Origin of the sequence: Sphingomonas naasensis, from assembly GCF_004792695.1 — a bacterium.
GTDB lineage: Bacteria > Pseudomonadota > Alphaproteobacteria > Sphingomonadales > Sphingomonadaceae > Sphingomonas > Sphingomonas naasensis.
This window is the reverse complement of the sequence record NZ_SRXU01000003.1, coordinates 401,266-458,936: the sequence shown is the minus strand read 5'-3', so window position 1 is coordinate 458,936 and position 57,671 is coordinate 401,266. Positions and strand designations below refer to the sequence as shown.

Sequence of the window (57,671 nt, the reverse complement as noted above, 5' to 3'; positions counted from 1 at the left end):
TCGTCTCGAGCGTGCCTTCGCTGAACCCGGCCTTGGCCAGCGCGAAGCTCAGCGCCATGGTGAAGCAGCCGGCATGCGCCGCCGCGATCAGCTCTTCGGGGTTCGTGCCCTTCTCGTCGCCGAAGCGCGTGTTGAAGCTGTAGGGCGTCGAGTCGAGCACCCCCGACGGGCTGTCGAGCCGGCCCTTGCCTTCCTTGCCGAAGCCTTCGTAGCGAGCGGTGGCGGTACGCGTGGTCATCTCGAATCCCCCCTGTCGTCATGCGGGACGCGGCGACAGGATGCCGCCGCGTCCGCGCAAGTCAACGGCAACGAACGTCGTTGTCGTTCTTGTCGATCGCCGCGCCGGCCGCCGCGCCCGCGGCCGCGCCGAGCGCGGTGCCGAGCAGCTCCGAGCCTCCCGGCGCGATGATGTTGCCCAAGATGCCGCCGGCGACGCCGCCGACGATCAGCCCGGTCGTCCCGTCGTTGCGGCGGCAATAATAGCGGCCGTCCTGCCCGCGATAGACGCGATCCTGCCGCGACAGGCGACGCTCGCGATAGGTCCGGTCGTCGCGGTAATAGCGGTCGGCATAATAGCCGCCGTACGTCGGATCGGGGCGGTTCCAGTCATAGCTGCGATAGCCGCCGTCGTAGCTCGACGGGCCATAGCCGGTGTCGGTGCAGCCGGCGACCGCGCCCGCTGCCAGCAATCCCAAAAGGATGGCGCGCATATCTACTCTCCCGTGAACATCTTGATGGCGAGAAAATGCACGGCGGGCGCGAAGGTTGCGCGGCGGGCCGCGCCGGCCTCAGGAAGGCGCGGCGTCGAGCCGTTCGTTCTCGCGCGCCGCGCCCTTGACCAAAGTCGGCGCGGCGGCGCCGGCCAGCGCGGGGCGGAACGCGTCGCGCTCGCCCGCGGGCACCGGCGCGGTCGGATCGGGGCGGAAAGCCTCGGGGGCGCGGTCGTTCGGCCCGGGATGCGCGTCGCCCAGCAAATCGGTCGGCACATGCTCGGCCGAGGGGCGCCGCAGCCGGAACGCCGCAAAGGCCGCTGCGGCCACCGCCGCGACTGCCGCGCCCAGCGATATCGTCCCGATTCCGATGGACCTGCCGGCGCCGCCGGCGGCGGCCTTGCGCCGCGTGGTGCCGGTCTTCTTCTTGCCCGTGCTGCCTGCCATTTCGATCCCTTTCCGGTTCGTCGGCGTCAACGGGCGGGCCGGATCGGTGTTCCTCGGGTCCGCACGCGCCGGGGCGTCAGGCCTCGTCCTGCAGCCGCCCGACGATCTCGCGCACCCGCTCGAGCGTGCCGGGCGTGCCCTCCACCCAGAAGCGGCGCTTGTCGTCCGGGTCGGGCGCGCGGCTGAGCAGCCCCAGCGTCTCGAGCCGGTCGACATGGCGCAGCGCGGTGGTGGTCGGCACCCCCGCGGCATGGCAAAGCCCCGAGACCGATACCGGCCGCGCCTCGTCGCCGGCGACGAGCAGGTCGAGCAGCATGTCCCATGCCGGATCGCGGAACACCGGGGTGCCGAGCGCGTCGTTGCGCCGCAGCCGCACCGCGCGCATCCCCGCGGCGAATTGGGTCACCGATTTATAGGAGGGGCGCTGCATTCCGGCCGCCGCAGCATCCTGGAGGAAGCCGATCGTCGCATCGACATCGAGTCCCTGCCGCGAGGCGACCGCCTCGACCAACTGCACCATCCGCAACAGCTGTTCCCTGGTCAGCATCGCCCCTGCGGCCATCGACGATCCTTTTTGCGGTTGTCGCGGACGGCTGTGACGGTCGCGGACCGGCGTGGCAAGCGCGCGGCGCGCTTAACGGAGAAGAAACTGTGGACGGTGGCGTAACGATATTTCCGCTACGTTTCCCGTGGTTTTCCGGGGTCAGTCCTTTAAAGGATCATGCCCCCAGTTCATCAAGGAATGGCGCCAGCGCGAGCCGGGAATCCGGTGCGCCTCGTGCGGCCCCTGCGCCAGATGGCGCCGGACGAAGCCGACGACCTTGCGCATATGGGCATAGTCGCCGCCGTCGAGATCGGCCTTTCGGGTGCGCAGGATCTGCACGATGCGCCGGCCCGAGGCATGGCCGACGCTCTCGCTCGCGCCGTCGCGGCGGAAGCCGACCGCGCGGCTCTCGTCGGTGTCGAGCCACGCCTCGATCTCGGCGGGCGCCATGTTCACTGCCGCGTGGAAGCGCACATAGAGCTGCGCGTGATCGTCGGTCTTCGCCATCAGCGCCTCAAGCCCTCGCCGTCCCGGAGGTTCCGCCTCCCGCCGCGGCGCGCCTTCCCGCGCGGTGGCATGCGCGCGCATCAGCTGGCGTACAGCGCCGCCTCGGCCGCGCGGCGCCGGGTCAGCCCGGGCAGCACTTTGCCCGCCGCCTTGTTCCAGCGCCCGAACTGCGCCTGCGCCCCCGCGAAGTCGCCGGCCTTGTGGAGCCGCAGCAAGGTGCTGCTCGAAAGATTGCCGATCCCGACATTGTAGGCGAAGCTCACCATCGCATCGAACTGGTGCTGGCTGGTCGCCGCGCTGCCGACGACGCCGGCCACCCGCGCGCCGAAGCTCGCGAGATCCTGCGCCAGCCGCGCGTCGCATTGCTGCTGGGTCCAGATCACGCCGGGCTTGATGTCGGCGCCGGTCGATCCCCAGCCGATCGTCCACGGGTCCGCGCCCGTCCCCGGATCGGGATAGGCGCTGAAGCTCCCATCGGCCTGTTTCTTGGCGCAACCTTCGAATTGCTGGACAAGCGCAGAGCATGCGGGACTTGGCGTCATGGCGTTACTCCCCCAAAATTTGCCGGTCGGCAGAAAAGATTTGTGCATCACTTGGCCCCATCTGGCCATCGTCTTTATATCCGGAGTGGTTGCAGCGCGGGCGGCGCCACGCCTAAAGCGGCGCATGGCCAAGCAGCGCGCCGATCAGATCCTCGTCGACCGCGGCCTCGCCGAGAGCCGCACCCGCGCGCAGGCGCTGATCATGGCGGGCCTCGTCTTCGCCGGCGATCGCAAGGTCGAGAAGCCCGGTCAGCAGCTCGCCGACGATGTCGTGCTCGATGTGAAGGGGCGCGATCATCCCTGGGTGTCGCGCGGCGGGATCAAGCTCGCGCACGCGCTCGATCATTTCGGCTGGGACGTGACCGACGTGGTGGCGATCGATGTCGGCGCGTCGACCGGCGGCTTCACCGATGTGCTGCTCAGCCGCGGCGCCGCGCGCGTCTATGCGGTCGACAGCGGCACCAATCAGCTCGCGTGGAAGCTGCGCCAGGATCCGCGCGTCGTCGTGCTCGAGCAGACCAGCGCGCGCATCCTCACCGATGCGCACATTCCCGAGCCGGTGGATCTGATCGTCTGCGACGCGAGCTTCATCGGCCTCGCCAAGGTGCTCGAAGTGCCGTTCCGCTTCGCGAGGGCGCAGGCCCGGCTGGCGGCGCTGATCAAGCCGCAATTCGAGGCGGGGCGCGAAGAGGTCGGCAAGGGCGGCGTGGTCCGCGATCCCGCGGTGCACGAACGCGTCTGCCGCGAAGTCGCCGATTGGGTCGCCGCGCAGGGCTGGCACGTGCTCGGCATCACCCGAAGCCCGATCACCGGTCCCGAAGGCAATGTCGAATTCCTGATCGGCGCCGAACGCATTTCCCGTGCCCCGCCTGCGGGAGAGGGCGGCGACCCCGGCGAAGGCCGGGGGGAAGCCGGGTGAGGGATCAGCGGGAATGGCCGCGCGAAATCGAACGGCCGCCGCCGATGACGGCACTGGTCGCGCAATCCCAAAAATAGAGCAGAGCCCCGCCCCTGGCGGCGGCTTCGCGGTCGGCTGCGGACCACGGGCAAGGAAGCTTATCTGTCCCGGAGCTTCTGGAAGCCGATCCATAGATAGAGGCCGAACAGCGCACCGCCTCCGATGCGCCACGCCCAGGTTTCGACGTCGGGTTCCGACACTCTCAGCGAGCCGAGAAACATGACGCCGCCGAACAGAAGCGCGAAGATGACGCTTTGCCACGTCAACAAGGCGCGCACCTGACGCCTTGCCTGTGAAGCCGGCCTCGGCGGCGTAATTGCAGGGCGGTCGCGAACGAGACGACGCGGGGCAAAGGCGACCCAGAGTACCCAAAGGGCGACACAGGTCACGCAGCTCGCAATGAAAACCGTTTCAAGCCCGTCAGGAAGAGAGAAAGTTTGCGATAAGGCGGTCCACGCGATGACGGCGAGAAAGAGAATTCCGGCCACCTTCCCCGTGGAAACCATGCTCCAGCCTTGAGCGAGCTTTCGGTATTCTTCGGCGGTCACGAGCTTCCCGCCGCTTTTCGCGGACGGATAATAGATATAGCCACCCTCTGCCTGCGTGAATTGCCTGGTGAACGCACCCTTCGAATCAAACACCGGAAGACTCCCCCATTTCGCGCAGATTGGCGAACGGAGCGGACGTTGCAATGGGGAGCAGGCCTCCGGTCGCGGCCTTACCAGAGCTGCAGATGCGGCAGTCCCGCGCGGTCGTGCGCTGCCAGCACCGTGTTGTGCATCAGCACCATGATCGTCATCGGCCCGACGCCGCCGGGGACCGGTGTGATGGCGCTTGCCCGCTCGAGCGCGGCCGCGAAGTCGACATCTCCCAGCAGGCGCCGCTTGCCATCCACAACCGCTCGGGTGGTTCCCACGTCGATCACCGTTGCGCCGGGCCTGATCCAGTCGCCCTTGATCATTCCGGCCTGGCCCGCTGCCGCGACGATGATATCCGCCTGGCGCACCTTGTCCGCGAGGTTGCGCGTTCGCGAATGGGCCATCGTCACCGTGCAGTTCGCGCCCAGCAACAGCTGCCCCATCGGTTTGCCGACCAGAATCGAGCGGCCGATAACGATCGCATCGAGCCCGGACAGATCGCCCAATTGGTCGCGGAGCAGCATCAGGCACCCGAGCGGCGTGCACGAGACAAGCCCCGGGCGCCCGGAGACCAGACGGCCGGCGCTCTCGGGGTGGAGGCCATCGACATCCTTGCGCGGGTCGATCGCCCGAACCACCGCCAGTTCATCGATGTGATCGGGAAGCGGCAACTGCACGAGGATGCCGTCCACCCTGTTGTCGGCGTTCAATGCTTCGACCAGCGCGACGAGTTCGGTCTGGCCCGTTTCGGCGGGGAGAATATGCTCGAAGCTGGCCATGCCGAGCTCCCGGGTCTTTCGCCCCTTGCTGCGAACATAGATCTCGCTCGCCGGATCGCTGCCGACGAGGATCACCGCCAGTCCCGGCACGCGTCCGGTCTTCTCGGTGAAAGCCGGGATCGTGGCGGTTATCCGATCGGCCAGACCGTCGGCATAGGCTTTTCCATCGATGATCTGCGCGCGCATGGGGCTCTTTCTGAAGAAAGTGGTCGGATTGTCCGACGGCCCAGGCGAACGGCGCATATTCCGTGCGCTCCCCGGTGGTATCCCACCTCGCATCGCCAGTCGCGCACGGTGGCGATCTAGGCAGGTCCGAACTTTGCGTCAAAGGCAAAGCGGCTGTCGTGAAGATCGCGTGCAGCGCGGCGGCCGGGCACCGCCTTGCAATGTAGGAATGCAGCTGCTGGGCTGGGGGCCGGCCCCGGCATGTGCCGACCGCGCTCTTTGACCGTGTCGATTTTCCTACCGATCCCCGCAACAATATTTCCTGCCCGCGCAACGGCAGAGTCGTTCTACCGCGACTCTTGCGACTCTAGACCCGCGAAACCCTACAAATCGGCTGCGCGATCTTCCTACAGCGCGCGCATCGCGGCGCTAGGTCTCGGAGCGCCCTTCGCCCTCGCGATCGCGTTGATAGTGATGGGCAAGCGGGAAGGGCGGCAGCCACGCCTCGCGGCGGATCGTCCAGTTCTCGTAGCTCGGCGCGAACTGGTCGGGGGCGTCGAGCGTGCCCAGATGCACTTCGATCTCGTCGGCATAGCGCGCGAACACCGACGAGCCGCAGCGCGGGCAGAAATGGCGCCCGTGCCAGTCACGCGTCTCGCCCGCGATCGTCACCGCGTCCTGCGGGAAGATCGCCGCGGCGAAGAACAGCGCGCCGTGGTGCTTGCGGCAGTCGAGGCAATGGCAGAGGCCGACGCGCCAGGGCTCGCCCGTCGCCGCGATCCGCACCGCGCCGCACAGGCAACCGCCGCTGATACGCTCCATGCCGTCTCTCCCCGGGAAATCGATGCTCCACTAAACCAACATCTTTGCGACTGCGAAAAGATTGGATTAGGGGATCGTTCCGGGGACGGCGCGTGTTTTCATGCGTCGACAAGGGGAGAACCGGGTTGCAAGAGATCGCGTCCAGGGGCCAGTTGCGCCTAGCCTATTTCCGCTGGGCGGTGGTGACGGTCCCGCTCATGCTGCTGCTCGGCTTCGCCTCGGGCAAGCTCGCGCCGAGCGGCGACGCAAATCCGTGGTTCGTCCAGCTCGCCAAGCCGGACATCATGCCGCCGGGCTGGGCGTTTCCGGTCGCGTGGAGCATCCTCTACGCGCTGATGGGCCTCGCGCTGGCGATGGTGATCAACGCGCGCGGCTCGCGCGGCCGCGGCATCGCCTTGCTGGTGTTCGTCGTCCAGCTCGCGATCAACCTCGCCTGGACGCCGGTGTTCTTCGGGCTGCACAAGGTCGATACCGCGCTGCTGATGATCGGCGCGCTGCTCGTGCTGGTGGCGCTCACCATCCTGCTGTTCTGGCGGGTGCGCCGCGTCGCGGGGCTGCTGCTGCTGCCGTACCTCGCCTGGCTGGGCTTCGCCTTCGCGCTGCTCTGGCAGATCGATGCACTCAATCCACATGCCGAAAGCCTTGTACCTTCGCGCACGGTTGACCAGATAGAGATACGCTGAAGTTCGTTTTTGGGAAGAATTCGCCATGCAGACCGACAACCGCCTGTTCGACGATTTCGTCAAGTTCGTGAACGGCGCGGCGGGCACCGTCGCCGGGATGGCGCGGGAGGCCGAAGGCGCGACGCGCGAGCGCGCCCGCGAATGGATCGGCGGGCTCGATTTCGTCGCGCGCGACGAGTTCGAAGCGGTCAAGGCGATGGCGGTCGCGGCGCGCGACGAGAACGATGCGCTCAAGGCGCGCCTCGCCGCGCTCGAGGCGCAGCTCGCCGGTCAGGGTGCCCCCGCCAAGCCGGCAAAGGCGCCCAAGGCTCCGAAGGCGGACATTTGAGCGCACCGTTTACCACCCGCTTGTCCACAGTTTTTCGACAGGGTTGCGAACCGCCCGCTTGTGCCCCCGGAACGCGATTGGCAGGATTCCGTTCAGCCAATCGGGATGCGTGGAGTTAGGGATGTTGGACGAGGCCGAATTCGACCGCGACGACGCCGCACCCATCGATATGCTCGAGAATTACTTCGCGGCGCATGGCTGGAGCCATGAGCGCGAGGACGACGAGATCGTCGCCAAGTTCAAGGGCAGCTGGACCGAATATGAGCTGCGCGCGATCTGGCGCGAGGACGATGGCGTGCTCCAGTTCCTCGCCTTCCCCGACATCCGCGTCGCCGAGGAGCGCCGCAGCGCGGTCTATGAGACGATCGGGCTGGTCAATGAGCAGCTCTGGATCGGCCATTTCGAGCTCTGGTCGGCGAGCGGCATCCTGCTCTTCCGCCACGCCGCGATGATCGACGGCGCCGGCGAGAAGACGCTGACGCTCGATCAGGCGGAATTGCTGGTCGAGAGCGCGATCGACGAGTGCGAGCGCTTCTATCCGGTGTTCCAGTTCGTGCTGTGGGGCGGCAAGACCCCGCAGGACGCGCTCGCCTCCGCGCTGATCGAGACGCAGGGCGAGGCGTGAGCGTGGCCGGGCCGCGGCTCTGGCTGCTTGGCTGCGGCAACATGGCCGGGGCGATGCTCCGGCGCTGGATCGAGAGCGGCGCGGTCGCGGCGGAGGACGTCTTCGTCGTCAACCGTCACGACCGTGAGCTGCCGGCCGGCGTGCGGCAGGGTAGGGCGTTCCCCGACGAGCCCGCGCCCGATTTTCTCCAGCTCGGCATCAAACCCTACCAGCTCGACGAGATCGACCCGCTTCCCACCGGCGACTATCCGCTGCTCTCGATCCTCGCCGGGGCCGACGCGGCGACGCTGGCGGCGCGCTTTCCCGGCCACGCGATCGTCCGCGCCATGCCCAATCTGCCGGTCGCGCTCGGCAAGGGCGTGGTCGCGATGCACGGCAGGCGCGTTCCGGGAATCGATGCCTTGATGGCGCCGCTCGGGCTGGTCGAATGGTTCGACGACGAGGGCCTGTTCGATCGCGGCAGCGTGCTCTCGGGCTGCGGGCCCGCTTTCGTCTATCGCTTCATCGACGCATTGGCCGAGGCGGGAACCGCGCTCGGCCTGACCCCCGATCAGGCGCAGCGGCTGGCGATCGCCACGGTCGAGGGCGCGGGCCTGCTCGCCGCGCAGGCTGATGCGCCGCCTTCGGTGCTCGCCGATCGCGTCGCCAGCCCCGGCGGCTCGACCCGGCAGGGGCTCAACGTCCTCGACCAGGATGCCGCGCTCGCGGCGTTGCTCCGCGACACGCTCGCCGCCTCGGCCCGGCGCACCGCCGAGATGGCCGCCGAGGCCCGCCGCTAACGGAACGCCCGCCGCGCCGATTTGTTTTGCTTCCGACTCACCGATCGATGGAGGCGGAAATGGCGACGACCACGGCGACGCGCGACAACAAGGGACGGTTCACGGGCTCGACCGCGAAAGGCAATGGCGGCCGGTCGGGCAATCTCGGCATGGTCGCGGGCGCGGTCGCCGGCGGTGCCGCGCTCGGCATCCTCGCGATGTTCGGCCGCAAGGCGGTGGTCCAGGCGCCGACCGCGCTCGCCGGCAATTGGGACGAGGCGCTCGTCGTCGAGCATCAGGCGACGCTCAAGGTGTTCGACACGATCGAGGCGACCGACGAGCACAACACGGTCAAGCGCGGGATGCTGCTCTCGCACCTCAAGCACGCGCTGCTCAAGCATGCGGTCGAGGAAGAGAATGTCATCTATCCGGCGCTGCGCGAGATCGGCCAGCGCGACGCCGCCGACGCGCTGACCAAGGAACATGGCTATGTGAAGCAGTATCTCTACGAGCTCGAGAACATCCCCAGCGCCTCGCCCGACTGGATCGCCAAGGTCCGCGAGTTCCGCGCCGACATCGAGAAGCACATGCAGGAAGAGGAGATGCATCTCTTCCCGATGCTCCGCTCGCAGCTCTCCGAGGAGCGCAACAAGCAGCTCACGCTGACGATGAACAAGGAAGGCTTCAAGGTCGCCTGAGGTCGCGCAGGGCGTCCGCGCGCGGACGCCCTACCGCCCCGAAACGCTCTTGCGCTCGCTCTCGGGCATCAAGCCTTCGAGCACCGCCCAGAAGCCGCCAACCGCGCCCTGGCCCGCGCTCGAATAGGCCGTCGACATCTTCTCGCGCAGCGCGTCGAACAGCTCGGCCTCGAGCGCGGCACCGGCGGGCGTGAGCCGCAGCAGCCGCTGGCGCCGGTCGCGTTCGCCGGTCCGCGTCTCGACCAGCCCGCGATCGGCGAGCTCGCCGAGCACCCGACCGAGCGACTGTTTGGTGATGCCGAGGATCGCGAGCAGCGCGCTCACCGTCAGATCGGGCTGGCGCGCGATGAAATAGAGCGCGCGGTGATGCGCGCGGCCCAACCCCTGCTTGGCGAGGCCGGCATCGATCGAGCGCGTCAGATTGGCATAGCCGAAATAGAGCAGCTCGATGCCGCGGCGGATCTCGGGCTCGCGCAGGAACAGCGGCGACGCAGGAATTGGGGCAGCCATGTTGACCATTCTAGCCCCGCGGCCTAGTCGTCCGCAAGCCGGTGCTCGGCCGGCAGAGTCGGGAAGGGTACAATGGAAGACGCGACGATCCTGGATTTCGAGTTCGAGGCGCATGCGAGCCCGGTGGCCGCGGAAGATCGCGCCGCGCTCCTCGCCAATCCCGGCTTCGGCAAGATCTTCACCGATCACATGGCGGTGATCCGCTACTCCGCCGACAAGGGCTGGCACGACGCCCGCATCGAGCCGCGTCGGCCGCTCCAGCTCGATCCCGCCTGCGCGGTGCTCCATTATGCGCAGGAGATTTTCGAGGGCCTCAAGGCCTATCGCATGCCCGATGGCGGCGCGACGCTGTTTCGCGCCGACGCCAATGCCCGCCGTTTCGCCGAGTCGGCCGGGCGGATGGCGATGCCGCCGCTGCCCGAGGCGCTTTTCCTCGCCTCGATCCGCGAGCTGGTCCGCACCGACCGCGACTGGATTCCCGAAGGCGAGGGCGCGTCGCTCTATCTGCGCCCCTTCATGTTCGCGAGCGAGACCTTCCTCGGCGTCCGCCCGGCGCAGGAATATCTCTACATGGTGATCGCCTCGCCGGCGGGCGCCTATTTCAAGGGCGGCGCGCCCTCGGTGACGCTGTGGGTCTCCGAACATTACACCCGCGCCGCACCCGGCGGCACCGGCGCCGCCAAGTGCGGCGGCAACTATGCCGCCAGCCTCGTCGCCCAGGCCGAGGCGATCGGCCATGACTGCGACCAGGTCGTCTTCCTCGACGCGGCGGAGAACCGCTATGTCGAGGAGCTCGGCGGCATGAACGTGTTCTTCGTGTTCGAGGACGGCTCGATCCAGACGCCGCCGCTCACCGGTACGATCCTGCCCGGCATCACCCGCGAATCGCTGCTGACGCTGGCGCGCGATTCGGGGATCGCGGTGCGCGAGGAGCGCTACAGCCTTGAGGAATGGCGCGCCGACGCGGCCAGCGGCCGGCTGCGCGAGGCGTTTGCCTGCGGCACCGCCGCAGTGGTCACGCCGATCGGCCGGGTCCGCGGCCGCGGCTTCGATTTCGCGATCGGCAATGGCGGTCCGGGCATGCGCACCGAGCAGCTCCGCCAGCAGCTCGTCGCGATCCAGCGCGGAAATTCGCCCGACCCGCACGGCTGGGTTGAACGGCTTTTCTAAGGCCCTATAAGCCCGCTTCCCGTTGGGGCGTCGCCAAGTGGTAAGGCAACGGTTTTTGGTACCGTCATTCGCAGGTTCGAATCCTGCCGCCCCAGCCAACTTTCTCTTAAGGTATTGGTTGCTAGCTGATTTTTCGGCGCCGCTTCAACCTGGCGGGGGCTTGCTACAGAGCCCCGCTACAGAAGCGGGATTTCTGTCGCGTGTCACGCATCCCCAACACCACTCGACGGGCTGGCATTTATCACTTTCGGAGAGCCGTTCCCGAGGTGCTTTGGCGGCTACTGGATCGACGCGAGCTGCTCTGCAGTCTTCGGACAAGCCACGAAAAGGTCGCACGAACGCGATCGCGCCGGCTATACTTGCTCTCCGAGGACTTGTTCGAAGCTGCGAGATCACACTGGATGCTGACCACCGAGGACCTGGCCCGTATGGTGCAGGACTTCTACCACGCCGCGCTCGCTGACGAGAACGAAATCAGGCTGAATAGCCGGGTTACGTTTGACGAAGCGAACCGCGAGGCGATCGTCGCTTACTATGGAAAGATGGGAGTGACCACGCGTCGCAATCTGGCGACGAACAACCTGGCAAGCGTGGAGCCTTTCGCTACGGACCTCATCGAGAAGCACGGGCTGACTGGGCAGCTCAACGACAGTGACATCGCTCGGGTGCAGCAAGCGATCCTCCGCGCAGGTTGCGACTTCACCGAAGCTATGAAGGCTCGGTTTGAAGGCGACTTCAGCTATAGTCCGCAAGACCCACTTTTGAGCATGATGCTTGATGCACCGGTGCCGGTTGTCCCAAGAGCAGGAGCCAAGGACCACGAGCCGGAGGCAATCGGCCCGCTTTTCTCAGAGCGCGCAGAAGAGTTTCGCAAATCTCAGATTCGGCTGGACGCATGGGAGAATCAATCCGGGCTCCAAGCGCGGAAGACCTATGAACTGTTCGAGGAAGTTTGCGGCAATCGGCCGCTCTCTGGCTATCTCCGTGCTGATGCCGCGCGGTTCAAGGAGGTTTTGCAGCACCTTCCCGCCAACTATGGCAAGGCGGCCGCGTATCGAGGAAAGACCGCGACAGAGATCATCGAGCTGACCCAAGGCGATGACAACATTCAGTTGCTCTCTGGGCGGACTGTCCAGCGACACTTTTCCGCCTTGTCGAAGCTCTGGGTGAATGCTGTCGATCTGGGGGAAGCTTCCGAGAATATTTTCGAGAAGTTCAAATTTGCGGCGTCGAAGCGTGCGCGTGACCAACGCCAGATGTGGGAATCAGATCAGCTGCAGGCACTGTTCAACACCCCGATTTGGCGCGGCTGTCACTCGAAAGATCGCAGGTCACGCCCCGGCCAGCATGTAATCCGCGATGAACGATTTTGGCTGCCGTTGGTCGCCGTGTTCTCAGGCATGCGCCAGGAGGAAATCTGCCAGCATCTGGTGGAGGACATCCGGCAGCAGGATGGGATCTGGCTGTTCGACATTAACGCTAGGAACGGGCAGCAGCTTAAGAATTCGAACGCCATTCGCCTTGTGCCGATCCATAAGGAGCTAATCCGGATAGGCTTTTTGGACTATGTCGAACAGCAGCGAAAAGCTGGCCATACTATGCTCTTCGATCAGTTGGAGAGGGGTGGGGCCGATGGGCGCTTCGGCCACAACTATTCAAAATACTTCACGCGCTATCGCAGGGACGTCGGCCTATATCAGAAGTCGCTCGACTTCCATTCTCTGCGGCATAGCGCCACGACTTTTCTCCAGCGCGGGGAGGTACATCCCACGGTAGTCGACCGTCTTACTGCGCATGAGACCCAAGGAGAGACCGCGCGGTACACCAAGGATTTCCCGCTCGCCCAGCTGAAGGACGCGATCGACAAGATCGACATCAAAGTCGATCTGTCGTTCCTGGCGACATAGGAGAAGACAAACGCTGGAGGAGTTAGCGCGCAATAGGCTGTGGATCGGCTGTGTTTAGCCCTATCTATATTACCCCCTTATCCCTCTTTACCTCTTTCCTCACCTTCATCTACCTTCCTACGCACATACCTTCCTTCCCTAACCTCTACCCCAACATCCTTCCTACTCTACCTATCTCCACAAATTCTATACTTCGCCCTTATATTCGTACGCGCTTCCCGAGACCCGTGGCCCGAAGAGGGGCGCAATTTCTAGAGGTCGTCAATGAACCTTTCTGCGTCAACAGGGAGCTTCATATGCGACATTTGCCCCGCGCTAGTGCGCCGTTGCCGATCATTCCCGCCAAGATCCTGCGCGAGCACCATGTTCATGAAAGCGGCGACACGCGCTTCCGCGCCTGCGCCCGGCTGCTGCAGGCTTTGTGGCGCAATAGCCAAGGCCTTGCCCCCGGCAACCATACCACCCGCCGCGGCGGCAAGCGGCGCCTAGGTTCATTGCTGGCCGAGGCCGATGCCCAGGCCGGCCGTAACTTCATGTCGCCGAGCTTGGCTCATCTCGCCCGTCACGAGATCGCCTATCGCGAGCCCGGCGCCCTGATCGCGGTCCAGCGCCTGCTCATTAACCTGCTCTCCTCCCAGCCGTTGGCATTCAACCTTTTCGGGCCGCTGCGCCTGCGCCCCGACCTGGCGCTTCCTGTGCTGCGCCACCTGCTGCCCAATGCCGATATCGCCAAGGCTCTTCACGTTGCCTTCGAGCATTCGCCCGGGCGCATGGACCCGGCCCTGACCAACGACCGCACCGCGTTCGACGTCGCCATCGCCTATGAACGGCGCGACGGGAAACGCGGGCTGCTCGCCTTCGAGATCAAGTATAGCGAGGCTCTGTCGGAATCCCGGCCTGGTGACCCCGCCGATACCTGTTCCGACCTTGCCCATTCGTCGGGTCTCTACAAGGAACCGGCCTCGGCCGCGTTGCGCCTGCCGATGTTCGAACAGCTCTTCCGCGAGCATCTGCTCGCCCAGCCCCGCCGCCTGCTGCTCCTCACTCTTCACCGCTACGAAGCGCATGTCAGGTCGCTGCGCCGCCTCGCAGATTGCCTCCGCGTCGATCGCATCGTTCTTGTGTCGTTTCACGAAGGGCTTCACGTATGCCGGCGGGATCAGGCGCACTTCGTGACCCATCGCTTGCAGCTCGCGCGACCAATGATGCGCGCCGCCGCATGCCTCCAGCGCCACCACGCATCGTGGCTGTGCGGCGAAGAAGTCGAGCAGCTTGCCGCGACTCAGCTTCCGGCTGAACACCACCGCGCCGCGCTCATCAGCGCCACGGGCATGAAAAACGTTCTTGGCGATATCCAGACCGATTGTGGTAACTTCCGACACGGACGCCTCCCTCAAGTGGTGTTTCAACACCTCCACTTTGGCACATCGATGCCGTCGGGGGGCGTCCACCCCATCAGCTTTCGCCGCTAGCGGTCGCAAAAGGTGCCAGCCCGCAATCGGCCCACTAGCGGCCATTGAGGATGGGGCCTTGCGAACACCACAGGTTTGCTACAGAATCGCAAAACTTGCGGCGCCAGCGATGACGTAAGCAATTGAAATGGCTTAGGACAAAAATGCTGGTGCAAAATCCTGCCGCCCCAGCCAGTCTTCTCGTCTGAACCCGGTGCGCGCTTGTCGAGCCAGCGCTTGAGCAGGCTGCGCAACGGCGGCTCGCCGAAGCGGACGACCGCCCAGGTCAGCACCAGCATCGCGACGAACGCAAGCGCGGCGGCGGGCCAATAGCGCGCGCCCAGATGGAGCATGCCGCCGATGGAGAGAGCGCCGAGCTCCTGATGCAGCAGATAGAGCGGATAGGTCATCAGGCCGAGCGTCGCCGCGTGCGAAGCCCGGGCATGGCGCGCGAGCCATGGCTGGAGCTTCTCGGCGAGCAGGATCGGCAGTAGACCGCACGCGAACAGCAGCAGCGGTGGAAGCCAGACCGGGCTGTTCCCGTTCATCACGACGCGATGAGCCTCGATCTCGATCAGCGCCGCCGCGCAGGCAGGGGCGAGATACAGCCACCACAAAGATCGCGGCCCCAGTTGCTGCCGGGACCGGATCAGGATGCCGAGCGCGAAGAAGCAGCCATGCGGCAGGAGCGTGAGCTGCACGATCCGATCGGTCGCCGGCGGGACTGGCGCGACATAGCCGGCGATCCAGTAGAGAGCGCTCGCGACGCCGAGCAGCGTCCCGACGCGCTCGATCCGCGCGAGCGTCGATCCGCCGCGCAGCGACAGCGCGACGAGCAGGTAGAAATTCACTTCGATCGCCAGCGTCCAATAGCTCGGGTCGATCCCGAACATCGGCCAGAACAGCAGCGACCCCAGCCACAGCGCGATCGTTGTTCCCGGCGCGAGCGCGTCGAAAGCGAGCAGCGCCGCGGCGGTCATCGAGGCGCAGAGCCACGCCGCCGGCACCAGCCGGAGGAAACGACGCCTCGCGAACGCCGCGGCGCCCGATCCCTCGGCCGACCATGCGATCACGAAACCGGACACCACGAAAAACAGCTCGACGCCGATCCAGCCCGAATTGACGAGGGGCGCCCAGCCGGCATCGACCGGCATGCCGGCGAGCAACGCCTGCCCGCCCGGCGGCGGGCGGAACGCGAAGCCGTTGCCCCAATGGAAGGCGAGGACCATCAGCGCGCAGCCGAAGCGCAGCAGATCCAGGGCCATGAGGTTGCCGGAACGCGGACGAGCCATCGCACCGCGATGCGCCCAAAGGGCTTAAGGAATCCTGTGAAGACCGCGAATCCGGGCCTTCAGGGGCGCAGCCGGCAACCCGCCGGCACCCGGACCGGACTGCACCGCGCCATCGCCCCCTTGGGCAAGGTCACGACGAAGCCGAGGTGCAGCGGGTCGGGCGCGCCGGGATAATAATCGGTGCTCACCGCCTGCGCCCCGCTCGCCATCGCAGCGCGGGCCTTGGCATGGTCACGGGTGCGGGCCTCGGCCGTATTGGCGTCGGTGCGGGTCCGCACGATCATCCCTTCGGTCACCCAGCGCCGAATCTTGTCGCCATCGACCAGCGGGTCCTGGACGATCTGGATCGCCGCCTCGGGCTGATCGTCGGGATACCAGCCGAACATCGCCCGCTCGGCGAGCGAGGGATGCTCCGCACGATAGACGTCCGACACGGCCGCGCGCACATCGAGCAGGATGAAGATCCGCCCGCGTGCCGCCGACAAGGCCGGCCAGCCGCGGCTCCGCACTGCCTCGCGCAGCGTCGGTGCGGCACCGCGCACCTCGTCCGGCGTGATTAGCCGCTTGCCCGGCAGCCCCGAACGGATCTCGCCGTCCAGCGCGTCGAGCAGCGGCTTGTCGGCCAGCGACAACGGGCTGGTGATCCCCGGCCGGCTTGAGGGCGTGTCGGCGGCGTTGATCGTGATCATGATCGGCAGATGATCGGGATGCGCGCGCGACCAGCGGTCGATCTCGCCGAGGCAGCCCGCCAGCGTCGGGCAGCTGCTCAGATAGTCGATATCGGGGATGTGGAAGACCTTGAACCCCGGCTTGCGCATCGCCGCGCGATCGAAGCCGGTATGCTCTCCGGCCGCCTGGGCCAGCGCCTCGCCCTTCGGATCGGCGTAACGCCCGCCCTCGGGATCGGCGAAGACGTCGAGCTCGAGCTGGCGCACGCCCGCGTCGAGCTGCCGCGTCAGCGGGACGTGGTAGTAATCGAGCCCGTCGGCCGATTGGGCATCGGCTGCGCGGATCCTGGCCATCACCGCCGCGGGGATGCGCGCCTTGAAGCTGTTGTGCGAGCCGACGACCTGGATGTCGTTCATCGCCTGCGGCGTTGCCGCCGCGCTGGTCAGAGCCAGCGCGGCGGTGGTGAGGATCGTCTTGATCATCAGAACTCCGTCCGGATGCCGAACAACACGGTCCGGCCCCAATAATGGATCTCGTTGAAGCGCAGCGGATCGTCGCTGTAGCTATATTGCCGCGCGCCCGCGATGTTGATCGCCTCGACGCTCAGCATCGTCTTGTCGGTCAGGCGGAACGAGAGGTTGCCGTCGAGCGAGCCGAACGCGTCGATATAGCTCGGAGTCTGGGTGGTGCTGCCGGTGCCCGACAGATATTTGTCGCGCCACGTATAGGACAGCCGCGCCGATACCGGGCCGTAATCATAGAAGCCGACAAGGTTGAAGCTGTTCTTCGACAGGCCGATCAGCTGATCCTTGATCGTGCGCGCACCGGCCGTGTAGCTCGCCCGCACCGAGGTGTGGGTGTACGACGCCTGGAAGCCGAGGCCGTCGAGCGGCTTGGGCAGGAAGGTGAACACCTGGTTGTACGCCGCCTCGGCGCCATAGACCTTGGCATCGCCGCCATTGACCTGCGTGCTCAACAGGATCGTGCCGCGGCCGGGGATCTCGACGTTGATGTTCTGCGCGGTGATGTAATTGTCCATCGCCTTGTAGAACAGCGCCGCGGTGAGCGAGCCCTTGCGGTTGAAATACCATTCCAGCGAGCCGTCGAACTGGGAGGCGAGGAACGGCACCAGCTCGGGGTTGCCGCCGCTTCCGGTCGGCGCGTCGGTCGACACGCTGATCTGCGGGGCGCTCTGGGTCACGTTGGGCCGGGTGAGCACGCGGCTGGCGGCGAGGCGGGCGACCAGGGTCGGGCTCAGCTCGGCGCGCAGGTTGAAGCTGGGTAGCCAGTTGTTGAAGGTCTTGGGGAAGCTCGCCGGAGTCGGCGCGGTGCCGATCGTCAACGTGCCGCTCGCCACCTGATCGGTGTGGACGTAGCGCACCCCGATATTGCCGGTCACGTCGATGCCGCCCAGCGGGAAGGCATAGTCGGCGCGGACATAGGCGCTCGCGGTCTTCTCGCTCACCACATAGGAGGCGCGCAGATCGCCCGGGGCGAGCGGCGCGTTGGCCACCGCGTCGGTGAACATCTTGTCGTAGAACACGCTGGTGATCGGGACGAGCCAGCTGCGTGGCGCGTTGCCCGGAACGTCGCTCAGGAAATCGTCGTACGGAAGCTGCTCGATGCCGTTCGGCACGAAGCTGGTCACCGGCTGCTGGCCCGGGTTGACGGTGAAATCGCGGCGCCAATAGTCACGCTTGCGCCAGTGATATTCGCCGCCCGCGGCGATCTTGCTGAGGAAGCCGTCCATGTCGTGGCCGACGTCGAGCCGGGCATACCAGTCCCAGTCCTTGCTGTTCTTGGGCGCGATGTTGAACGGATAGATGACATAGTTGGCGGCAGCGGTCGGGTCGACCGGGGTGGTGAAGGTCGGGATCACCTTGTAGCCGCCCGACGCGTCATAGGTCAGCGGCGCGAAGAACATCATGCGGCTGCGCACCGTGCCTTCGGCATAGCTGGGGTGGAAGCTGTGCGCATAGGACCAGTTGAAATTGGCCGAGACATTCCAGCCCTCGGGCTTCCACACCTGCTTGAGGCCGACGCTGACGAGGTCGTGGCGGTTGAGGCTGTATTCGCGCGACGCCATGAAGCGCACGTCGTTGATCGTCGCGGCGACGACGGTGTTGCCGTCGAGCGTGTACGATCCGGGGACGAGCACCGGGCGGTGCCCCGCGACGCTGGTGTCGTCGGGATAGATGTCGAGGCCGAACTCGTCATAGGCGACGTCGAGCCGCGTCCCGAGCACGTCGAGCGTGGTCTCGAGCTCGGGCGAGGGGCGCCACTGCGCCGAGATGATCCCCGAGACGCGCTTGCGCTCCTCGGTCTCGATCGTCGGACGCGTGCGCGTCGGGGTGTAATAGCCGGTGCCGAGCACCGAAGTGAACCGGTCGAGCGTCCAGCCGGTATTGTACCAGCGGTCGTTGCGGACCGACTTGGCCCAATATTGCGCTCCGGCGAGGATGCCGAAGCTGCCGTCGCCGGTGGTGGCGCTGTGGAGCAGCGTGGCGTTGGGCTTCACCTTCTCGGTCATCGAAGTGTAGGTGCCGCGCAGGTTGAGCGTGGTCTTGTTGCCCACGTCGAGCGGGTGGAAGGTCTTGACGTCGATATTGCCGCCCAGCGCGCCCTCGGTCATGTCGGCGGTCGGCGTCTTGACCACGTCGATCTGCGAGACGAACTCGGCGGGCAGCATCTCGAAGCGGAACTGGCGGCCATTGGCGCCGCCATTCTCGATCAGATCGTTGATCGCCACCGAGCGGCCGTTGAGCAGCGTGTTCTGGAACTGCGGCCCCAGCCCGCGGACGCTGACGTAGAGGCCTTCGCCGCGCGGGCGGGTGATCGCCACGCCGGTGACGAGCTGGAGCGCCTCGGCGACGTTCTGGGTCGGGAATTTGCCGATGTCGGTCGAATTGATCGAGTCGACGCCGAACGCGGCCTCGCGCTTGGTCTGGGTCGCCGCGGCGAGGCTGCGGGCATAGGACCCGGTGATGACGACGTCCTCGTCGCCCTCGCTCTGCATCTCCGCGGGGTTGGGCGCGGTTTCATCGGCGGCGGCGCCGCTGGTCTGCGCGTGCGCGGCGGGCGCGAGGCCCAGCGCGAGCATGGTGAACGGCAGCGTCGCCCGAAGCAGGCGGGAATATCGCGACATTTGTGTTTTCTCCCCCGGGCCAGATGGCCGGCGGAGTCGCCAATAGGAGGACGCTATTGCGGTTTGGCGGCGCGATCGTTGCAGTCCCGTTTCGGATCGCGGACGCTCGGATGACGCCCGGTCCAGCCGCGCCGCGCCGCCGCCAGGTTCGGGTCAGCCCGACACCTTCTTCGCCCATGAAGGATAGGCGTCGAGGGCGTGCTGCGGGTTGGTCACCCACCAGTTGTAGCCGTTGCGGCGGCCGACCGAGATGCCGTTGACGTCGGCATGGATCGTCCGATCCTTGTCGCCGAAGATCGGCTTGCCGGTGACGACGTCATAGTTGCGCGACCAGAGCGGGCCGCCGCCCGGCTGCGGGATGAGCTTCCGGCCCTCGGGGGTCTTCGTCCACGCATGATCGGTCACGGCGCTCGCCTTGAGCCATGCCACGCCGCCTTCGACCGCGGCGCGGATCTCGGGCGTCGCCTCGCGCTGGCGCATCAGGAACAGCAATATGTCGGTGGTCTCGGCGCTGGCGATCGAGCGCGGCTCATAGTTGCGCGCCGAGATCGGCTCGAGCGTCAGCGGATCGATCTGCTGCGGCCAGCCGGCGAGCCGGCCGTTCTGGCGGACCTGCGCGGCGAGGATCACCTTGACCCCCGCCGAGACCGCGCGCGCCGCCTGCTCGCGCAGATGCTCGGGCACGAAGCGCAGCGCGGGCTCCTCGGCGACATCCTCGAGCAACATCGCTGCCTTGGCGACGGCGTCGTCGTTGAAGGTGATGCCGTCGTGGAAGCCACCTTCGAGCGGCCAGATTTGCGGCCAGCCGCCATTGGGATATTGCGCGGCGAGCAGATAGCGCACCCCGTCGACGAAGCTCTGGCGGTAGCGCGCGCCGGCTTCGCCCGGCAGCGCGGCGGCGACGCGGGCGAGGAAGCGCATCTCGGTGGTGGTCGCGCCATTGTCGAGCGTGCCGACAAAGGTCCAGAACCGGTCCTGCGGCGCATCGAAATTGGCCGGATCCTGGACCATCGTCTCGGCATCGTTGGCGAAGCGCTGGCCGGGGAGGCGCGGCGCGCCGGCGCGGTTCTGATTCTTGCTCCAGCCGCCGGCCGGGGTCTGGAAGCTCACAATCGTATCGGCCATGTGGCGCGCTTCGGCCGAGGCATACCATTTGGCGTCGCGATCGAGCGGCATGCTCTTCTCGCCGCCGCCGAACGCCTGGGGCGGGGGCGGGGCGGGCTGGCCGGGAGCGAGCTCGGCGGCAAGCGCGGCGCGGTCGGCGCGGCGCTGCGCCTCGGAGCGCAGCAGATAGGCGCGCCACGGTGCCTGCGCGGCATCGGGGAGCGTCGAGATCCTGCCCTCGGACAGCGTCTGGGCGGGCTGGTTGATCGCGATTACCTGCGCCGCCGCCGGAATCGGCAGCACCGCAACGCCGGCCAACAGAATCGCGAATAGTTTCTCCATGCCATCCTCTCCTTGGTTCAACGCAGAGAGGTGACCATGTCTGGTATCCCACAATGCGGTACGACGTTTCAATTAGCACTATACAAGCCCGGGAAAAAGGGCCATTCGGACGAACGGAAAACATCGGGAATGGCGGAAATACGCCAGTGACACCGGTGGCCGATAGCAGCTCCGTCGGCGTTCGCGAATCATGGGCGGAGGCGGGAAAAGAGCGGCCGCTGCGTCGTCTGATCGGAGAGGAGCATATCGTCTTGACCGAGGATCGTCGCGCCGGCGCTCGACAATTTGCGATGCCTCGCGGGCGAGGCGCCCTGCTTGCCGCCGCGCTGTGCGCCATGGCGGCGGGGGCGGGCACGGTGCTCGCCCAGGCCGCGCCGCGCATCGATCGCGAGGCGTTGGTCCGGCGGCACAACCCCGTCTTCACGGCAGTCGATCCGCACGCGCCCGCGATGCTCGGCAACGGCAATCTCGGCTTCACTGCCGACATTACCGGGCTGCAGACTTTCCCCGAACGCTATTCCGAGCTCGCGCCGCTGCTCACCATGGCGCAATGGGCATGGCACAGCCTGCCCAACCCCAAGGGGTATACCGAGGCGGACGGGCTGGTGCAGGTCGCGGTGCCGGGGCGTGGCGAACAACCCTATGCCTATATGAAATCATGGGACGCGGCGGAGAAGAACCCCGCCTTCACCTGGCTGCGCGCCAATCCGCACCGCATCTCGCTCGCCCGACTCGCCTTCACGATCGACGGCAAGGCGCCCGATTTCGCGCAGGTGGCGGCGCCGCGCCAGACGCTCGACATGTGGAGTGGCACGCTCGACAGCAGCTTCACCTATGACGGCCAGCCGGTGCATGTCCGCACCCGGGTGCTGCCCGGGCCCGATGCGGTGTTCGTCGACGTGCGGTCGCCGCTGGTGGCATCGGGGCGGCTCGGCGTCGCGGTGCGCTATCCGGGGGTCGATTCGAAGATCAATCCCGATCCGTCGCGCTGGGACGGCGGCGGGACGACGACGATCGTGTCGCAGCGGCCCGATCGCATCCATCTGCGCCGCAGCCTCGATGCGACGCATTATTGGTCGACGATATCCAGCAACGGCGTGCTGACGCGGCAGGGGGCGGCGACGATCGCCGCGCGCGGCAATGGCGGCGCGCGGCTGACCGTGACGGCGTCGTTCGATCGCAGCGCGGCGCCAGCGAAATTGCCCGTCCCGGAAATGGCCGAGAAGGCCGTCGCCGGCCATTGGCGCGATTTCTGGACGCGCGGCGGCGCGGTGGACTTTTCCGGCAGCACCGATCCCCGGGCCACGGAACTCGAGCGGCGCGTGGTGCTCTCGCAATATCTCTCGGCGATCAACGGCGCGGGCGCGCTGCCGCCGCAGGAGGAGGGGCTGTTCTCCAACAGCTGGTACGGCAAGTTCCATCTCGAGATGCACCCATGGCACGCGGCGTGGCAGCCGCTCTGGGGGCATCCCGAGCTGCTCGAGCGCAGCCTGCCCTGGTATGTGGCGCATCTGCCCAAGGCGCGCGCCGAGGCGGCGCGGCACGGCGTGAAGGGCGCGTGGTGGCCCAAGATGGTCGGGCCCGAGGGGCGCAACAGCCCGAGCCTCGTCTCGCCTTTCCTGATGTGGCAGCAGCCGCACCCGATCCTGCTCGCCGAGCTGGTCTGGCGTTCGCGCAAGGACCGCGCGACGCTAGCCCGCTATGGCGAACTGGTCGAGGCGACCGCCGAACTGCTCGCTGCGTGGCCGATCGCGAAGGACGGACGGCTGAACCTCGGCCCGCCGCTGATCCCCGCGCAAGAGAATTACGACCCCGCGACCACGGTGAACCCGGTGTTCGAGGTCGAATATTTCCGCTGGGGGCTCGAGACGGCGCAGGCATGGCGTGCGCGTCGCGGGCTCGCGCGGCGCGCCGATTGGGACGCCGCGCTCGCGAAGATCGCGCCGCCCGCGGTGCGCGACGGACTCTATCTGCCGGTCGAATCGCTTCCCGATTTCTGGACCGTCGCGCAATCGCCCGAATGCCGCGGCAATGCCGGCCCAGCGCGGTGCAAGAACCGCGATCATCCCTCGTTCCTGATGGCCTATGGCTTCATCCGCGGCGCGCGGATCGATCCGGCGACGATGCGGCGCACCTTCGATGCGGTCACGGCAAATTGGGATCTGCGCCAGACCTGGGGCTGGGACTTTCCGATGATGGCGATGACCGCGGCGCGGCTCGGCGAGCCGGAGAAGGCAGTCGACTGGCTGTTCGCCGATCGCAAGAACAACCAATGGGGCCCTACGGGCATGACGCCGCGCGTCCATCTCGACGAGCATGCCAGCGAACTGGTGCCGGTCTCGGGCGGGGCGGGCGGCGTGGCGATGGCCAGCAATCCTGACGGCCCCGGCTATCGCCGCGCCGCGGAGACCTATTTCCCGTCGAACGGCGCGCTGCTGATGGCGGTGGGGATGATGGCCGCCGGCTGGGACGGCGCGACCGGGCCCGCGCCCGGCTTTCCGAAACAGGGCTGGAAGGTGCGGGTCGAGGGGATCACCCCCGCGCCCTGATCCGCAATCCGAAGATGGAGAAGCATGCATGACGGCCGGAACCCGGCGCACCGTCCTCAAGGGACTGATGAGCGGCGCCGTCGCGGGCCCGGCGCTCGCGAGCGCTGCCGCGCAGACCGCGACTCCGCAGGGCGGACCGGCGCCGCGCGAATGGATCGATCGCAAGACCGGGCGCCGCGTGACCCGCGTCAGCCCCGACGCGGGCGGCGGCAAGCTGTATTTCTACAAGAACGCGTGGACCCCGCAGGGCGATCTGATGGCGATCTCGACGCCGGAAGGGATCGCGCTGGTCGACGGCAAGACCCTGCGTCCGCGGCTGCTGGTGAAGAACCCCAAGGCCGATCTGATGTTCGCCGCGCGCCGCTCGCGCGAGATCTTCTATTCGATCAGCGATCCCGGCGAGGCGCAGCCGATGGACCGGCCGCGCACCGTGTTCGCCGTCGATGTAGACAGCGGCCGCGAGCGCCGGATCTGCCGGATCCCCAACGGCCAGTTCAATGCGCTCAATGCCGATGACACGCTGCTGCTGGGCTTCGTCGCCTATGGTTCGCAGCCGCTCCAGCCCGACGTCGCCGATCCGCGGAACCGCCGCTTCGATCAGGCCGAATATGCCGCGAACGGCCCCGACGGAAAGCCGCTCAACTTTGCCCGCGCCAAGGGCGTGCGCATGCTCCAGCGCTGGGCCGCGCGCTATCCGATGGAGATCTTCGTCGTCGACACGCGCAGCGGCGCGCGGCGCGTGCTCCACAAGACCAACGAGTGGATCGGTCACACCCAATTCTCGCCGACCGATCCGCAGCAGATCATCTTCTCGCACGAAGGGCCGTGGCACCGCGTCGACCGGATGTGGGCGATCCGCGCCGATGGCTCGGGGCTGCGCAAGCTCCACCAGCGCACGATGAACTTCGAGATTTTCGGGCATGAATGGTTCGGGCCCGACGGCAAGCAGGTGTTCTACGATCTGCAGACGCCGCGCGGACAGGTGTTCTGGGTCGCCTCGGTCGATCTCGCCAGCGGCCGCAGGGTCTATCGCCGGGTCGAGCGTGACGACTGGTCGGTGCATTTCAACACCTCGCCCGACGGCCGGCTTTTCGCCGGGGACGGTGGCGATGCCGAGATGGTCGCGCATGCGAGCGACGGCAAATGGCTGGTGCTGCTGCGCCCCGAAGCCGTGCCCGATGCCGATCCGGAGAGCGATCGCGACGAGCTGATCCACACGCAGATCATGCGCCGCGAGCGGATCGTCGACATGTCGGCGCACGACTATCGGCTCGAGCCCAATGTCAGCTTCAGCCCCGACGGGAAGCGCGTGTTCTTCGTCTCCAACATGCATGGCAAGAACCACGTCTATGCCGTTGAGGTGGGGCGCAGCATCGGTGCCGCATAGCGCGGTGCGCCATCGAATTCGCATCATATGATAGCACATTGCAACATTTGGGAAATGAAACCGGTTTAGTGACACCGGTATCAGTAGGCGTTCGAAGTAAGCGTCGCGTTGGGAGAGTGAGATGACGAGTTCGTTGCACAGCCGTGTCCTGCTTTCGGCAGGGGCCTCGCTGCTGGCGCTGTTCGTGGGGACCGTGGCCGAGGCGCAGACGGCAGAGCCCGCCGCACCCGTCACCGCGGAGCCGGCCGACGATGCCCCTGCGCAGGATGCCGCGGCGGAGCAGGAAGTGGTCGTCACCGGATTCCGCTCGAGCCTCAGCCAGGCGCTCAACATCAAGCGCAGCGCCGCGGGCCAGGTCGACGCCATCCTCGCCGAGGACATGGCCAAATTCCCGGACCTCAACCTCGCGGAATCGATCCAGCGCCTTCCGGGTGTGACGATCGACCGCGAGAACGGCGAAGGGCGCACGATCAGCGTCCGCGGCCTCGGCTCGCAGTTTACCCAGGTCCGCATCAACGGCATGGAAACCCAGGCCGCCTATGGCGGCAACACCAATCGCGGCTTCGACTTCTCGATGTTCGCGTCCGAGCTGTTCAACAGCATCAAGGTCAACAAGACGCAGTCGGCGGAGCTCGAAGAGGGCTCGCTGGGGGCGACCGTCGATCTTCAGACCGGCCGCGGCCTCGATTTCGGCTCGGGCTTCCACTTCGCCGTGTCGGCGCAGGGATCGTACAACGATCTCGCCAGGAACGTGCAGCCGCGCCTCGCCGGGCTGGCGAGCTGGGCCAATGCCGACAACACGTTCGGCGTGCTGCTCTCCGCCGCCTACAGCAAGCGCAACCCGATCAGCGAGAGCTTCAACACCACGCGCTGGCAGGCCGGCGACCCGTCCCAGCCCTATGGGGCGGGCAACAATTTCGCCGGTTGCCTGAGCTGCACCACCGATGCGCAACGCAGCGAATTGCTGTCGGCCGCCTATCCGCGCATCCCGCGCTACACCTTCGGCGAAGTCGATATCGATCGTCTCGGCCTGACCGGCTCGGTCCAGTGGCGCCCGGACGACCGGACCGACGTGACGCTCGACGTGCTCTATGCGCGTTTCAACCAGCAGGCGGAGAGCCCGAACATCGAGGCGATCGGCTTCAGCCGGGCTGCCGGCGGCGTGCGCGACACCGTCGTCAACGAATATGAGGTCGACCCCGCCAAGAACATCCTTTCCTATGGCGTGTTCGACAATGTCGACGTGCGCTCGGAGAACGGCTTCACGCGGGACGAGAGCACCTTTCATCAGGTGTCGTTCAACATGCGCCACAGTTTCACCGATCGCTTCCGCGGCCGGCTGAAGGTGGGCGAATCCGAGACGCGTGCGCGGACCCCGCTCTCGGTGGCGTACAAGTTCGATGCGAACGATCGCGACGGCTACATGTTCGACTTCCGCGGGAACGATCGCCTGCCGATGATCTCCTACGGCTTCGACGTCACCGACGGCCGCAACTTCGCGCTCACCGAATGGAGCAAGAGCCGCAGCGGGACGAATTTCCGCCTCGCCAATATGAGCGGCGCGCTCGAATATGACCTGACCGACGGGCTGACGATCAAGGGCGGCGGCGAATATCACACCTACCGCTTCGACACCTTCGGCTTCCAGGCGGCGGTGACCAAGCTGAGCGGCGCGGATCTCGCGACCGACGTCACCAATCTGGGCAAGGTCGTCAGCCTCGACGGCAGCATGAACATCCCCGCCGGCACCGACATGTCCTACCTCGTGCCGGACATCGGCAAGATCGCCGGTTTCCTGAGCATGTACGACGACCCGCTGGTGCCCGCCTATAACGGCACGCGCCGCGTGAACGAGCGCGACGCCGGCGGCTTCGTCCAGGCCGATTTTCACGCGACGATCGCGGGGATGACGGCGCGCGGCAACATCGGCCTGCGCTACGCGCGCACCTCGGTCGATTCGACCGGCTATCTCGCCATCGGCAACGCCAACACCAATGTGAAGGTGAAGAACGACTATGCGGACTGGTTGCCTTCGTTCAACCTCGCGCTCGAGCCGACGGACGCTGTGACCGTGCGTCTGGGCGCGGCGAAGGTGATGTCGCGCCCGTCGCTGGGCGATCTGACCCCCGGCGGATCGCTGTCCACGCCGACCCAGAAGGTCACCTATGGCAACCCGCTGCTCGATCCCTTCCGGGCGACCAACTATGACGTGTCGGTCGAATGGTATTTCGCGAAGGAATCGCTGATCGCGGTCGCCGCCTTCTACAAGGACATCAAGTCCTTCACATCCTCGGTAACCGAGACGGTGCCGTGGAGCAGCCTGGGTCTGCCCGACAGTCTGCTGGCCGGCACGCCGTCCAGCCCGGACATGGACTTCGACGTCAGTCGCAAGATCAATGGCCTGGGCGGCTCGCTGAAGGGCATCGAGATCCAGTACCAGCAGCCGTTCAGCTTCCTGCCGGGCGCGCTGCGGCACCTCGGGTTCATCGGCAACTACACCTATGTGACTTCGGACGTCGATTATGGCGCCGCTGGCCACAACAAGCTGACCGGGCAGTCGGAGCATGCCTATAACGCGACGCTCTATTACGAGACGAAGAAGCTCAGCGCCCGCGTGTCGGGTGCCTATCGCGGCAAGTACCTGCTTTCCTTCCCCGGCGGCAACGGCAACACCGAGGAAGGCGTGAACGGCACGCTGAACATCGACGCTTCGATCTCGTACAACCTCACCAAGAACATCACCCTGTCGATCCAGGGCGTGAACCTGACCGATGCGTATAACGACCGCTACGTGGACATCACCGACCGCGTGTCCAACTATCGCCACTTCGGCCGCGAGATCCTCTTTGGGTTCCGCGCGAACTTCTGATCTCCTGTCGACCCGGTCGACAGATGCGGGGATCCGGGCCCGTCCCGGATCCCCCATTTCGTGAGTGTGACGCCCTGGACGGATGTCGGATCGTCCCGTGAGTCCGGGGCGAAGAGGAGAGTGATCTTGAGCATGCTTCCGTATCGTCGTTCCTCGATGCTCCTGTCGCTGCTCCTTGCGGGCGCGGGGCTCGGCATTCCTGCCTCGGCGATCGCCCAGGGCGGGCAGGGAGCCGTGGCGGGGATCGAGCCGATCTGGCTGGCTCCGGCGCCGCGGCCGATATTGAACACCGATCCCGCCAAGCTGCCCTCGCGGCGGGAGGCGCTGGCCGCGGCCGAATATGTCGCCTCGGCGCAGATCGCGTCGATGGTGAGCCACCCGATCCCGCTGACCACCGGCGGCGCGCTCGATCACCTATCGTCCAATTGGGTATCGGCGGCCTTCTATGTCGGCGCGGCGCGGTTGGCGCGGGTGTCGGACAATCCCCGGACGCTGCGCTTCCTCACCAACGTCGCCGAGCATTATAACTATGCCGTGCGCGGCGCGCGCTCGGGCGTGACGATGCTCAATGCCGACGATATTGCGATCGGCGATCTCTATGAGGAACTCTATGCGCGGCGCGGGCAGGAGGGCACGCTGCTGCCGCTGCGCCAGCGGCTCGACTGGCAGGTGCCGCACCTCAGCCGGCCGGGCAACGATGGGCCGCTGATCTGGTGGTGGTGCGACGCGTTGTTCATGGCGCCGCCGGTGCTCGCCCGCATGTCGGCGATCACCGGCGATCCCAAATATCTGATCGCTGCCGATCGCGAGTGGCAGCGCACCGCCGCGCGGCTCTGGGTGCCCGGGGACCGGCTGTTCCTGCGCGACGAGCGCTTCAAGGAGCGGACCGAGGCGAACGGCAAGCCGATCTATTGGTCGCGCGGCAATAGCTGGGTGCTCGCCGGGCTCGCGCGGTGGCTGGAGAGCGTGCCGGCCGATTTCGCCAATCGCGACTTCTATGTCGAGCGGTTCAAAACCCTCGCCGGGCGGATCGCCGAGCTGCAGCGCCCCGACGGGTTATGGTCGGCCAGCCTGCTCGCCCCCGAGACCTATCCCGAGCCCGAGACTTCGGGGTCGGCGTTCCTCGTCTATGGCCTCGCCTGGGGGATCAATCACGGGCTGCTCGATCGCGCGACCTATCTGCCGCAGGTCCGCAAGGGTTGGGCGGCGCTCAACCGGCAGGTGCTGCCGGGCGGGCTGCTCGGCGCCGCACAGAAGACCGGCGACCAGCCGGTCCATACCAAGGCCGACGAGACCGGACCCTATGCCAGCGGCGCCTATGTCCTTGCCGCGCTCGAGATTGCCGATCTGGACGGCAAGGCGCAGCCGCTACCGGAGAGCGAGCCGGCGCGCGACGCTGCCGAGATGATCGTCGCTACGACGCCGGTGCCGCCGCCGCCGAGAACCGTGGTCGGCGCCGAGGAGATCGCGCGGCGCGAGGCCGAGATGAAGGCGGTGCGGGCGCTGTCCTATGATCCGGCGGCGCTCGAGCGCCCCGCCGAGATCGCGACGCTCACTCCGCCGACGGCCGAACAGCGCAAGCCGCGCGCGGTGGCGCGCTTCGCCCCCGATCGCCTCGACGATCTGCTGTGGGAGAATGATCGCGTCGCGCATCGCATCTACGGGCCCGCGCTCGAGGCGAAGGAGGCACCGTCGGGGTCGGGCATCGATGTCTGGGCGAAGCGCGTGCGCTGGCCGTTCATGGACCGCCAGCTCAAATTCCCGAACTATCATGTCGATCGCGGCGAGGGGCTCGACTTCTATGATGTCGGGCGTAGCCGCGGCGGTGGCGGGCTCGGCATCTGGTACGACAACAAGCTGTGGACCAGCCGTAACTTCGCGACCTACAAGATCCTCGAGACCGGCGGCGAGTCCGCGCGCTTCACCGTCGACTACAAGCCGTGGCCGGTCGATGTCGTGCGCAAGGTCTGGGAGACGCGCGAGTTCGCGCTGCCGCTGGGGTCGAACTTCACGCGGATGCGCTCGACCTTGTCGTCGGACACGAAGGAGCCGCTGACCGTGGCGATCGGCATCGCCAGGAAGACCGGCCCCGCGGGCAAGGGCTTCGTCACCCGCGATCGCGAAAAGGGCCGGATGACCTTCTGGGAGGCAGAGGATGCCGAACATGGCGCACTGGGCTTCGCGATCCTCGCCGATCCGGCGATGGTGCTGGGCTTCGCCGAGGATGCCGAGAATTACCTGATGCTGCTCCGGGTCGCGCCGGGCCAGCCCTTCACTTACTATATGGGCTCGGCATGGAGCCGCGGCGGCGACTTCGCCACGCGCGCGGCGTGGGAGCGGCAGGTGGCCGAACAGAAGCCGGCATTCGAGGCGCGTCGATGACCGTCCAGCACACCCGCCGCTTGCTCACCCTGTCGCTGCTCGCGATGCCGCTCTGGGCGACGTGTGCGCGGGCGGCGGAACGGGTCTCGATCCGCAGGTTCGGTGCCAAGGGAGACGGTGTCACGATCGACACCCGCGCGATCCAGGACGCGATCGACCATCTCGCCGCGCGCGGCGGCGGGACGGTGATCGTCCCGCGCGGAATCTTCCTGAGCGGCGCGCTGTTCCTCAAGCCGCGGGTGAACCTGCATCTCGATGCCGGCGCGGTGATCCGCTGCACCACCGACATGGCGCACTTCCCGCCGCAGCGCACCCGGATCGAGGGGCATTTCGAGGAGCGGTTCACGCCCGCGCTGATCAACGCGAAAGGCTGTGACGGCCTGCGGATCAGCGGCGAGGGCACGCTCGATGGCGCGGGACGGCCGATCTGGGATCTATTCTGGAAGCTGCGCAATGCCGCGCCCAATCCGCATGAATTCCCCAATCTCGGCGTGCCGCGCGCGCGGCTGGCGCTGATCGAGCAATCGAAGGGCGTCGTGATCGAGGGCGTGACGTTCAGGGATTCGCAGTTCTGGAACCTCCACCTCTACAAATGCGAGGACGTGCTCGTCCGCGGCGCCCGGTTCGAGGTGCCGGACGATTACAAGCAGGCGCCGAGCAGCGACGGGATCGATCTCGACAGCTGCCGCAAGGTGGTGATCGACGGCTGCACCTTCTCGGTCACCGACGACTGCATCGCCGCCAAGGGCACCAAGGGGCCGGGCGCGCTCGACGACAGGGATAGCCCGCCGGTCGAGAATATCCGGGTGCGCAACTGCCATTTCCGCCGCGGCCACCACGCCTTCGCCTGCGGCAGCGAGGCGACGATCGTGCGCGACGTGCTGATGGAGAATTGCCGGGTGACCGGCGACATGATCCTCGCCCGGCTCAAGCTCCGGCCGGACACGCCGCAACGCTACGAGGACATCACCTTCCGCAACATCACGCTCGACAGCGATGGCGGGAGCATCGTCGCGGTGCAGCCGTGGAGCCAATATACCAATCTCGGCGGCGCGGCGCCGCCGCAATCTACCGTCGCCGGCCTCCGCTTCATCGGCATCAAGGGGTGTTTCGGGGCGTTCGGCACGATCCAGCCCAATCCCGGCCAAACCCGGATCAGCGACGTGCTGTTCCGCGATGTCGACGTCCGGCTGGGCAAGGACAGGCTGGTGGCAGCCGAGGTGCGCGGGCTCCGCTTCGAGAATGTCGTGGTCAACGGCGAGGCCGTGTCGGCCTGAGCGTCAGCGCACGAGCGTCATCCCCAGCGTACCGATCACGACCTCCTGCGCGAGCGCGCGGATCGTCACCGACGCCAGCGGACGCGCCGGATCGAGCGGCAGCCCCAGCACGGTTGCCGCGCCGCCGTCGATCATCTTGCCGTCACCCGTCGGCACGCGGACGGCGCCGGTCCTGAGATCGACGCGGAGCGGCCGCTCGCCCGGCGCGCGGAACTGATAGTCGTCGATCAGATAATCCTGCTCGATCGGCCACCAGCTCGTCGGATTGCGCAGCGGCAAACGTGCGGTGCCGCCATCCCGATAAGTGACGACCACCTCGCCATTGTCGATCCGGCTCTGCATCGGATTGGTCGAGCCGGCCATCAACAGGCGCAGATAACGCGCCTTGCCCGTCAGCTTGACCGTGACGTCGCGCGGATAGTTGCTCCACTGCGAGACGAAGGCGGCATTCGCGGCATCGGTCGCGGGGGGCAGCCGGAAGCGGCCGCCATCCGGAAGCGCGAACTCGCCGCCGGCCGCGCGGGCGCGCAGGCCGCTGTCGTCGATGGTCGCGCTGGCGTTCACATGCCCGGCCCAGCCGCCGATCCCCTGCGCGGGCAGCGCGAGCGAGGCGCCGGCAGACCGTGGGCCGCGATATTTGCCCTTGGCGAAGATCGCCGTCAGTCGGTCGTTGAACGCGTCGCGCATATCGACCGGATCCTGCGCGCCGGTGGGCGGCCGCTGCGACGGGAGAGGGGCCTCCGTCACTCGCGTGCCGGGCCCGGAAGGCTGCCGCCAGCTGAACGCGCCGGCATGCGCGGGCACCAGCGTGCCGTCGCGCTCGACGCCGTCGATCGCCGCGCCGGACCAGCGCAGGACCAGCTCGGTCTGCGCGGAAGCGGGCAGCGCGATCAGCAAGGCCGGGTGGCCGATGGCGGAAGCATCGACCGTCCATGCCGCCGGCTTACCGTCCGCGGTAGCGGAGAGGAGCGTCTCGCGGCGTGCGGGGAGACGCAACAGGATCCGGTCAAAGCGGTGTCGGGGATCGCCGACGGTGTAGCGCTCGACATCGCCGCTGCGCCGATAGGCGAAATCGGCGGAGGGATGCGCGATCGCGGCATGATCCCAGTCGCGCGGCAGGCCGGGCTCGATGCGCAGGGTCCGCGCGAGCGCGTCGGGGCGCAGGCCGAACAGCCCCTCGACCAGCGCGCGCGAGAGCACCCCGGCGCCATCGGCGAAATCGCGCTGCGATTCGCGGCGATAGACGTCGAGATAGTTGAGCGTGCCGACATTGCCCGGCGTGATCCCCATGAACATGCTGGCGAGGATCGCGCTTCGGGCGAGGGTGAAGGCCGATTCGGACCAGCCTGCCTGCCACAGCCCCAGCGCGGCATGGGCATTCTCGCCCATCACGACATTGTTGACCGACCAGCTATACGGCATCCAGTCGGTCGTCGAGAACATCGCATGGGGACGGTCGCCGGGGACGCCGGGCCCGGTCACCGGCAGGCGCGGCATGTCGCGCAGCACCGCCGCCGCCATGCGCCACGCCTCGCCGGCGTCGGGCACGCGCGAATCGACGACATGGTAGAAGCTCCACAGGCCGGCCGAGGGGTGGACCTGTCGTTCGCCCAGCGTGTCGCGATACTCGGCGAAATGGCCGCGATCGGGCAGCCACAGCGCGGCGCGCATCGCACGGCCGATCGCGTCGGCCTCGGCGGCATAGGCGCTGCCGTCCTTGCCCAGCAGCTGCGCGAGCCGTGCGGCCTCGCGATTGGCGAAGAGATTATAGGCGGAAGCATAGGCAACCCCGCCGCCGCCATAGCCGATATCGTCGCTCGCCCAGATCTGGGCATAGGCCTCGTAGAGCGGCAGGCCCTCGGGGCCGATCGGCCGGCGGAACAGCCGGCGCTGCCACGCCAGGTGCCGCTCGATCACCGGCCACGCCTCGCGCGCGAGCGCCATGTCGCCGGTCCAGGCGAGATGGCGCAGCAGCGCGTCGATGAAGACCGAGTTCATGTCGTAATGCGATCGCGACAGATCGCCGTTGGAATGGAGCGCCGCCTCGCTGCGCGCGAGATTGCTGTCTTCGTCGGGCGGCGGCAGCGCCACCGGGATCGGCTCGACATTCTGGTTGGCGAGCCAGCCGCGGATATTGGCGCGCGCGCGATCGTGCCAGCCCAGCGCATCGAGCGCATAGGGGCCGCGCCAGCCGAGCAGCCGCGTGCGCCATGCGATCGCACCGTGCATGATCGATTGCTGCGGGCCATCCCACACCGCGTCCGCGGCGATGTTGAGCGCGGCCATCGCGGCGTTGAGATACGGATCGGGCGTGTCGATGCGGACTTGCCCGCGCAATGCCGCGAAGGCGGCGCGGGTCTCGGCGAAACGGTGCGCCAGCTGCGCGGGCGCGAGGCGGGGAAGCGGGGCGGGATCGGCGGCGGCGGGCTGCGGCCTTTTGGAGACCTCGCGATAATCGGCCAGATCGCGCGGGCGGCCGGCGTCGCGGCCAAGCACCTGCAGCGACAGCCACGACGGCGTCGCGCCCAGGTCGAGCGTGCCGGTGACGACCGGACGAGCGGCGGCGGCGGTCGCGCCGGCGAAGAGCCGCGCGGCGCTGTCCCAGTCCTCGGCGCTGGCGACCGGGCCGATCGTGCCGTGCGACAGCGTGCCGCCGATCGTCGCGGGCCTGGCCGCGAGCGTGAACCCGCTCGCGTCGGGGGTGACGCGGTTGCCTTCGGCGAATTCGGGCTTGAGCGCGAACCATTGGCTGATCGGCACCGCCTCGGTGCCGATATCGCCGTCGCGCTTGCCGCGCTGGCCGTTGACCCCGCCATAGGCCCAGCGCAGCCGCGTGCCCCCGGCGTCGTGCGTCGTCTCGGCCTGCAGCACCATTCCCTCGATATCGCGATAGGCCAGCACCGTGATCCGCAGCACGCCCTCGCCCAGGCGGGGGTCGCGGATCTCGTAGCGAAGCTCGCCCGGCAAATAGCGCGTGACGATGCTGCGCGCCTCGTGCAGCCACCATGGCGCGTGGCCGCGCTGCTCGACGGCGAGACGGAGATTGCCGCCGCGGCCGGGCAGGTACAGCACGAATTCGGGCGCGTCGCCGCCGTCGACCCGGAAAGCCGTGTTCCCGCCGTAGAGCGGGCGATTGAACCGCTCGGTGCCGTTCTCGATGACGAACCCGCCCTCGCGGTCGGGGCGATAGCGCAGCGTGCCGGCGATCTGGCCCGCGCGATTGGGGTGAACACCCCCTGTCGCGGCCAATTGGGCGCCGGCATCGCAGGGCGTCAACAGCAGCCCGGCAAGCGGCGCCAGCATGAAAGCCGTGCGATTCCATTTGCTTGGCCTCAGCCCCTGCGGCGTGCCCATCGCTCTCTCCCTGCGCTCCCGCTCGAGCACACGGCTCGATTTATTTTCATGTGTGAATATGTCTTTCACAAATGAGAGCATAGTGCTATGTAGAATGCAATCTCGCATTGTGGGAAGTACAGGAGGCCTCCCGAAGCCGCGAGCGAATAAGAAACCGGTGTCATAACGCGCGCCGGAAAACAACGGATCACTGGAGAGGATTCTATGGGGAAGGGGCGCTTTGCATCGCTGCTCATCGTCTGCACGAGCCTCAGCGCTCTGCCGGTGGCAGCCGAAGTGATTGGAATGAACCAGCCGGCGCCACCGCTCGACGCGGCGCGCATCGCGACGCTGCCCGAAGCGCAGCAGGCGGCGTGGCGGGCCTATCTGCAACGCTCGGAAACCCGGCGCGAGGCCGATCGCGCCGCGCTCGCCGCCGAGCTCCCGCCCGGCCAGCCCGAGCCCGCGCCGCCCGCCTCGTTCGGCGCCGGTCCGGCCAGCATGCCGATGGACAAGCCCGACGATTGGTATGCGAGCGCCGCGGCGCGGCACATCGGCGATACCGTCCTGAGCTTCCAGACCCCCGCCGGCGGCTGGAGCAAGAACCAGAACCGCGCCGGCCCCGCACGGCTCCCCGGCCAGCGCTTCTCGAGCGAGGCCGGGGCGGCGACGCAGGACGCGGCGAATTTCGACAAATCGCACGATCGCGGCTGGGCCTATGTCGGCACGATCGACAATGGCGCGACGACGAGCGAGATCCGCTTCCTCGCCCGCTTGTCGCAGGCGCTCCCGAGCAAGGCGGGCGACGGCTATCGCAAGGGCGCGATCAAGGGCGTGCGCTACCTGCTCGCCGCGCAATATCCCAATGGCGGCTGGCCGCAGATCTGGCCGCTCGACGGCGGCTATCATGACGGGATCACCTTCAACGACGACGCGATGTCCAACGTCTCGAGTCTGCTCGACGAGGTCGCGCACGATCCCGCGTGGCGCTTCGTGCCCGCGCAGCTGCGGCGCCAGAGCGCCACGGCGGTCGCGGCGGCGCTCAGGACGATCCTCGCCGCGCAGGTCCGCCAGGACGGGCGGCGCACCGGCTGGCCGCAACAGGTCGATCCGCTGACGCTCGCACCGATCTCGGCGCGCAACTACGAACCGCGCTCGATCGCCAGTGCCGAGACCGCCGACATATTGATGTTCCTGATGCGGCAGCGCAGCCAGACGGCCGAGGTCCGCGCCGCGGTCGATGCCGGCGTGGCGTGGCTCCGGTCGGTGGCGGTCACCGGCTATGCCTGGACCGGAACGCCGGAGGGCCGCAAGCTGATCCCGCAGGCGGGCGGCGGCCCGCTCTGGTCGCGCAACTACGATCCCGTCTCCGGCAAGCCGATCTTCGGCGACCGGGATCGCACGATCCATGACGACGTCAACACAATCTCGGCGGGGCGGCGCAACGGCTATGCCTGGTGGGTCACTTCGCCCGCCCGCGCGATCGCGCTGCACGCCGAATGGACGGCTTCGAAACAGAGCTGAGCGGCATCGCAGAGATGCGCTGAACGGCGGGGCCACGCCCCGTCCGGGGGAGAAATTTGGGGCGCCGGCGCAAGACCGGGGCCCGTGGAGGAGAGGGAAGAGATGCGGATTCAAACGGGGGTTTCGACGAAGGTCATGTTCGGTGCGTCGCTGGCGGCGCTGACCGTGGCGATGCTGGCGCCGGGGCAGGCGCACGCACAGAGCACCGCACCGGCCGCAGAGGCGAGCGCGGCGCAGGACGAGGCGCTCGAGCCCGAGCAGGAGCTCGTCGTCACCGGCGTCCGCCAGGCCGAGCAATCGGCGATCAACCGCAAGAAGCGCGCCGCGACCGCGGTGGATTCGATCGTCGCCGACGATGTCGGCCAGTTTCCCGACAAGAACGCCGCCGAGGCGATCGCCCGCATCGCCGGCGTCGCGCTCGACGTCGACGACGCCGGCCAGCAGGGTGGCTTCACGATCCGCGGCCAGGCGGCCGACCTCGTCCGCGTCGAGGTCGACGGGATGACGGCGTTGCCTGCCATTGCCGGCGGCGATCAGGGCGGCCGCGCGGTGGGCGTCGGCGATCTCTCGTCGGATCTCATCAAGAGCGTCGACGTGGTCAAGGGCCAGACCGCCGACATGACCCCCGGCGGGGTGGGCGGCACCGTGCGCATCGAGCAGCGCACCGCGCTCGATTTCAAGGAGCCGTTCTACCGGCTCAACCTGCAGGCGCAGCAGAACTCGCTCGCCGATCGCTGGACCCCGCGGATCAATGCGATCGCAACGCACAAATTCTTCAACGACACCTTCGGCATCCTGCTCAACGCGACCTACGAAAATCAGAAGACCACCACCGATTTCGCGCGCGTCTCGGACAAGCAGGCAGGCTATCTGCCGCTCGGCGATCTCGACAATTCGCCCGAGAAGACCTTCGTCACGCCGTACGACCCGGTCGCCGCGGCGGTGAGCACCAAGGCGGGCTGCGCAGCGCTGCCGACCACCGGCATCAACAGCCGGCTCAACTGCTACGCGCAATGGGAAGAGTTTCTGCCGTCGCTGCCGCGCTTCGGCCGCGGCGTGCGCGGCGACGAGCGCTTCTCCGCGCAGATCCGCGCCGATTGGCGGCCCGACGATCGCGTGTCGATGTTCGTCTCGTACAATCCGAACATCCGCCACTACAACTCGCAGGACTATAATCTCAGCATCGCCAGCCCGACCGGGACCACCAATGCCAGCGGCCAGCTCGCGACCTCGAACATCACCAATGCGGTGGTGAACGAGAATCATTTCGTCACTGCGTACGACATGGTCCGCGGTACCGGGCTCGGGACCGTGAGCTCGCTCAACTGGACGACGCAGGTCCGCGACATCTATCGCAATTCCGAGCAATATTATTCGCAGGCCGGGGTCGACATGTTCCTCGGCAAATGGACCACCAAGGCGCGGGTGCAGTACAGCCTCGCCAAGGGCACGCGCGAGGACCGGGCGTTCAGCTTCAACGCCGCGCTTCCCTCCGCATCCTTCTCGATGGTCCCCGAGAACGGCCTGTGGACCTTCACCCCGCCGAGCGGCGTCGATCTCGCCAACCCCGCCTCCTATTATCCGGTGCTCGGCGCCAACGGGATCAGCGCCAACTCGCAGCTCGAATATACCCCGGCCGCCGATCGCAACACCGAGTGGAACTATCAGATCGACGTCACGCGCGAGTTCGATGATTTCGGGCCGCTCCGGCAGATCAAGTTCGGCGCCCAGCGCCGCAACCGCTTCAACACCAGCTATCGCTACAACGGCTTCCAGCTCACCCCGGGGAACACGCTCGCGCATGCGCGCAGCCTCGTTCTGATCCAGTTCTGCGCGCCCGCTTCGGCGCCGGCGAACGCGCCCTGCCAGTTCGGCTCGACGCGGCGCAACGTGGCGGCCGGCACGACCGAGCAGCTCTACAAGATCCACACGCTGACCCAGGCGCAATATCAGGAGATCATCGATTCGAGCCTGACCGGGCTGCCCGGCACGAACTTCTTCAGCGGATTGCCCAATCGCGGCGACCTGCTGAACTCGTGGGCGGTCTACGACTTCGACAAATTCTGGGACACGCTGGGCAAATATGCCGATCTCAGCGACATGAACCTCGACTGCCTGTACGAATGCGTCGCGTCCGACGGCAAGATGTACAAGCGGCCGACCTACAAGACCTCCGAGATCACCACCTCGGCCTATGCGATGATCGACTTCGAGCAGCCGATCCTCGGCATGAAGCTGATCGGCAATGCCGGCGTGCGCTATCAGAAGATCGCCGTGCACGCGCAGCCGGTGATCGACTTCAGCGAGCGTGTCGCGATCGCCAACACCACCGGCCTGCCGGGCTATACGATCCAGAACAACCTGCTCCGCCGCGAGGTCGGGCTGGTCGAGCGGACGAGCGAGGATTGGCTGCCCAGCCTCAATCTCGCGCTATGGCCGGTCAGCGACGTGCTGGGGCTGCGCTATTCGATCGCGCTGCAGCGCGCGCGGCCCGCGATCACCGAACTGACCGGCGCCGCCACGGTGAATTGCGGCAAAGTCAACGAGGCCGATCGCGCCGCGCTCGAAGCCTTCCTCGCCGCCAATCCCGGCGCGATCGACGATGGCGATCCGACCACCGACGACGGCGCCGAGGCGAACGGCGTGCTGACCTCGTTCGTCAATCGCTGCACCGGGCGGATCGGCAACCCCGAGCTCAAGGGCTATGGCGCGCTCACGCAGAATCTGTCGCTCGAATGGTATCCGAACCGCGACACCCAGCTCAGCGCCGCGGTCTACCAGATCAACGTGCGCTCGGGACGCCCCGACGCCGTCAATCTCGGCGGCTATGTGCTCGCCGGCGACGAATATGAGGTGAGCACCTATCAAAACGGCCCGAGCGGGCTGCGCACGCGCGGCTTCGAGGTCGCGGGCCGGACCGCCTTCACCTTCCTGCCCTGGTTCCTCAAATATACCGGCGGCGGCTTCAACTTCTCGTACACCAAGTCGAACGAGCAGAACACCGCAGTCGATCCGCTCACCGGCACCGCGCTGCCGCCGCGCGCGGAGTCGAGCTATTATTACAACCTCAATCTCTGGTACGACGACGGCCGGTTGAACGCCCGTGTCGCCTATCAGGCGCGCGACTATTATTATGATCGGATGGAGGCAGCGGGCCTGAACCGCGTTCCGGCGAGCCCCGGCGTCACCGGCACCACCTCGACCGCGTCCTACTACAAGGTCGTCACGCCGATCTTCAAGGACTCGACCAGCGTCCTCGACGCACGTGCCTCGTACAAGATCAACGACATGTTCCAGCTGTTCGTCGAGGGCAAGAATCTGCTCGGCGACAGCATCTCGCGGTTCACGCCGGACAAGTATCGCGCGATCGGCGACGGCACGCCCTATATCTTCGATACCTATTATTCCGGCCGCACCTATTATTTCGGTGTGATCGCCACCTTCTGAGATCGGGGCCCCCTCCGAACCTGGGATCCGGTTCCGATGGAGCCGGGTCCCTTTTTATGGCGTATCGCCCGTCGCCGATCGGGGCGGTTGGCACGGTCCCGTCGATTGTCGGATCATCAGCCGATAGGGCAACACGTCCCCGGCCGGGCCGGACGGTGCGCCGCCCTCGATCTCTTCGATGATGCGCGCGGCGACCCGCCGGCCGATCGCATGCGCCGGCTGGGCCACGGTCGACAGGGGAGGCGAGGCAATCGCGGCGTAGCGGATATCGTCGAACCCCATCACCGACATGTCCTCGGGGATGCGTAGCCCCGCGCGCCGATAGGCATCCATCGCCCCGAGCGCCATCTCGTCATTGCCGCAAAAGGTGGCGCTCGGCCTTGGTCCGGCTTCGAGCAGCCGCGCCGCTGCGGTGGCGCCGCCGACGGTGGAAAGCGGCACCGCCTGAACATAGGCTTCGGGCACAGACAGGCCGGATTCGGCCATCGCCGCGCGATAACCGCGTTCGCGGTCGCGCGTCACGAGCTTGTCCAGCGGGCCGCCCACGAACGCGATGCGCCGGTGGCCGAGATCGATCAAATGACGTGTCGCCTCATGCGCCGCGGCGAAATTGTCGATCTGCACCGATGGCAGCGCGGCGAGCTCGTCGCTGACCGACTCGCATCCGATCACGATCGGCAGGTGCCGCGCCCGCGCCAGATCTTCGAGGCCGGTGCCGAATGGTGGCCGCGTGGCGAGCAGCACCAGTCCGTCGACCTGGCGCGACACCAGCATCGCGCCGACCTGCTCATAGGACCCTTCGGCGAGATTGGCCTCGGCGATGACGATCGAATAGCGGCCGGCAATGCCCTCGCGGACGCCGGCCAGCACGTCGCCGAGAAACGGGCAGCCGGCATGCGGCATGACCACCATGACGATGTTCGTGCGCCCCCGCCGGAAGCTCTGCGCCAGCCCGTTTGGCGAATAGCCGAGCTGCTTGACAGCATCCTGCACCCGCGCGCGCGTGTCCGGCTGCACCCGGGCAGAGTGGTTGAGGCAGCGCGAGACCGTGGCGATCGACACGCCCGCCAACGCGGCGACGCTCGAGATCGTCGGCGGCCCGGCCGCGAGCGGTTTGGTGGGGCGGTTCATCGGTGGCGATATTGTCGGCGCGGGCGCTGCACCGCAAGGCGGAGCGCGTGGGCGGCACCGGTTTCGATGCGCGGTTCAACGAACCGACGGCGGCGGCGATCGACGAGAATTGACGGCGGGCTGCTTAACTCATACAAAAACGATGTGACCGCTAACATCGGCGGCTACCGCGCCCAGATGCGCGGGGCTACGGGAGAGGAGAAGCTTATGCTCGGGACCAATTACAACCTCGTGCGCCGCGGAGCCCTGCTCTCGGCGTCGCTGCTTGCCATCACCGCCGCGCCGGCGCTGGCGCAGACTTCGGGGGCCGCCGCGGGCGTCGCCGCCGACGCGCCGCAGGAGCAGACCGCGCAGGCCCCGGCCGAGGCGCCGGCCGACGAGCAGGAGATCGTCGTCAGCGGCTATCGCGCGTCGCTCGAGAGCCAGACCAACGCCAAGCGCAATTCGATCGGCTTCACCGACACGATCTTCGCCGAAGACATCGGCAAGTTCCCCGACACCAACATCGCCGAATCGGTGAACCGCATCCCCGGCGTCACCATCCAGCGCGAAGTGACCGGCGAGGGATCGAACGTCGCGATCCGCGGTCTCGGCACCAACTTCACCCGCGTGCTGCTCAACGGGGCGCCGGTCGCGGTGGCGTCGGTGCGCTTCGACGCGCAGAGCACCAACCGCGAAGTCGATCTCGATCTGCTGCCCACCGAGCTGTTCACCCAGCTGACCGTCAGCAAATCGCCGGTCGCGAGCCAGGTCGAGGGCGGCGCCGCCGGCACGGTCAATCTTCGCTCGGCGCGGCCGTTCGACAATCCCAAGCCCTATCTCAGTTACGGGTTGCAGGGCTCGAAGGTGAGCTCGTCGGGCAAATGGGGCTATCGCGGCCACGTCCTCGCCAGCGCGACCTTCGGCGATTTCGGCATCCTCGCCGGTGCCTCGCTCGCGCGCAACGAGTTCCATATCGACGGTTTCGAGACGATCGGCTGGACCAACCCCAATCTCAGCGCGGCGCAGCGCCCGACCGGTGCCAACGCGACCGGCGGCGGCAACTTCACCATCCCGGCGACGGTGCCCGCCAATGCCGGCAACGGACTGATCGCCGGCACGACGATCGACCAGGCCTTTCTGCTCGCGCGCAACCCCGGCGCGACGATCGACCAGATCGACAATGGCCTGATCCCGCGTCTCGGCCGTCCGCGCACCGAGGTCGGCTATCGCGACCGCAAGAGCTTCCTCGCCTCGGCCGAATGGCGGCCGAGCGACGCGCTGCATTTCTACATCGACGGCATGTACAGCCGGCGCGAGACCGAGTTCACCCGCACCTCGATGAACTGGGTCGGCCGCAATGGCGCCGCGATCCCGCTCAACACCACCTATGACCGCAGCGATTGTACCGCGGGCTGCGTGGTGACCGGCGGCACCTATGCCAACGCCCAGTTCTTCCTCGAATATCGCCCCTATCACGACACCCAGGAATATTGGGGCGTCAATCCGGGCGTCGAGTTCGTCGTCAACGACTTCATCAAGGGCGACCTTCAGGCCAATTACACCAAGAGCAACTTCCACCGCGAGAGCCCGACGGTGCTGGTGATCACGCCGCCGAGCAGCGGCGTCACCGCCACCTATGTCAATGACGGCGGCATTCCGCAGATCACCTCGAACATCGACCTCAACAACCCGGCGAGCTTCGGCTGGGCCGGCGGCGGCCGCGTCAATCTGAACGGCGAGGATCGCGACACCGAGACCAAGGGCGTCCGCGGCAGCCTGTTGTTCGGCGACGCGGCGCGCTTCAGCGTGCGGGTCGGCGCCGCCTATGACGACACGATGCGGCGGATCACGCCGTTCGACAACACCAACCCGTGGCAGAACGCGATCTGCGGCAACGCGCCGAGCGTCACCCTGCCGGCACCCAACACCGGCACCACGCCGTGCACCGGCCTGAGCCAGCCCGGCGCCACCCCGCCGGCCGGCTTCCCGACCTTTCCCGGCTATGGCACCAACTACACCACCGGCGGCGCGCCGATCACCTATGCCGGCTCGATCGTCCCGACCGCAGCGGTGCCGGGCTATCTGCTGCCGGGCAGCAACGGCTTCATCACCGTCGACTGGGACAAGTTCCGCCAGGCGACCGGCTATGATGCGCTGCTCGCCAACGCGACCGAAGTCGGCTCGGGCAGCAGCGGCGCCAATGGCGGCCTCGTCCAGGAGAAGGTGACCGGCACCTTCGCCGAGGCCAATGGCGTGATCGATGTGGGCGACAACACGCTGCGGCTCAACGCCGGGTTGCGCTATGTCCGTACCGAGCAGATCATCGGCGGTCGCGTCAGCGTTCCCGATCCGCGCAACACGCTGCCGGGCGGCGCGCAGATCGCCGATGGCGGCCGCTACCCGAACATCATCACCTTCCCGAAGACGCGGACGCTCTATTCGAACTTCCTGCCCTCGGCGAGCCTCGCCTTCGACTTCGCCGGCAAGGCCGTGGCGCGCGCGTCCTTCTCGAAGACGATGACCCGGCCCGATCCCAACGCGCTGCTGCCGGGCGCGAGCTTCGTCCAGCCCTCGGCCGACATCGGCACCGTCGGCAACCCCGAGCTCGATCCCTACGTCTCGACCAATATCGACCTCGGCTTCGAATATTATACCGGCGGCGAGGGCGTGATCGCCGTCGCGGCGTTCCGCAAGTCGATCACCGGCTTCACGGTGAACGGCACCCGCACCGTGCCCTTCTCGTTCCTCTCGCCGTACGGGATCACTTTCGACTCGCTGACCCAGGCCCAGCAGGGGGCATTGCTCGCCCGCGCGCTGCCCGGCCAGGCGCCGCAGGACGTCAACATCGTACTCCAGCAGCAGGTCAATTCGGACGGCAAGCTCAAGGTCAACGGCCTCGAGTTCCAGATCACCCAGCCGCTCGACTTCCTGACCAGCTGGGCGGGGATCCGCGGCTTCGGCTTCCAGGGCAATTTGACCCTGATCGACCAGAAGGGCGAGGGCACCGGCGCGCCGGCAGTGGCGATCGGCGTCGCGCCGACCACCTATACGCTGACCGGCTATTATGAAGGCAACGGCCTCTCGGCGCGGCTGACCTACACCTTCAACGAAGGCTCGCAGGGATCCAACCCCAACCAGAACGGCATCCCGGCGGCGGCGATCTTCGGGCGCGACTATTCGCAGCTCGATTTCTCGGGGAGCCTCGATCTCGGCAAGCTGTTCGACAACAAATATCTGCCGTCGCTGGTGCTCAACGTGATCAACATCACCAAGCAGGCGCAGAGCAGCTACTTCCAGTTCGAGAATGCGACGTTCAACCAGTACAACCCGGGACGTCAGGTGCTCGTGGGTATTCGCGGCCGCTTCTAGTTCCCCCACCTCGGGCGGCCGGCGCAGGCCGGCCGCCCGATTTGCGGCGTAGGAAAGGCGCGCGCGAGTCGCGTAGGAAATCGGGCGGCTAGAGTCGCATATGTCGCGATAGAACGACTCTCCCGTTGCGCGCCGGCGACATTTTGTTGCGCAAACCTGTAGGACAATCGACGGGGTTCAAAGAGCGGGGCGCGGCGGAGCGGGGCCGGTGGCCAGCCCATCATGCCAAACCCTACATTGCAAGATCCGCCTCGAATCCTGCAGCGCTCATCGCACCGCGCCGCCCGCGCGCCCGCCGCGCGCTTGCCCGGCCGCCGGCCGCGCGGATAGATCGCACCGATCTCGGGAAGGGGGCTCCCCATGCGGCGGTTTTCGATGTTCGCGGCGGCAATGCTCGGTATCGCGGGCTTCGCGGCGCCCGCCGCGGCCCAATATGTCGGGACGACGACGCCGCTCTTCCCGACGATCATGGTGCCGATGTTCCCGGGCGGGACCACCGTGCCGTTTTCGGGGCAATCGAGCGCGAGCGGCGCCGCGCGCGCGACCGCGAGGACGGCCCCGGCGGCAACGACGGTGGTCGCAGGCCGCCCGCAGGTCGACAGCAACGCCACCGAGCTCGCCACCCATTTCGCGCCGGACGCCCGGGCGCGGATGAAGGCGAGCTATCTGCAATCGTTCGACATGTTCCAGAAGCTCCAGCGCAAGCTCGCGCTGCCGGACAACGACGTCGCCAACGGCATCTCCGCCTATCTCGCCGGCAACTACATGGTGCTGCACGGCATCGAGATCGAGGACGCGGCGTTCCGCAAGCTGGTTTCGCAGATGCGCCAGGCACTGCTGCAGAATCGCGGCTTCCAGCAGGTCCCGGCGGCGCAAAAGCGCAAGCTCTACGAGCAGACCGCGATGGTCGGCATGTTCATGGCGATGGCGCAGCTCTCGCTCAAGAAGACGCCGCAGGACCCCGAAATCCTCGGCAATCTGCGCGATTCGGCGCGGGCGAACCTTGCGCTCGTCCTCGGCGCGCGGGCATCGGATCTGCGGATCGACAGCGAGGGCATGCACCTCTGATCGCGCCGAAGCGCGCGGCCGGACCGGCGTTCGATCCCGTGCCGGGCGTGCGCGTAGGGATCGCTATTGCCCGGGCGCCTCTGCGAGCGGCAAGAGGATCAGCGTGATCCGATCATGCCCGACGGCGATGTCGAGCGTCTCGCCCGCGGCCACGTCGATCGGCTCGGGAAAGCTGTGGAGCACCTGGAGCCAGCCCCCGTCGGTGTAGCGATCGGGATGATTGTCGAACGACACGCCTTCCCACAGGTCGATGTGCATCCACTGGACGATGCCGATGGCACGCCCGCTCGCGGTGACGGGTATCCGCAACCGCGCGAGGGTGGCGTCGTGCTTCTTCAGGGTCAGATCGAGCCGCACCAGCTCGAGATCGTCCGACAGCCGCTCCCATGCGGTCATCGTGCCGTGGATCGGCAGGCGTTGCGGGGCGAAGGCCGTGAAGGCGGAAAGATCGAACCCCGAAACGTCGCCGACAAAGGCGTAGCCGGCAAGGTTCTCGCTCGCGACGAGGCACCCCATCGCGCTCGCCGCGCGCGGGATCACGATCGCCTCGGGCGCGAGCAGGCGGCGATGCGCGTCCTCGAACGTATCGAGCACCTTCTCGGTCAGCAGATCGCTCGAGAGGATTTCCGAGACGAGGATATCGGCCGGCGCGTCGAGCTCGGCGCCGACGGCGAGCGCTGTCGAGGGCTTCGCATGGACCGTGACCTGATCGGCATAGCCATTCTGCGCGACGATCTGCTGCGCCATCTCGGCGATCATCGGCTCCATCTCGCACGCCACCACTTTGCGCGCCCCGGCGCGCGCGGCCATCAGCGACAACAACCCGCTGCCCGCGCCGATATCGAGCACGCGCGCCTGCGCGCCGGCGACGCCGATCGCGGCCTTGATGGCGGCCTCGAACGCGTCGTTGCGCGGCACGTCGTTCATCATCGGGATGTGCCAGAAGGGCACCGAGCCCGAGCCGAGCCGCCGCACCTGATGGCGCAGGTGCAGATTGTCCGGCTGCAGCGCCAGCGCGCGGCGGAAATGGCGGATCGCGTCGAGATTTCGCCCGGCATCGGCGAGGACCACGGCCAGATTGCCGAGCGCGATCGGATTGTCGGGGTCGATCGCGCAGGCGCGCTCGAGCGTGGTGATCGCCTCGGCGGTGCGGCCGAGCCAGTGCAGCGTCAGCCCCTTTTCGTGCAGCGCCACGGCATGATCGGGAGCGATCGCGAGAAGCTGGTCCCACGCGGCGAGCGCATCCTCGGCGCGCGAGAGGCGCCCGAGCAGCCCCGCGAGCAACGGCAGCACCTCGGCCACGCGATACCCTTGCGCCAGCACCTTGCGATAGCCCGTTTCGGCGGCTTCGAGATCCCCGCGCTCGTGGCGCGCCATCGCCTCGGCGAGCGCCGCGCGGGCATCGGTCAGACGGTCAGGCGAATCGAGGTCGGTCACGTTGCTTGTCATTCCCTTCCGCAGTCGATTGCGTCCCGCCGTGCCGGCACCGCGGAGTGCGTAGCGCTGCGGGGCCGCGTGGCCAGCCTGTCGTTGCCGTTCGCGACGACGCTATTGGCCGTCTGGAAACGCCGTAGACTCGATTCGGCTGCCCGACCGCCGGCGTGGCGACGTCGCGACCTGACTTCCGATGGCTCGGGCGCTCGGTAGGCGCTCCCGAAAGCGCCCGTCAATTCCGGCGGTGCCGGCGTCCATTATCGGGTGGATTGCGGCCCGGCTGCTTTCACAGCAGAAATTGCAAAAAGCTGCTGTGGGAGACGTTTGTATGAGTGTGGACTTCTACGTGGCTATGCCCGCGGCAAATTGGCCGACAGCCTCTGCCGTACAACGATGTTTGTCCGACCACGCTTATCCGGTGCACATCAAACGCTTCCCGACACTGAAAGGCGGACGTGTCGTCAACGACGGAGCGCTTGCCCTGATCGACGGAAAAGAAGCTTATCTAGAGGGAGAACTGGCTCCAGCTTCCGCAATTTCAGCAGACGTTAGGAGCATTAATGAGCGTCTGGCGACCGCCTCTGCTGCCGAACGGATCGGCGCAACTGATGTAATTATGACCTTTCGGACCCGCTCTGCGACTGAGATGCGGGCGGCGAGTTACGTGATCTCGGCACTGATTGTTTGCTTCAACGGGCTCGGCTTCGAGCCGCAGGGTAACACGCACGGTCGTGCTAGCTTCGCCCGAGCAATCATTGAAGGTGCCGAGGCGCTCAAAGATTTGTAAACGGAAGGCCGCTTTCGGGCACTGACTGCTGGCATTCCGGCGGCCGACATCGGGGCGAAAGCCGATATCAGCCGCCGCCCGGACGGCGCCTCAGCGCCGCGCGAGGCTGCGGATCTCGACCACTGCCGGCGCCAGTCCGTCGCCTTCGACCCGCACCCGGATCGGGCCGCGCGCGCCCGGCTTTGCCCGCACGATCGCCAGTGCGAGGCCGTTGAAGGCGGGGCGGTCGGGCGAGGGGAAGGGGACGAAGCTGGTCGGATCGCCATTGTCGGTGGCGACGATCTCGCCCGGGCCCTCGACGGTGAAGCGCAGCTTGTTGCTCGCGCGCGGGGCGATGCCGCCGTCCTTGTCCAGCACGCGCGCGGTGACGAACGAAAGGTCACGCCCGTCGCCGGCGATCGTCGCGCGATCGGGCTCGAGCTGGAGCCGGGCCGGGATGCCGGCGGTGCGGACGCTGGCAGTCGCCCATTCCTTGCCGTTCTTCCAGGTCACCACGCGGACTTCGCCGGGCTCATAAGTCACATAATCCCAGCGGAAGCGATATTCGTAGGGCGCGCGGGTGCGCTTGCCCTGCGACTTGCCGTTGACGAACAGCTCGGCCTCGTCGGCCGAGGTGAAGACGTGCACCGGAGTGACTTCGCCCTCGCGCCCCGGCCAGGTCCAGTGGGGGAGGATGTGCGCGAACTTCAGCTCGGGGCGCCAGCGCGCCTGGTAGAGCCAGAAGCGATCCTTGGGGAAACCGGCGAGATCGATGATTCCCGAATAGGAGCTGCGCGCGTCGTAATAGGGGGTCGGCTCGCCGAGATAGTCGAACCCCGACCAGACGAACTCGCCGCCGTTGAACGGGTTCTGGTCGTCGAACGCGAATACGCGATCGGGCGAGGCGCCGAAATCGGAGGCGAACAGCTCATAGGCGCTGACCTGCCTGGTCTTCGGATCGCCGCCGACACCGGGGCGCACCGGGCCGCTGATCGTGCCGGGGACGGGGAACTGGAATTCGCCGCGGCTGGAGAGCGCCGAGGCGCTTTCGGTGTGGAAGATCACCTTGTCGGGGAAGCGCTTGCGGAAGGCGGGATATTCGCTGGGGCGCGAGCGGATGCCATGGCCCTGATAGTTGAGCGTGATGGTGTCGACCACGCCGGGCAGCGGCATGTCGGCCTTGGCATAGTTCATCGCGGTCATGGTCAGGCGGGTCGGATCCTCCTCGCGGACGATCTGGACGAGCTTGCGGCCGATAGCGGCGCCTTCCTCGCCGGTATATTGCTCGCCGACCTCGTTGCCGACGCTCCACAGCACGATCGAGGGATGGTTGCGATCGCGGCGCAGCATCGCGCGCAGATCCTGCTCGTGCCAATCGGGGAAGATCAGGTGGAAATCGAGCGGGGTCTTCTTGCGCTCCCAGCTGTCGAACACCTCGTCGATGACGAGCAGGCCCATCCGGTCGGTGAGCTCGAGCAGCTGCGGATCGGGCGGATTATGGCTCATCCGGATCGCGTTGGTGCCCATCTCGCGCAGGATCTCGAGCTGGCGCTCGGCGGCGCGGACGTTGAACGCCGCGCCGAGCGCGCCGAGATCATGGTGGTTGTTGACCCCGCGAAACGGGATGTGCTCGCCGTTGACGATCAGCCCCCTGTCGGGATCGAAGGCGAGGGTGCGGATGCCGAACGGCGTCTCGTCGCGATCGAGCAGCTTGCCGCCCCGGCTGACCGTGGTGACCGCGACATAGCGATGCGGGGTCTGGGTCGGCGGCGGGCCCCACAGGCGCGGGTTCGCGATCGTGGCGGTGCCGGTGAGGGTGCCGCTTCCATGCTCTTCGATGGTGAGCGGGGTGCGGGCGATCGTCGCGACCGGCTTGCCGATGCGCTTGCCGGCGGCGTCGAGCGCGTAGATCTGGGTGGCGATTTCGACAGTGGTGGTCGGGCCGCGGTCATTGTCGATCGTCCGCGTCACCTGCACCGTCGCGCGCTCGGGCGAGACCTGGGGCGTGGCGACGACGACGCCCCAATGGCCGACATGCACCGGCGCCGCCTTGGTCAGCCAGACATTGCGATAGAGCCCGCCGCCGGGATACCAGCGCGCGCTTTCGGGGGGATTGTCGAGCCGGATCGCGAGCTGGTTCGCGCCGGGGCGGACATAGGGCGTCAGGTTGAGCCGCCAGCTGTTATAGCCATAGGGCCAGCCGCCGACGAGCGTGCCGTTCACCCAGACGGCGGCGTAGGACATGGCGCCGTCGACATCGAGGAAGATCGATTTGCCGGCGTCGCCCGGCGCGATGTCGAGCGTGCGGCGGTACCAGCCGATCCCCCAGCTCGGCAGCCGGCCCATGCCGCCATAGGGGCCGGTCTCGAGAAACGGGCCGGCGATCGCCCAGTCGTGCGGCAGCGTGACCTTCTGCCAGCCGCTGTCGTCGAAGCCGGGCTGGACATAGGGATGGGTGCCGCCGGGATTGCCGTGCGGGCGCAGATGGGCGCGGGCGGGATCGCGCAGGAAGGCGTTGCCGCTGGGCAGGATGAAGGGCTTGAGGATCTGTCGGCCGGCGGCAGAGACTTGCTCGGCGGCATCGGGGCGGGCATCGGCCGCCTTGCCGTCGGCGCTGGTCGTCACGGCGGGGCGGACGTCATAGTCGAGCCCTACACCGCTGCCCGCGGGCTCGCCCTTGGTGAAGCGCCAGCCCTGATCGAGCGAGAGCCGCTCCTGCGCAGCTGCCGAAAGCGGGAGCAGCACGGCCGCGAGGCCGAACACGGCGCCGACCAGCGAATGCCAGCGCGAGGGGCGGAACATGCGCTCTCCTGTGATTGCCCTATTGTATGAGTAAACGCTAGGCGGAGTCGCGGTCCGGGGTCAAGCGGCGGTGGTGCCGATGCGCGCGCCGACCTCGCCGAGCCGATCGAGCAGCCACAGCGTTCCCGCGTCCATCAACGCCGGTTTGGGAACGAAGGCGTTGAGCCGGAAATGGCCGAGCGGCAGCGGCGCGTCATGGATCGCGAGGCCGAAGCGCGGGGCATAGCGCGCGGCGAAACGGCGCGGCACGGCGCAGAGCAGCCCGGTGTCGGGGACGATCGCGCAGGCGAACATGAAATTGGGCACGGTGAGCGCGACGCGGCGCGACAGTCCCTCGCGCGCGAGCACATCGTCGACAAAGCCGTGCGGATCGCCGGAGAGCGAGACGACGAGGTGCTGGCTCGCGCAATATTGGTCGACGCCGGGGGCGCTGGCGAAGGGGTGGCCGGGGCGCATCACCAGCACGAAATCCTCTTCGTAGAGCGTGCGCCGCTCGAAGCGGAGCGGCGCCTCCGCGGCGGGGATCACCGCGATGTCGAGCGTCCCCGATTCGAGATCGGCGAAGGCGCCGCGCCACGCCCGGTCGACGGCCTCTTCGGGTGCCGGCAGCAGCTGGCGGATGCCGATGGCGATGCCCGGCGCGCGCTCGGCGAGATCGGCGAGCAGCGGCTGGAGGAACACCGCCGACACGCCGTCGGGCGCGCCGATCGTCATGCGCCGCGTCGAACTGGCGGGATCGAACGGCGCGGCATGCGCGACGACGCCGCGGACGCGCTGGAGGATGTCGGCGACCAGCGGCGCGAGCGCCCGCGCGCGGTCGCTCGGCACCACGCCACGCGGCGTCTTGAGGAACACCGGATCGTTGAGCAGGCGGCGAAGGCGGCCGAGGCCGTGGCTCACCGCCGAGGGCGACAGGCGCAGCCGATCGGCGGCGCGGCCGACATGCGCCTCGTCGAACACCGCCTCGAACAGCACGAGGAGATTGAGGTCGGCACGCGATAGGTCAATTTCATTCAGCATATTGGTGAAATCATACCATTTTATGCAGCAAGGCGCATCAGGCATTCAGCGCGGACCGGGGGAGGCATGGCTTTCCCCATTTCCGGAGAGGTATCCCAATGTTCTTCCATCATATTTTCTCGACCCTTGCCGCGAGCGCGGTGACCGCCGGCATGGTCGGCGCGGTGGGCGCCTATGCGACGCCCGAGGCCGATGGCGATGTCGCCGCGCTGGTCGCGCAGGCATCGCGCGGCCATGCCAGCCTGATGCGCGGCGACATCGCCGACTATCGGCAGGCGCTCGCGCTCGCGCCCGATTTCCTGTTGATGGACCCGTTCGGCAGCACCCCCACCGGCGTGCCCGCGGACGACGCGCATTGGGCGCGGATCGGACGGTTCTTCCGCGACGGCCGCGACGCGCGTTTCGAGTTGATCCGCGCCTGGCGGACGGGGGACATGGCGGTGCTCGTCGCCAATGAGAGCGCCGACGTCGCGGTGGGATCGCTGTCGGCGCAGCACTGGCTGCTCCGCGTCACGCTCGTCTTCCGCCGCGACGGCGGCGCATGGAAGCTGGTCCATCGCCACGCCGACCCGCTGGTCAAAGGAATCAGCCTCGATCAGGCGAGCCGGATCACCCGCGGCGCGTGACGCGCTCAGCCGTGGAGGTTGAGCAGCGAGTCCATCAGCCCGTCCTCGGCGCTCGAGCAGACGCCGAGGACGACGGCCTCGTCGCAGCCTTCGGCGGTGACATAGGCATGGCCCATGTTCGAATCGATGTAGATCGATTCGCCGGTGTCGAGCGTCACCGGATCGTAGAATTCGGTGTGGACGACGATCCGGCCGCTGACGACGTAGATGAACTCCTCGCCCGAATGATGGACGAGATCGCCGAATGCCTCGACCGACTTGGCGCGCACCCGGGTGATCACCGGGATCATCCGTTTCCGGCGCAGCTCGGTGCAGAGATAATAATAGTCGTAATTGGGCGTGTTGACCCGGACGGCGCGATCGACGTCGCCGATGCTGCGCCGCGCGGTGACCGGCGCTTCCGCCACCGAATCATTCTCGGCGAACAGCTCGGACATGCGGATGTTGAGCCGCTGGCTGAGCTGGAGCAGCTTGTCATAGGTCAAGGTCAGCCGATCGTGCTCGACCTTGGACAGCGTCGAGACGGGGATGCCGCTCTTCACGCTCATCTCCTTGAGCGTCCAGCCGTTCCGCGCGCGCAGCGCGCGCAGCAGCGCGCCGAGCGTCGGTTGTTCGGGCTTCAGCCGCGTGGCCATGCAGCACCTCGGTTTGACATTTTTCCGTACAGGATCATTATGTCTCAATCAGGCGTAACTGGTTCGTTCGGGATATAGCCTAACCGCAGACGCAAACCGGCGCAACGACATGCCGGATCGGGGCGGGGGACAGAGGGGAACAGCGCGATGTGGAAACGTTCGCTCACGATGCTCGCGGCAGGGCTGCTCGGCATCGCCGTCGGAGTACCGGCCTTCACCCAGGCGCCCGCGCCGCTGACCCCGGTGCCCCAGGCGCCCGCGGCGACGGTGCCGGCGACGCCGACGGGCCCGGCAACGCTCACCAAGACCGATGCCGATGCGTGGCTCGACGGTTTCATGCCCTATGCGCTCGCGCGCGGCGACGTTGCCGGCGCGGTGGTGGTCGTGGTCAAGGATGGGCAGGTCGTGACGCAGCGCGGCTTCGGCTATGCCGATGTCGCCAGGCGCAGCCCGGTCGATCCGGCGACGACCTTGTTCCGCCCCGGCTCGACCTCGAAGCTCTATACCTGGACCGCGGTGATGCAGCTGGTCGAAGCAGGCAAGCTCGATCTCGACGCCGACGTGAACAAATATCTCGACTTCAAGATTCCGCCCTTCGAGGGCAAGCCGATCACGCTGCGCAACATCATGACGCATACGGCGGGCTTCGAGGAGATCATCAAGGGGCTGATCAGCTTCGACAAGGTGGCGAGCCTCGGCGACGTGCTCAAGCATCGCATCCCCGAGCGGATCTACGCACCCGGAACCACGCCGGCCTATTCGAACTACGCCACGGCGCTGGCGGGCTACATCGTCGAGCGCGTCTCGGGGATGCGCTTCGACGACTATATCGATCGCAACATCTTCGGCCGGCTGGGCATGCAATACGCCACCTTCCGCCAGCCGCTGCCCGCCAAGCTCAAACCCTACATGTCGCAAGGCTATGAGGCCGGATCGGGCGATGCGAAGAAATATGAACTGATCGGCATGGCGCCGGCCGGGTCCTCGGCGATCAGCGGCGGCGACATGGCCAAATTCATGATCGCGCATCTCGCCAATGGCGGGGTGCTGCTCAAGCCCGAAACCGCGAAGCAGATGTACGCGCCGCAGCACAGCGACATCCCGGCGATCAACACCATGGCGCTCGGCTTCTACGAGCAGAAGATCAACGGCCACCGCGCGGTCTCGCATGGCGGCGACACGATGTATTTCCACAGCGATCTGTGGATCTTTCCCGAGGACAATGTCGGGCTCTACATCTCGATGAACAGCGACGGGAAGGACGGAGTCACCCGGGTCCTGCGCGGCCGCCTGTTCGAGGAATTCGCCGATCGCTATCTGCCCGCGGCGAACAAGGCGCCGCCGGTCGAGCTGCCGACTGCGAAGGAGCATGCCAAGCTGCTCGTCGGCAACTGGACCAACAGCCGCCGCATCGAATCGAGCTTCGCCAAGATCATCGGGCTGCTCGGCGACACCAAGGTCGGGCTCGACGCCGATGGCCGCCCGGTCATCCCGGCGCTGACCAGCCCGGGCGGGAGCCCGCGCAAGCTGATCGAAGTCGAGCCATTCGTCTGGCAGGACGCCTATGGCCATGAGCGGCTCGCCGCGCAGGTGGTCGACGGCAAGGTCGTGCGCTGGAGCTTCGGCGAAGTCTCGCCCTTCATGATCTGGTACCGCACGCCGGGCGCGCTCGACAGCGCATGGCTGATGCCCGCGCTGATGTTCGCGATCGCGGTGATCTTCCTCACTGCGCTGTCGTGGCCTGTCGGCTGGTTCACCCGCCGCCGCTATGGCGCGCAGCTGGCGCTGCAGGGCGAGCGCCTGCGCACCTATCGCGCGGTTCGGGCCTTCGCCTGGCTGGTGATCGCGGCTTTGGTCGGCTGGCTGCTGGTGATCAGCGGGCTCGAGAATTTCGAGAGCCACGGCTCGACCGACGGGTTGATCCTGCTGGTGCAGATCCTCGGCACGCTGGCGTTCTTCGGAATGTTCGGGCTGGCGATCTGGAACGCGTGGCTGACGTGGAAGGACAAGCGCGGCTGGTTCGCGCGGATCTGGAGCGTGTTGCTGGTGCTCGCCGGCTTTTTCCTCCTCTGGGCGGCGCTGGCCTTCCGGCTGATCTCGTTCGGCGCCGAGTTCTGAGGGCGTGGTGATGCGCGTCTCGGTCGATGTGGCAGTGGAGCGGCTTCCCTTCCTGAAGCCGTTCCACATCTCCGGCCATGTCTTCACCGAGTCGCCGGTGGTGGTCGTCACGCTGGGCGACGGCCTCCATATCGGGCGCGGCGAGGCGAGCGGCGTCTATTATCTGAACGACGATGTCGACGCGATGACCGCGGCGCTGGGGCCGGTGCGCGACGCCCTTAGCCGGGGGATGTCGCGCGCCGAGCTGCAAGAGGTGCTGCCGCCCGGCGGCGCGCGCAACGCCGCGGATTGCGCGCTGTGGGAGCTCGATGCCCGGCGCGCCGGCGTGCCGGTGTGGAAGCTCGCCGGGCTGCCCGAGCCGCGGCCGCTGCGCACCACCTTCACGCTGGGGGCGGAAGAGCCGGCGATGATGGCGGCTGCCGCGCTGGCGTGGCGCGATGCGAAGGCGCTCAAGCTCAAGCTGACCGGTGAGCTCGATCTCGACATCGCCCGGGTGCGCGCGGTGCGCAGCGCGCGGCGCGATTGCTGGATCGGCGTCGATGCCAATCAGGGCTTCGCGATCGGAGAGCTCGATGCGCTGATCGGCGTGCTCGTCGAGTGCAAGGTGGCGTTGCTCGAGCAGCCGCTGGCGCGCGGGCGCGAGGCCGATCTGGATGGAGTCGATTCGCCGATCCCGATCGCCGCCGACGAGAGCGCGCTGACGCTGGGCGACGTCGAGGGGCTGGTGGGCCGCTTCGACACCGTGAACATCAAGCTCGACAAGAGCGGCGGGCTGACCGAGGCGATCGCGATCGCCCGGCGCGCGCGGACGCTGGGGCTCGACGTGATGGTCGGCAACATGGTGGGATCGAGCCTCGCGATGGCGCCGGCCTATCTGCTCGGCCAGCTCTGCGACGTGGTCGATCTCGACGGCCCGACCTTCCTCGCAGCCGATCGCACGCCCGGCATCCGCTACGCCGACGGGATGATCCATTGCGGTCCCGAAGTGTGGGGCGGTTACGCGGCCGGGCCGCAACCTGTCGCCGAGAAGTCGCAGTTCTGAAACTTTCTCGCTGAACTGATTGACAATTCTCTGATCAGGATAATAGCATCCTAATCAGGCATTAAGTAATCGGCTGCGCGGGCATTGTGCCATCGAGAGCCGACACGCCCTGTGCAGTTTCCGCCCCGCCATGGCGCGGCGGTGACATCGAACTCCGAGGGGGGAGACCGACGATGACGCACCTCAAGAACCGGACCAGTCTGCTGATCACCGCTGCCGCCGTCGCGCTGCTGGCGCCCGTGGCGGCGCGGGCGCAGGACGGCGCCGATGCGCCCCAGGCGCCCGTCGCGAGCGAGGGCGAGGTGGTCGTCACCGCGCAGAAGCGCGAGGAGAATATCCAGGACGTGCCGATCTCGATCAGCGTGGTCGGCGGCCCGCAGATGCAGCAGAGCGGCGGCTCGCAGCTGACCGACTATGCCGCCTATGTGCCGGGGCTGCAGGTGGACAATAATGGCTCGCCCGGCCGATCGACGCTGTCGCTGCGCGGCGTCGCGCCGATCGGGCCGAGCGCGACGGTGGGCGTCTATCTCGACGATGCGCCGATCGGATCGAGCGGCATCTACAACCGCGCGCAGAGCTTCTCGCTCGACTTGCTGCCCTATGACATCGAGCGGCTCGAGGTGCTGCGCGGGCCGCAGGGCACGCTCTACGGCGCCAGCTCGATCGGCGGGTTGCTCAAATATGTGACGGTGCAGCCCGACCTCCAGCGGCTGTCGGTCCGCGCCAGCGGCGAGGCCTTCACCGTCGCGCATGGCGACGACATGGGCTGGGCGGCGAGCGCGATGGTCAACATCCCGATCGTCAGCGACACGCTGGCGGTGAGCGGCAGCTATTCGCGCCGCGAGACGCCGGGCTATATCGACAATATCCTGACCGGCGAGAAGGACGTGAACGACGCGGTGCAGCAGGGCGGCCGCGTCGCCTTGCTGTGGCGGCCGGACACCAACCTCACCGTCAAGCTGAGCGGACTGTGGCAGTCGGTCGATTCGGACAATTTCGGTATCGTCTACGAAGGCATGAACAACACGCCGCTGGCGCCCGGCGCGGCGTTCCTCAGCACCAATGCCCAGCTGGCGGAACCCTTCACCAGCGACTTCCAATTTTATTCGGGCACGATCGCCTATGATTTCGGCTTCGCCGAGCTGAGCTCGACGACCTCGTACAGCGAGCTCAAGATCCTCGAGACCAGCGACGCCTCGCGCGTTTATGGCGTGATCTGGGGCGGGCTGGCGATCTATCCGGCGAACCTGCACCAGAAGAAATGGACCGAGGAGGTGCGGCTGACCTCGGCATCGAGCGACCGCTTCGAGTGGATGCTCGGCTTCTTCTACACCGACGAGGACAACAGCCACGATCAGGTGGTGCGCGCGCTCGACGCCTCGGGGGCGATCCTGCCGGCCTTCGATCCGTTCGCGATCGTCGCGCTGCCCAACACCTACAAGGAATATGCGGTCTTCGGGAACGCGACCTGGAAGTTCAGCGACGCCTTCCACGTCACCGGCGGGCTGCGCTGGGCGCGCAACGACCAGACCTTCACCCAGCTGACCCAGATACCGCTGATCGGGCTCGACACCAATGGCGACGGCAGCTCCTCCGAAGAGATCGTGACGTGGAGCGTCAGCCCGCAGCTGTTCCTCGGGCAGGATACGATGCTCTATGCCCGCGCCGCCACCGGCTATCGCCCGGGCGGGCCGAACATCGCGCTGCCCGGCTTCCCCGCGACGGTCGATTCGGAGACGGTGACGAGCTACGAAGTCGGGCTCAAGGCGCAGCTCCTCGATCGCGCGGTGACCTTCAACGCCGCCGCCTTCCTGCTCGACTGGAACGACCTGCAGACCAGCGAGGCCTTCGCCAACGGGATCAACGGCCTCGTCAATGCCGGCACCGCGCGCAGCAAGGGCTTCGAGGCCTCGCTGCTGCTCCAGCCGATCGCCGGGTTCAGCGTCGGCGGCAACATCGCCTATACCGATGCGCGCTGCACCGAGACCACCGCCAACTGCACCGATGGCGACCGGCTGCCCAACGTCCCCGAGCTCGCCGCGGCGATGACCGCGGATTACAGCTTCGCGGTCGGCAATTCGGCCAAGGCGCATGTGGGCGGCGCGGTGCGCATCGT

General features: G+C 67.2%; 42 protein-coding genes, 1 tRNA gene, 3 pseudogenes and 1 riboswitch (2 of these 47 only partly in view). Of the genes and pseudogenes, 25 read left to right on the top strand and 21 right to left on the bottom strand.

Annotation, left to right across the window (positions count from 1 at the left end):
• The 6 genes from E5A74_RS09925 to E5A74_RS09900 all read right to left on the bottom strand — a co-directional run.
• Window positions 1-238 carry the 5' portion of an OsmC family protein gene (locus E5A74_RS09925; RefSeq protein ID WP_135984323.1) on the bottom strand. It extends 188 nt beyond the left edge of the window, so only the first 238 of its 426 coding nucleotides appear in the window; its start codon is at window positions 236-238; the stop codon falls past the left edge of the window.
• Between the two features lie 61 nt (window positions 239-299).
• On the bottom strand, window positions 300-710 hold the full coding sequence (locus E5A74_RS09920) for a glycine zipper 2TM domain-containing protein (protein ID WP_135984321.1): 411 nt from the start codon (window positions 708-710) through the stop codon (window positions 300-302).
• 78 nt (window positions 711-788) lie between these two features.
• Window positions 789-1,157 (bottom strand): hypothetical protein, encoded by a 369-nt coding sequence (locus E5A74_RS20905; protein WP_166745722.1) that lies wholly within the window; start codon window positions 1,155-1,157, stop codon window positions 789-791.
• Window positions 1,158-1,233: 76 nt separating this feature from the next.
• Complete coding sequence (locus tag E5A74_RS09910; protein ID WP_135984317.1) at window positions 1,234-1,719, bottom strand: MarR family transcriptional regulator; 486 nt, start codon at window positions 1,717-1,719, stop codon at window positions 1,234-1,236.
• Window positions 1,720-1,860: 141 nt separating this feature from the next.
• Complete coding sequence (locus E5A74_RS09905) at window positions 1,861-2,208, bottom strand: DUF3140 domain-containing protein (protein WP_135984315.1); 348 nt, start codon at window positions 2,206-2,208, stop codon at window positions 1,861-1,863.
• 80 nt (window positions 2,209-2,288) lie between these two features.
• Window positions 2,289-2,750, bottom strand: a complete 462-nt coding sequence (locus E5A74_RS09900; protein ID WP_240699751.1) for a lysozyme — start codon at window positions 2,748-2,750, stop codon at window positions 2,289-2,291.
• Between the two features lie 124 nt (window positions 2,751-2,874).
• Here E5A74_RS09900 and E5A74_RS09895 point away from each other — a divergent pair, with 124 nt between their 5' ends.
• Entirely contained in the window at window positions 2,875-3,669 is a 795-nt protein-coding gene (locus E5A74_RS09895; RefSeq protein WP_135984311.1) for a TlyA family RNA methyltransferase, read from the top strand.
• A gap of 137 nt (window positions 3,670-3,806) precedes the next feature.
• On the opposite strand, the gene E5A74_RS09890 is transcribed toward E5A74_RS09895, so the two are convergent.
• From E5A74_RS09890 to E5A74_RS09880, 3 genes are all read right to left on the bottom strand, one after another.
• The gene (locus E5A74_RS09890; RefSeq protein WP_135984304.1) at window positions 3,807-4,349 is read right to left on the bottom strand and encodes a hypothetical protein; all 543 of its coding nucleotides are present in this window, start codon (window positions 4,347-4,349) and stop codon (window positions 3,807-3,809) included.
• 77 nt (window positions 4,350-4,426) lie between these two features.
• Complete coding sequence (folD, locus tag E5A74_RS09885; RefSeq protein ID WP_135984302.1) at window positions 4,427-5,311, bottom strand: bifunctional methylenetetrahydrofolate dehydrogenase/methenyltetrahydrofolate cyclohydrolase FolD; 885 nt, start codon at window positions 5,309-5,311, stop codon at window positions 4,427-4,429.
• 31 nt (window positions 5,312-5,342) lie between these two features.
• Window positions 5,343-5,424, bottom strand: a riboswitch (ZMP/ZTP riboswitch).
• 295 nt (window positions 5,425-5,719) lie between these two features.
• Window positions 5,720-6,112 carry a GFA family protein gene (locus tag E5A74_RS09880; RefSeq protein WP_135984300.1) on the bottom strand — a complete coding sequence of 131 codons (393 nt, stop codon included), beginning with the start codon at window positions 6,110-6,112 and terminating at the stop codon, window positions 5,720-5,722.
• Window positions 6,113-6,237: 125 nt separating this feature from the next.
• Between E5A74_RS09880 and E5A74_RS09875 the strand changes: the two genes are divergently transcribed.
• The 5 genes from E5A74_RS09875 (at window position 6,238) to E5A74_RS09855 (ending at window position 9,204) form a co-directional block, all read left to right on the top strand.
• Window positions 6,238-6,795 carry a TspO/MBR family protein gene (locus E5A74_RS09875; protein WP_135984298.1) on the top strand — a complete coding sequence of 186 codons (558 nt, stop codon included), beginning with the start codon at window positions 6,238-6,240 and terminating at the stop codon, window positions 6,793-6,795.
• 25 nt (window positions 6,796-6,820) lie between these two features.
• Window positions 6,821-7,123: an accessory factor UbiK family protein gene (locus tag E5A74_RS09870; protein WP_135984297.1), complete on the top strand. Its 303-nt coding sequence runs from the start codon at window positions 6,821-6,823 to the stop codon at window positions 7,121-7,123.
• 121 nt (window positions 7,124-7,244) lie between these two features.
• Window positions 7,245-7,748 (top strand): type III secretion system chaperone family protein, encoded by a 504-nt coding sequence (locus tag E5A74_RS09865; RefSeq protein WP_135984294.1) that lies wholly within the window; start codon window positions 7,245-7,247, stop codon window positions 7,746-7,748.
• Between the two features lie 41 nt (window positions 7,749-7,789).
• Window positions 7,790-8,527 (top strand): pyrroline-5-carboxylate reductase family protein, encoded by a 738-nt coding sequence (locus E5A74_RS09860; protein WP_135984396.1) that lies wholly within the window; start codon window positions 7,790-7,792, stop codon window positions 8,525-8,527.
• Window positions 8,528-8,586: 59 nt separating this feature from the next.
• The gene (locus E5A74_RS09855; RefSeq protein WP_135984292.1) at window positions 8,587-9,204 is read left to right on the top strand and encodes a hemerythrin domain-containing protein; all 618 of its coding nucleotides are present in this window, start codon (window positions 8,587-8,589) and stop codon (window positions 9,202-9,204) included.
• A 30-nt stretch (window positions 9,205-9,234) separates the two neighbouring features.
• On the opposite strand, the gene E5A74_RS09850 is transcribed toward E5A74_RS09855, so the two are convergent.
• Window positions 9,235-9,714 carry a MarR family transcriptional regulator gene (locus E5A74_RS09850; protein ID WP_135984290.1) on the bottom strand — a complete coding sequence of 160 codons (480 nt, stop codon included), beginning with the start codon at window positions 9,712-9,714 and terminating at the stop codon, window positions 9,235-9,237.
• Window positions 9,715-9,786: 72 nt separating this feature from the next.
• On the opposite strand from E5A74_RS09850, the gene E5A74_RS09845 reads away from it, so the two are divergent.
• The 5 genes and pseudogenes from E5A74_RS09845 to E5A74_RS21410 all read left to right on the top strand — a co-directional run.
• Window positions 9,787-10,884 carry a branched-chain amino acid aminotransferase gene (locus E5A74_RS09845; protein ID WP_135984288.1) on the top strand — a complete coding sequence of 366 codons (1,098 nt, stop codon included), beginning with the start codon at window positions 9,787-9,789 and terminating at the stop codon, window positions 10,882-10,884.
• Between the two features lie 23 nt (window positions 10,885-10,907).
• Window positions 10,908-10,982, top strand: a tRNA-Gln gene (locus tag E5A74_RS09840).
• A gap of 102 nt (window positions 10,983-11,084) precedes the next feature.
• Window positions 11,085-11,264 (top strand): annotated as a pseudogene (locus tag E5A74_RS21445) (DUF6538 domain-containing protein); the annotation flags it as partial.
• Between the two features lie 21 nt (window positions 11,265-11,285).
• Entirely contained in the window at window positions 11,286-12,791 is a 1,506-nt protein-coding gene (locus tag E5A74_RS09835; RefSeq protein ID WP_135984286.1) for a site-specific integrase, read from the top strand.
• Between the two features lie 296 nt (window positions 12,792-13,087).
• A pseudogene (locus E5A74_RS21410) lies at window positions 13,088-13,753 on the top strand (PGN_0703 family putative restriction endonuclease); the annotation flags it as partial.
• 57 nt (window positions 13,754-13,810) lie between these two features.
• Here the strand turns inward: E5A74_RS21410 and E5A74_RS09830 are convergent.
• From E5A74_RS09830 to pelA (E5A74_RS09810), 5 genes and pseudogenes are all read right to left on the bottom strand, one after another.
• Window positions 13,811-14,173: pseudogene (locus tag E5A74_RS09830) on the bottom strand (IS110 family transposase); the annotation flags it as partial.
• Window positions 14,174-14,259: 86 nt separating this feature from the next.
• On the bottom strand, window positions 14,260-15,507 hold the full coding sequence (locus E5A74_RS09825) for an acyltransferase family protein (protein ID WP_166745721.1): 1,248 nt from the start codon (window positions 15,505-15,507) through the stop codon (window positions 14,260-14,262).
• Window positions 15,508-15,593: 86 nt separating this feature from the next.
• Entirely contained in the window at window positions 15,594-16,685 is a 1,092-nt protein-coding gene (locus tag E5A74_RS09820; RefSeq protein ID WP_135984282.1) for a Ca2+-dependent phosphoinositide-specific phospholipase C, read from the bottom strand.
• Window positions 16,685-19,348, bottom strand: a complete 2,664-nt coding sequence (locus E5A74_RS09815) for a TonB-dependent receptor (protein ID WP_135984280.1) — start codon at window positions 19,346-19,348, stop codon at window positions 16,685-16,687. Before E5A74_RS09815 ends, E5A74_RS09820 begins: the two co-directional genes overlap by 1 nt.
• Before the next feature lie 153 nt (window positions 19,349-19,501).
• Window positions 19,502-20,794, bottom strand: coding sequence for a pectate lyase (gene pelA / locus E5A74_RS09810; protein WP_135984278.1), 1,293 nt, complete (start codon window positions 20,792-20,794; stop codon window positions 19,502-19,504).
• Between the two features lie 290 nt (window positions 20,795-21,084).
• Between pelA (E5A74_RS09810) and E5A74_RS09805 the strand changes: the two genes are divergently transcribed.
• From E5A74_RS09805 to E5A74_RS09785, 5 genes are all read left to right on the top strand, one after another.
• Entirely contained in the window at window positions 21,085-23,343 is a 2,259-nt protein-coding gene (locus tag E5A74_RS09805; protein ID WP_240699750.1) for a hypothetical protein, read from the top strand.
• Between the two features lie 28 nt (window positions 23,344-23,371).
• Window positions 23,372-24,730 (top strand): oligogalacturonate lyase family protein, encoded by a 1,359-nt coding sequence (locus E5A74_RS09800; RefSeq protein ID WP_135984276.1) that lies wholly within the window; start codon window positions 23,372-23,374, stop codon window positions 24,728-24,730.
• 121 nt (window positions 24,731-24,851) lie between these two features.
• Window positions 24,852-27,599 (top strand): TonB-dependent receptor, encoded by a 2,748-nt coding sequence (locus E5A74_RS09795; RefSeq protein WP_135984274.1) that lies wholly within the window; start codon window positions 24,852-24,854, stop codon window positions 27,597-27,599.
• 132 nt (window positions 27,600-27,731) lie between these two features.
• Window positions 27,732-29,981 carry a glycoside hydrolase family 88 protein gene (locus tag E5A74_RS09790; RefSeq protein ID WP_135984392.1) on the top strand — a complete coding sequence of 750 codons (2,250 nt, stop codon included), beginning with the start codon at window positions 27,732-27,734 and terminating at the stop codon, window positions 29,979-29,981.
• Window positions 29,978-31,258 (top strand): glycoside hydrolase family 28 protein, encoded by a 1,281-nt coding sequence (locus tag E5A74_RS09785; protein ID WP_166745720.1) that lies wholly within the window; start codon window positions 29,978-29,980, stop codon window positions 31,256-31,258. Before E5A74_RS09790 ends, E5A74_RS09785 begins: the two co-directional genes overlap by 4 nt.
• A 3-nt stretch (window positions 31,259-31,261) precedes the next feature.
• On the opposite strand, the gene E5A74_RS09780 is transcribed toward E5A74_RS09785, so the two are convergent.
• Window positions 31,262-34,612, bottom strand: coding sequence for a DUF4450 domain-containing protein (locus E5A74_RS09780; RefSeq protein WP_135984270.1), 3,351 nt, complete (start codon window positions 34,610-34,612; stop codon window positions 31,262-31,264).
• Between the two features lie 204 nt (window positions 34,613-34,816).
• Here E5A74_RS09780 and pelA (E5A74_RS09775) point away from each other — a divergent pair, with 204 nt between their 5' ends.
• Together pelA (E5A74_RS09775) and E5A74_RS09770 are read left to right on the top strand one after the other, a co-directional pair.
• Entirely contained in the window at window positions 34,817-36,115 is a 1,299-nt protein-coding gene (gene pelA / locus E5A74_RS09775; RefSeq protein WP_135984268.1) for a pectate lyase, read from the top strand.
• A 102-nt stretch (window positions 36,116-36,217) separates the two neighbouring features.
• A complete protein-coding gene (locus tag E5A74_RS09770; protein ID WP_135984266.1) occupies window positions 36,218-39,562 on the top strand; it encodes a TonB-dependent receptor in 3,345 nt (1,114 codons plus the stop codon).
• Between the two features lie 54 nt (window positions 39,563-39,616).
• On the opposite strand, the gene E5A74_RS09765 is transcribed toward E5A74_RS09770, so the two are convergent.
• On the bottom strand, window positions 39,617-40,693 hold the full coding sequence (locus E5A74_RS09765) for a LacI family DNA-binding transcriptional regulator (protein WP_135984264.1): 1,077 nt from the start codon (window positions 40,691-40,693) through the stop codon (window positions 39,617-39,619).
• 207 nt (window positions 40,694-40,900) lie between these two features.
• Between E5A74_RS09765 and E5A74_RS09760 the strand changes: the two genes are divergently transcribed.
• A complete protein-coding gene (locus E5A74_RS09760; RefSeq protein ID WP_135984262.1) occupies window positions 40,901-44,044 on the top strand; it encodes a TonB-dependent receptor in 3,144 nt (1,047 codons plus the stop codon).
• Between the two features lie 360 nt (window positions 44,045-44,404).
• Window positions 44,405-45,112 (top strand): DUF6683 family protein, encoded by a 708-nt coding sequence (locus E5A74_RS09755; RefSeq protein WP_135984260.1) that lies wholly within the window; start codon window positions 44,405-44,407, stop codon window positions 45,110-45,112.
• A gap of 63 nt (window positions 45,113-45,175) precedes the next feature.
• Here E5A74_RS09755 and E5A74_RS09750 read toward each other — a convergent pair whose 3' ends face one another.
• Entirely contained in the window at window positions 45,176-46,561 is a 1,386-nt protein-coding gene (locus tag E5A74_RS09750) for a class I SAM-dependent methyltransferase (protein WP_208411785.1), read from the bottom strand.
• Window positions 46,562-46,739: 178 nt separating this feature from the next.
• Here E5A74_RS09750 and E5A74_RS09745 point away from each other — a divergent pair, with 178 nt between their 5' ends.
• A complete protein-coding gene (locus E5A74_RS09745) occupies window positions 46,740-47,333 on the top strand; it encodes a hypothetical protein (RefSeq protein ID WP_168355593.1) in 594 nt (197 codons plus the stop codon).
• A gap of 90 nt (window positions 47,334-47,423) precedes the next feature.
• On the opposite strand, the gene galB is transcribed toward E5A74_RS09745, so the two are convergent.
• Both galB and E5A74_RS09735 read right to left on the bottom strand, forming a co-directional pair.
• Window positions 47,424-50,114: a beta-galactosidase GalB gene (gene galB / locus E5A74_RS09740; protein WP_135984253.1), complete on the bottom strand. Its 2,691-nt coding sequence runs from the start codon at window positions 50,112-50,114 to the stop codon at window positions 47,424-47,426.
• A 60-nt stretch (window positions 50,115-50,174) separates the two neighbouring features.
• Window positions 50,175-51,134 (bottom strand): LysR family transcriptional regulator, encoded by a 960-nt coding sequence (locus tag E5A74_RS09735; protein ID WP_135984252.1) that lies wholly within the window; start codon window positions 51,132-51,134, stop codon window positions 50,175-50,177.
• Between the two features lie 98 nt (window positions 51,135-51,232).
• Between E5A74_RS09735 and E5A74_RS09730 the strand changes: the two genes are divergently transcribed.
• On the top strand, window positions 51,233-51,760 hold the full coding sequence (locus tag E5A74_RS09730) for a YybH family protein (RefSeq protein WP_135984250.1): 528 nt from the start codon (window positions 51,233-51,235) through the stop codon (window positions 51,758-51,760).
• Window positions 51,761-51,765: 5 nt separating this feature from the next.
• Here the strand turns inward: E5A74_RS09730 and E5A74_RS09725 are convergent, their stop codons facing one another.
• Entirely contained in the window at window positions 51,766-52,395 is a 630-nt protein-coding gene (locus E5A74_RS09725; protein WP_135984248.1) for a helix-turn-helix domain-containing protein, read from the bottom strand.
• A 147-nt stretch (window positions 52,396-52,542) separates the two neighbouring features.
• On the opposite strand from E5A74_RS09725, the gene E5A74_RS09720 reads away from it, so the two are divergent.
• The 3 genes from E5A74_RS09720 to E5A74_RS09710 form a co-directional block, all read left to right on the top strand.
• Window positions 52,543-54,513 (top strand): serine hydrolase domain-containing protein, encoded by a 1,971-nt coding sequence (locus E5A74_RS09720; protein WP_135984246.1) that lies wholly within the window; start codon window positions 52,543-52,545, stop codon window positions 54,511-54,513.
• 10 nt (window positions 54,514-54,523) lie between these two features.
• A complete protein-coding gene (locus tag E5A74_RS09715) occupies window positions 54,524-55,555 on the top strand; it encodes a dipeptide epimerase (RefSeq protein ID WP_135984390.1) in 1,032 nt (343 codons plus the stop codon).
• Window positions 55,556-55,728: 173 nt separating this feature from the next.
• A protein-coding gene (locus tag E5A74_RS09710; protein WP_135984244.1) for a TonB-dependent receptor crosses the window boundary here: on the top strand, window positions 55,729-57,671 show its 5' portion. Its footprint extends 244 nt past the window's final position; only the first 1,943 of its 2,187 coding nucleotides appear in the window; the start codon lies at window positions 55,729-55,731; its stop codon lies beyond the right edge, outside the window.

Coding starts and splice junctions, on each gene's coding strand:
- E5A74_RS09920 (WP_135984321.1), bottom strand. CDS start 710: ATGCGCGCCATCCTTTTGGGATTGCTGGCAGCGGGCGCGGTCGCCGGC.
- E5A74_RS20905 (WP_166745722.1), bottom strand. CDS start 1,157: ATGGCAGGCAGCACGGGCAAGAAGAAGACCGGCACCACGCGGCGCAAG.
- E5A74_RS09910 (WP_135984317.1), bottom strand. CDS start 1,719: ATGGCCGCAGGGGCGATGCTGACCAGGGAACAGCTGTTGCGGATGGTG.
- E5A74_RS09905 (WP_135984315.1), bottom strand. CDS start 2,208: ATGGCGAAGACCGACGATCACGCGCAGCTCTATGTGCGCTTCCACGCG.
- E5A74_RS09900 (WP_240699751.1), bottom strand. CDS start 2,750: ATGACGCCAAGTCCCGCATGCTCTGCGCTTGTCCAGCAATTCGAAGGT.
- E5A74_RS09895 (WP_135984311.1), top strand. CDS start 2,875: ATGGCCAAGCAGCGCGCCGATCAGATCCTCGTCGACCGCGGCCTCGCC.
- folD (WP_135984302.1), bottom strand. CDS start 5,311: ATGCGCGCGCAGATCATCGATGGAAAAGCCTATGCCGACGGTCTGGCC.
- E5A74_RS09880 (WP_135984300.1), bottom strand. CDS start 6,112: ATGGAGCGTATCAGCGGCGGTTGCCTGTGCGGCGCGGTGCGGATCGCG.
- E5A74_RS09870 (WP_135984297.1), top strand. CDS start 6,821: ATGCAGACCGACAACCGCCTGTTCGACGATTTCGTCAAGTTCGTGAAC.
- E5A74_RS09865 (WP_135984294.1), top strand. CDS start 7,245: ATGTTGGACGAGGCCGAATTCGACCGCGACGACGCCGCACCCATCGAT.
- E5A74_RS09860 (WP_135984396.1), top strand. CDS start 7,790: ATGGCCGGGGCGATGCTCCGGCGCTGGATCGAGAGCGGCGCGGTCGCG.
- E5A74_RS09855 (WP_135984292.1), top strand. CDS start 8,587: ATGGCGACGACCACGGCGACGCGCGACAACAAGGGACGGTTCACGGGC.
- E5A74_RS09850 (WP_135984290.1), bottom strand. CDS start 9,714: ATGGCTGCCCCAATTCCTGCGTCGCCGCTGTTCCTGCGCGAGCCCGAG.
- E5A74_RS09845 (WP_135984288.1), top strand. CDS start 9,787: ATGGAAGACGCGACGATCCTGGATTTCGAGTTCGAGGCGCATGCGAGC.
- E5A74_RS09835 (WP_135984286.1), top strand. CDS start 11,286: ATGCTGACCACCGAGGACCTGGCCCGTATGGTGCAGGACTTCTACCAC.
- E5A74_RS09825 (WP_166745721.1), bottom strand. CDS start 15,507: ATGGCCCTGGATCTGCTGCGCTTCGGCTGCGCGCTGATGGTCCTCGCC.
- E5A74_RS09820 (WP_135984282.1), bottom strand. CDS start 16,685: ATGATCAAGACGATCCTCACCACCGCCGCGCTGGCTCTGACCAGCGCG.
- E5A74_RS09815 (WP_135984280.1), bottom strand. CDS start 19,348: ATGTCGCGATATTCCCGCCTGCTTCGGGCGACGCTGCCGTTCACCATG.
- pelA (WP_135984278.1), bottom strand. CDS start 20,794: ATGGAGAAACTATTCGCGATTCTGTTGGCCGGCGTTGCGGTGCTGCCG.
- E5A74_RS09805 (WP_240699750.1), top strand. CDS start 21,085: ATGCCTCGCGGGCGAGGCGCCCTGCTTGCCGCCGCGCTGTGCGCCATG.
- E5A74_RS09800 (WP_135984276.1), top strand. CDS start 23,372: ATGACGGCCGGAACCCGGCGCACCGTCCTCAAGGGACTGATGAGCGGC.
- E5A74_RS09795 (WP_135984274.1), top strand. CDS start 24,852: ATGACGAGTTCGTTGCACAGCCGTGTCCTGCTTTCGGCAGGGGCCTCG.
- E5A74_RS09790 (WP_135984392.1), top strand. CDS start 27,732: ATGCTTCCGTATCGTCGTTCCTCGATGCTCCTGTCGCTGCTCCTTGCG.
- E5A74_RS09785 (WP_166745720.1), top strand. CDS start 29,978: ATGACCGTCCAGCACACCCGCCGCTTGCTCACCCTGTCGCTGCTCGCG.
- E5A74_RS09780 (WP_135984270.1), bottom strand. CDS start 34,612: ATGGGCACGCCGCAGGGGCTGAGGCCAAGCAAATGGAATCGCACGGCT.
- pelA (WP_135984268.1), top strand. CDS start 34,817: ATGGGGAAGGGGCGCTTTGCATCGCTGCTCATCGTCTGCACGAGCCTC.
- E5A74_RS09770 (WP_135984266.1), top strand. CDS start 36,218: ATGCGGATTCAAACGGGGGTTTCGACGAAGGTCATGTTCGGTGCGTCG.
- E5A74_RS09765 (WP_135984264.1), bottom strand. CDS start 40,693: ATGAACCGCCCCACCAAACCGCTCGCGGCCGGGCCGCCGACGATCTCG.
- E5A74_RS09760 (WP_135984262.1), top strand. CDS start 40,901: ATGCTCGGGACCAATTACAACCTCGTGCGCCGCGGAGCCCTGCTCTCG.
- E5A74_RS09755 (WP_135984260.1), top strand. CDS start 44,405: ATGCGGCGGTTTTCGATGTTCGCGGCGGCAATGCTCGGTATCGCGGGC.
- E5A74_RS09750 (WP_208411785.1), bottom strand. CDS start 46,561: ATGACAAGCAACGTGACCGACCTCGATTCGCCTGACCGTCTGACCGAT.
- E5A74_RS09745 (WP_168355593.1), top strand. CDS start 46,740: ATGGCTCGGGCGCTCGGTAGGCGCTCCCGAAAGCGCCCGTCAATTCCG.
- galB (WP_135984253.1), bottom strand. CDS start 50,114: ATGTTCCGCCCCTCGCGCTGGCATTCGCTGGTCGGCGCCGTGTTCGGC.
- E5A74_RS09735 (WP_135984252.1), bottom strand. CDS start 51,134: ATGCTGAATGAAATTGACCTATCGCGTGCCGACCTCAATCTCCTCGTG.
- E5A74_RS09730 (WP_135984250.1), top strand. CDS start 51,233: ATGTTCTTCCATCATATTTTCTCGACCCTTGCCGCGAGCGCGGTGACC.
- E5A74_RS09725 (WP_135984248.1), bottom strand. CDS start 52,395: ATGGCCACGCGGCTGAAGCCCGAACAACCGACGCTCGGCGCGCTGCTG.
- E5A74_RS09720 (WP_135984246.1), top strand. CDS start 52,543: ATGTGGAAACGTTCGCTCACGATGCTCGCGGCAGGGCTGCTCGGCATC.
- E5A74_RS09715 (WP_135984390.1), top strand. CDS start 54,524: ATGCGCGTCTCGGTCGATGTGGCAGTGGAGCGGCTTCCCTTCCTGAAG.